Annotated in this window: 47 protein-coding genes, 1 tRNA gene, 1 other RNA gene and 1 other annotated feature (1 of these 50 running past the window's edge); of the genes, 24 read left to right on the top strand and 25 right to left on the bottom strand. The window is 36.4% G+C overall.

Annotation, left to right across the window (positions count from 1 at the left end):
- The 4 genes from glmS to GYY69_RS02035 all read left to right on the top strand — a co-directional run.
- A protein-coding gene (gene glmS / locus GYY69_RS02050; RefSeq protein ID WP_174796196.1) for a glutamine--fructose-6-phosphate transaminase (isomerizing) crosses the window boundary here: on the top strand, positions 1-520 show its 3' portion. Its footprint begins 1,313 nt before the window's first position; the window shows 520 of its 1,833 coding nt (coding positions 1,314-1,833); its start codon lies beyond the left edge, outside the window; its stop codon occupies positions 518-520.
- A gap of 396 nt (positions 521-916) precedes the next feature.
- On the top strand, positions 917-2,794 hold the full coding sequence (locus GYY69_RS02045) for a PTS mannitol transporter subunit IICBA (RefSeq protein ID WP_174796381.1): 1,878 nt from the start codon (positions 917-919) through the stop codon (positions 2,792-2,794).
- A gap of 74 nt (positions 2,795-2,868) precedes the next feature.
- A complete protein-coding gene (locus GYY69_RS02040) occupies positions 2,869-4,032 on the top strand; it encodes a mannitol-1-phosphate 5-dehydrogenase (protein WP_174796195.1) in 1,164 nt (387 codons plus the stop codon).
- A 6-nt stretch (positions 4,033-4,038) separates the two neighbouring features.
- Positions 4,039-4,590, top strand: coding sequence for an MltR family transcriptional regulator (locus GYY69_RS02035; RefSeq protein ID WP_174796194.1), 552 nt, complete (start codon positions 4,039-4,041; stop codon positions 4,588-4,590).
- Between the two features lie 1,074 nt (positions 4,591-5,664).
- Here GYY69_RS02035 and truB read toward each other — a convergent pair.
- The 12 genes from truB to GYY69_RS01975 all read right to left on the bottom strand — a co-directional run bounded on the left by truB (position 5,665) and on the right by GYY69_RS01975 (position 20,065).
- Positions 5,665-6,567, bottom strand: a complete 903-nt coding sequence (gene truB, locus GYY69_RS02030; RefSeq protein ID WP_202984922.1) for a tRNA pseudouridine(55) synthase TruB — start codon at positions 6,565-6,567, stop codon at positions 5,665-5,667.
- Positions 6,568-6,634: 67 nt separating this feature from the next.
- Positions 6,635-7,012 (bottom strand): 30S ribosome-binding factor RbfA, encoded by a 378-nt coding sequence (gene rbfA / locus GYY69_RS02025; protein WP_174796193.1) that lies wholly within the window; start codon positions 7,010-7,012, stop codon positions 6,635-6,637.
- Positions 7,013-7,077: 65 nt separating this feature from the next.
- Entirely contained in the window at positions 7,078-9,714 is a 2,637-nt protein-coding gene (gene infB / locus GYY69_RS02020) for a translation initiation factor IF-2 (RefSeq protein WP_174796192.1), read from the bottom strand.
- A gap of 17 nt (positions 9,715-9,731) precedes the next feature.
- The gene (nusA, locus tag GYY69_RS02015) at positions 9,732-11,207 is read right to left on the bottom strand and encodes a transcription termination factor NusA (protein WP_174796191.1); all 1,476 of its coding nucleotides are present in this window, start codon (positions 11,205-11,207) and stop codon (positions 9,732-9,734) included.
- A gap of 16 nt (positions 11,208-11,223) precedes the next feature.
- A complete protein-coding gene (rimP, locus tag GYY69_RS02010; RefSeq protein WP_174796190.1) occupies positions 11,224-11,685 on the bottom strand; it encodes a ribosome maturation factor RimP in 462 nt (153 codons plus the stop codon).
- Between the two features lie 191 nt (positions 11,686-11,876).
- Positions 11,877-11,953: transfer RNA gene (locus GYY69_RS02005), tRNA-Met, on the bottom strand.
- A 207-nt stretch (positions 11,954-12,160) separates the two neighbouring features.
- A complete protein-coding gene (gene trpA, locus GYY69_RS02000; RefSeq protein ID WP_174796189.1) occupies positions 12,161-12,967 on the bottom strand; it encodes a tryptophan synthase subunit alpha in 807 nt (268 codons plus the stop codon).
- On the bottom strand, positions 12,964-14,157 hold the full coding sequence (gene trpB, locus GYY69_RS01995; protein WP_085247493.1) for a tryptophan synthase subunit beta: 1,194 nt from the start codon (positions 14,155-14,157) through the stop codon (positions 12,964-12,966). The genes trpA and trpB overlap by 4 nt, the downstream gene beginning before the upstream one ends.
- Positions 14,158-14,184: 27 nt before the next feature.
- Positions 14,185-15,567: a bifunctional indole-3-glycerol-phosphate synthase TrpC/phosphoribosylanthranilate isomerase TrpF gene (gene trpCF, locus GYY69_RS01990; RefSeq protein WP_202984921.1), complete on the bottom strand. Its 1,383-nt coding sequence runs from the start codon at positions 15,565-15,567 to the stop codon at positions 14,185-14,187.
- 15 nt (positions 15,568-15,582) lie between these two features.
- Complete coding sequence (trpD, locus tag GYY69_RS01985; protein WP_174796187.1) at positions 15,583-17,214, bottom strand: bifunctional anthranilate synthase glutamate amidotransferase component TrpG/anthranilate phosphoribosyltransferase TrpD; 1,632 nt, start codon at positions 17,212-17,214, stop codon at positions 15,583-15,585.
- Positions 17,214-18,776 (bottom strand): anthranilate synthase component 1, encoded by a 1,563-nt coding sequence (locus tag GYY69_RS01980; RefSeq protein ID WP_174796186.1) that lies wholly within the window; start codon positions 18,774-18,776, stop codon positions 17,214-17,216. Before GYY69_RS01980 ends, trpD begins: the two co-directional genes overlap by 1 nt.
- 57 nt (positions 18,777-18,833) lie before the next feature.
- Positions 18,834-18,920, bottom strand: a sequence feature (Trp leader region).
- A gap of 209 nt (positions 18,921-19,129) precedes the next feature.
- Positions 19,130-20,065: a hypothetical protein gene (locus GYY69_RS01975; protein WP_174796185.1), complete on the bottom strand. Its 936-nt coding sequence runs from the start codon at positions 20,063-20,065 to the stop codon at positions 19,130-19,132.
- Between the two features lie 371 nt (positions 20,066-20,436).
- Here GYY69_RS01975 and GYY69_RS01970 point away from each other — a divergent pair, with 371 nt between their 5' ends.
- Together GYY69_RS01970 and GYY69_RS01965 are read left to right on the top strand one after the other, a co-directional pair.
- Complete coding sequence (locus GYY69_RS01970; protein WP_065638123.1) at positions 20,437-21,345, top strand: SPFH domain-containing protein; 909 nt, start codon at positions 20,437-20,439, stop codon at positions 21,343-21,345.
- 107 nt (positions 21,346-21,452) lie between these two features.
- A complete protein-coding gene (locus GYY69_RS01965; protein WP_174796184.1) occupies positions 21,453-21,917 on the top strand; it encodes an NfeD family protein in 465 nt (154 codons plus the stop codon).
- Positions 21,918-21,989: 72 nt separating this feature from the next.
- On the opposite strand, the gene yqfB is transcribed toward GYY69_RS01965, so the two are convergent.
- From yqfB to dapD, 8 genes are all read right to left on the bottom strand, one after another.
- Positions 21,990-22,298: a N(4)-acetylcytidine aminohydrolase gene (yqfB, locus tag GYY69_RS01960; RefSeq protein WP_174796183.1), complete on the bottom strand. Its 309-nt coding sequence runs from the start codon at positions 22,296-22,298 to the stop codon at positions 21,990-21,992.
- An 80-nt stretch (positions 22,299-22,378) separates the two neighbouring features.
- Positions 22,379-24,046, bottom strand: a complete 1,668-nt coding sequence (locus GYY69_RS01955; RefSeq protein WP_174796182.1) for a bifunctional metallophosphatase/5'-nucleotidase — start codon at positions 24,044-24,046, stop codon at positions 22,379-22,381.
- 261 nt (positions 24,047-24,307) lie between these two features.
- Positions 24,308-26,455 (bottom strand): carbon starvation CstA family protein, encoded by a 2,148-nt coding sequence (locus GYY69_RS01950; protein ID WP_194240583.1) that lies wholly within the window; start codon positions 26,453-26,455, stop codon positions 24,308-24,310.
- 314 nt (positions 26,456-26,769) lie between these two features.
- Positions 26,770-27,489, bottom strand: a complete 720-nt coding sequence (gene btsR / locus GYY69_RS01945; protein WP_174796181.1) for a two-component system response regulator BtsR — start codon at positions 27,487-27,489, stop codon at positions 26,770-26,772.
- Positions 27,483-29,183, bottom strand: coding sequence for a sensor histidine kinase (locus tag GYY69_RS01940; protein WP_174796180.1), 1,701 nt, complete (start codon positions 29,181-29,183; stop codon positions 27,483-27,485). The genes btsR and GYY69_RS01940 overlap by 7 nt, the downstream gene beginning before the upstream one ends.
- A 52-nt stretch (positions 29,184-29,235) precedes the next feature.
- The gene (gene bglX / locus GYY69_RS01935) at positions 29,236-31,584 is read right to left on the bottom strand and encodes a beta-glucosidase BglX (RefSeq protein WP_174796179.1); all 2,349 of its coding nucleotides are present in this window, start codon (positions 31,582-31,584) and stop codon (positions 29,236-29,238) included.
- Between the two features lie 203 nt (positions 31,585-31,787).
- Positions 31,788-32,279: a YajQ family cyclic di-GMP-binding protein gene (locus tag GYY69_RS01930; protein ID WP_174796178.1), complete on the bottom strand. Its 492-nt coding sequence runs from the start codon at positions 32,277-32,279 to the stop codon at positions 31,788-31,790.
- Positions 32,280-32,392: 113 nt separating this feature from the next.
- A complete protein-coding gene (gene dapD / locus GYY69_RS01925; protein ID WP_174796177.1) occupies positions 32,393-33,217 on the bottom strand; it encodes a 2,3,4,5-tetrahydropyridine-2,6-dicarboxylate N-succinyltransferase in 825 nt (274 codons plus the stop codon).
- A 359-nt stretch (positions 33,218-33,576) separates the two neighbouring features.
- Between dapD and GYY69_RS01920 the strand changes: the two genes are divergently transcribed.
- The 4 genes from GYY69_RS01920 to GYY69_RS01905 are packed head-to-tail and all read left to right on the top strand — an operon-like array spanning position 33,577 to position 35,350.
- On the top strand, positions 33,577-34,053 hold the full coding sequence (locus tag GYY69_RS01920) for a prepilin-type N-terminal cleavage/methylation domain-containing protein (RefSeq protein WP_174796176.1): 477 nt from the start codon (positions 33,577-33,579) through the stop codon (positions 34,051-34,053).
- Complete coding sequence (locus tag GYY69_RS01915; protein ID WP_174796175.1) at positions 34,047-34,610, top strand: prepilin peptidase-dependent protein; 564 nt, start codon at positions 34,047-34,049, stop codon at positions 34,608-34,610. Before GYY69_RS01920 ends, GYY69_RS01915 begins: the two co-directional genes overlap by 7 nt.
- Positions 34,594-35,034: a DUF2509 family protein gene (locus tag GYY69_RS01910; protein ID WP_174796174.1), complete on the top strand. Its 441-nt coding sequence runs from the start codon at positions 34,594-34,596 to the stop codon at positions 35,032-35,034. Before GYY69_RS01915 ends, GYY69_RS01910 begins: the two co-directional genes overlap by 17 nt.
- Positions 35,027-35,350, top strand: coding sequence for a prepilin-type N-terminal cleavage/methylation domain-containing protein (locus GYY69_RS01905; RefSeq protein WP_174796173.1), 324 nt, complete (start codon positions 35,027-35,029; stop codon positions 35,348-35,350). Before GYY69_RS01910 ends, GYY69_RS01905 begins: the two co-directional genes overlap by 8 nt.
- 27 nt (positions 35,351-35,377) lie before the next feature.
- Here the strand turns inward: GYY69_RS01905 and GYY69_RS01900 are convergent, their stop codons facing one another.
- On the bottom strand, positions 35,378-36,127 hold the full coding sequence (locus GYY69_RS01900; protein ID WP_174796172.1) for an alpha/beta fold hydrolase: 750 nt from the start codon (positions 36,125-36,127) through the stop codon (positions 35,378-35,380).
- A gap of 136 nt (positions 36,128-36,263) precedes the next feature.
- On the opposite strand from GYY69_RS01900, the gene GYY69_RS01895 reads away from it, so the two are divergent.
- The 13 genes from GYY69_RS01895 (at position 36,264) to GYY69_RS01835 (ending at position 50,109) form a co-directional block, all read left to right on the top strand.
- A complete protein-coding gene (locus GYY69_RS01895) occupies positions 36,264-38,207 on the top strand; it encodes an exoribonuclease II (protein WP_174796171.1) in 1,944 nt (647 codons plus the stop codon).
- 200 nt (positions 38,208-38,407) lie between these two features.
- Positions 38,408-38,647: a YecH family metal-binding protein gene (locus tag GYY69_RS01890; protein ID WP_194240582.1), complete on the top strand. Its 240-nt coding sequence runs from the start codon at positions 38,408-38,410 to the stop codon at positions 38,645-38,647.
- A 204-nt stretch (positions 38,648-38,851) separates the two neighbouring features.
- Positions 38,852-39,514 carry a hypothetical protein gene (locus GYY69_RS01885; protein ID WP_174796170.1) on the top strand — a complete coding sequence of 221 codons (663 nt, stop codon included), beginning with the start codon at positions 38,852-38,854 and terminating at the stop codon, positions 39,512-39,514.
- A gap of 74 nt (positions 39,515-39,588) precedes the next feature.
- Positions 39,589-41,091: a glucan biosynthesis protein G gene (locus GYY69_RS01880; RefSeq protein WP_174796169.1), complete on the top strand. Its 1,503-nt coding sequence runs from the start codon at positions 39,589-39,591 to the stop codon at positions 41,089-41,091.
- A 24-nt stretch (positions 41,092-41,115) separates the two neighbouring features.
- Entirely contained in the window at positions 41,116-43,476 is a 2,361-nt protein-coding gene (mdoH, locus tag GYY69_RS01875) for a glucans biosynthesis glucosyltransferase MdoH (protein ID WP_174796168.1), read from the top strand.
- Positions 43,477-43,540: 64 nt separating this feature from the next.
- Complete coding sequence (gene epmA / locus GYY69_RS01870) at positions 43,541-44,515, top strand: elongation factor P--(R)-beta-lysine ligase (RefSeq protein WP_174796167.1); 975 nt, start codon at positions 43,541-43,543, stop codon at positions 44,513-44,515.
- A gap of 41 nt (positions 44,516-44,556) precedes the next feature.
- On the top strand, positions 44,557-45,879 hold the full coding sequence (gene rmuC / locus GYY69_RS01865; protein WP_446718872.1) for a DNA recombination protein RmuC: 1,323 nt from the start codon (positions 44,557-44,559) through the stop codon (positions 45,877-45,879).
- A gap of 124 nt (positions 45,880-46,003) precedes the next feature.
- The gene (gene xseB, locus GYY69_RS01860) at positions 46,004-46,249 is read left to right on the top strand and encodes an exodeoxyribonuclease VII small subunit (RefSeq protein WP_174796165.1); all 246 of its coding nucleotides are present in this window, start codon (positions 46,004-46,006) and stop codon (positions 46,247-46,249) included.
- Positions 46,233-47,111: a (2E,6E)-farnesyl diphosphate synthase gene (gene ispA, locus GYY69_RS01855; RefSeq protein ID WP_174796164.1), complete on the top strand. Its 879-nt coding sequence runs from the start codon at positions 46,233-46,235 to the stop codon at positions 47,109-47,111. The genes xseB and ispA overlap by 17 nt, the downstream gene beginning before the upstream one ends.
- A gap of 27 nt (positions 47,112-47,138) precedes the next feature.
- Positions 47,139-48,995 carry a 1-deoxy-D-xylulose-5-phosphate synthase gene (dxs, locus tag GYY69_RS01850; protein ID WP_174796163.1) on the top strand — a complete coding sequence of 619 codons (1,857 nt, stop codon included), beginning with the start codon at positions 47,139-47,141 and terminating at the stop codon, positions 48,993-48,995.
- A gap of 7 nt (positions 48,996-49,002) precedes the next feature.
- Complete coding sequence (zapA, locus tag GYY69_RS01845) at positions 49,003-49,287, top strand: cell division protein ZapA (protein ID WP_065638104.1); 285 nt, start codon at positions 49,003-49,005, stop codon at positions 49,285-49,287.
- Between the two features lie 65 nt (positions 49,288-49,352).
- Positions 49,353-49,533, top strand: a non-coding RNA gene (ssrS, locus tag GYY69_RS01840) — 6S RNA.
- Positions 49,534-49,563: 30 nt separating this feature from the next.
- On the top strand, positions 49,564-50,109 hold the full coding sequence (locus GYY69_RS01835) for a 5-formyltetrahydrofolate cyclo-ligase (protein ID WP_174796162.1): 546 nt from the start codon (positions 49,564-49,566) through the stop codon (positions 50,107-50,109).
- A gap of 232 nt (positions 50,110-50,341) precedes the next feature.
- On the opposite strand, the gene GYY69_RS12820 is transcribed toward GYY69_RS01835, so the two are convergent.
- Complete coding sequence (locus GYY69_RS12820) at positions 50,342-50,467, bottom strand: hypothetical protein (RefSeq protein WP_255458423.1); 126 nt, start codon at positions 50,465-50,467, stop codon at positions 50,342-50,344.
- A gap of 1,098 nt (positions 50,468-51,565) precedes the next feature.
- On the opposite strand from GYY69_RS12820, the gene GYY69_RS01830 reads away from it, so the two are divergent.
- A complete protein-coding gene (locus GYY69_RS01830; protein WP_174796161.1) occupies positions 51,566-53,026 on the top strand; it encodes a catalase in 1,461 nt (486 codons plus the stop codon).
- 545 nt (positions 53,027-53,571) lie between these two features.
- Here GYY69_RS01830 and GYY69_RS01825 read toward each other — a convergent pair.
- The 3 genes from GYY69_RS01825 to GYY69_RS01815 form a co-directional block, all read right to left on the bottom strand.
- Positions 53,572-54,900 (bottom strand): HlyD family type I secretion periplasmic adaptor subunit, encoded by a 1,329-nt coding sequence (locus tag GYY69_RS01825; RefSeq protein ID WP_174796160.1) that lies wholly within the window; start codon positions 54,898-54,900, stop codon positions 53,572-53,574.
- The gene (locus GYY69_RS01820; protein ID WP_174796159.1) at positions 54,900-57,008 is read right to left on the bottom strand and encodes a type I secretion system permease/ATPase; all 2,109 of its coding nucleotides are present in this window, start codon (positions 57,006-57,008) and stop codon (positions 54,900-54,902) included. The genes GYY69_RS01825 and GYY69_RS01820 overlap by 1 nt, the downstream gene beginning before the upstream one ends.
- Before the next feature lie 116 nt (positions 57,009-57,124).
- Positions 57,125-57,671: calcium-binding protein (locus GYY69_RS01815; protein WP_202984919.1), on the bottom strand; the 547-nt coding region annotated here is incomplete at its 5' end.

The following is a 57,671-nucleotide window of genomic DNA, read 5'->3' as shown; positions in this document are numbered from 1 at the left end:
CTTACAAACCTTGCCAAACCGCATTGAACAAGTGCTTATGTCTGAACCACAAATTAAAAAATTAGCAGAGCAATTTGTTGATAAGCATCATGCGTTATTCTTAGGGAGGGGCGATGAATATCCAATTGCTATGGAAGCTTCGTTAAAACTCAAAGAAATCTCCTACATCCACGCCGAAGCTTATGCTGCAGGTGAACTCAAACATGGCCCTCTTGCATTAATTGATGCGGATATGCCAGTGATTGTGATGGCACCAACCAACGAAATGCTAGAAAAACTAAAATCCAATATCGAAGAAGTGCGAGCACGTGGCGGTCAACTGTATGTCTTTGCCGAGCAAGATGCGGGTTTTGTCAGTGATGACACCATGCACATCATCAATCTACCCCATATTGAAGAACTTACCGCACCAATCTACTACACAGTGCCCACCCAACTACTGGCGTATCATGTTGCTTTGCTCAAAGGCACTGATGTTGATCAACCTCGTAATTTAGCAAAATCGGTTACCGTGGAGTAAAGCCCGCTAGATTAAATGTGGGGACTGATGGTATGGTTTTGAGATCGTAATCAAAACTAAAGTTCTCACATAACATCAACGAATACTAAAATTTTTACTGTGACAAGTTTTCCAGTGATTTTTTATCATGGCGCAAGGCTTTGTTAACAAGTTTGGCAAAGTTCACTTATTTTGTAAAATAAGTTTCAGGAAAACATACGTTTTAGTCTATTGGACTTAAAACTTTGCTTTTTATACCAAGTAAATGTGATCTTAATCACAAAAATAAAAAATGGAATGGTTTTAACAATGTGATATTCATCACACTTATCAATTTTTTTTGATGAATCGAATAACAAAATCCCTCTACAATAACTGCATAAAGATTATACCAATCAATAAGGAAAGATGAATATTATGACAACCTCAAACATCAAATTGAAAGTCCAAAATTTTGGGCGATTCTTAAGTAATATGGTAATGCCAAATATCGGCGCGTTTATTGCTTGGGGATTTATTACCGCTATTTTTATTCCAACAGGCTGGTATCCAAATGAAACGATTGCCAAGCTAGTTGGACCTATGATTACCTACCTATTACCACTATTGATTGGTTATACTGGTGGTAAATTAGTTCACGGTGAACGAGGTGCAGTGGTTGGTGCAATCACAACAATGGGCGTCATTGTTGGTTCAGATATTCCCATGTTCTTAGGAGCAATGATCGTCGGCCCACTTGCTGGCTGGGTAATAAAGCAATTTGATAAAAGTGTAGACGGTAAAATCAAAAGCGGTTTTGAAATGTTAGCCAATAATTTCTCAGCGGGTATTATCGGTATGCTACTTGCGTTGCTTGCTTTTTTCGCAATTGGTCCTGCTGTCGTTATTGCATCTGGTAAATTAACTATTGCCGTTAATTTCTTAGTTGAGCATAATTTATTACCTTTAACATCGATCATTATTGAACCCGCTAAGATCCTTTTCTTAAATAATGCCATTAACCACGGTATATTCTCACCATTAGGTATTCAACAAGCGGCTGAACATTCTCAATCTATTTTCTTTTTAATCGAAGCCAACCCTGGCCCTGGCTTAGGTTTATTACTCGCTTATATGTTTTTTGGTAAAGGATCAGCAAAAAGTTCAGCCAGTGGCGCAGCAATCATTCACTTCTTTGGTGGGATCCATGAAATTTACTTCCCCTATGTATTGATGAATCCACGTCTTATTATTGCGGTTATTTTAGGTGGAATGACAGGCGTATTTACTTTAACATTATTTGGAGCGGGGTTAAGCTCACCTGCATCACCAGGTTCAATCATTGCCGTTCTTGCCGTCACACCAAAATCATCTATGCTTGGCGTAATTTTTTCTGTCATTGCTGCAACTACGGTTACTTTTATCGTTTCTGCGATTTTATTAAAAACAACCAAAGAGACAGACAAAAGTCTTGAAGATGCAAAATCGAATGTTTCTGCAATGAAAAACGAATCAAAAGGTATTACAAATGGAATACTTGACTTAGCTAAAGTGAAAAAAATCATTGTGGCTTGTGATGCAGGAATGGGCTCTAGTGCTATGGGAGCAGGTGTGTTACGCAAAAAAGTACAAGATGCCAATCTCGATATTTTTGTCACTAATTTAGCAATCAATAACCTTCCTAATGATGTTGACATAGTTATCACGCATAAAGACTTAACCGATCAAGCCAAACAACACGCTCCAAACGCACATCACATATCATTAACCAACTTTTTAGACAGTCAATTATATAGCCAATTGGTTGCGGATCTTTTAAGTTCACAAGCGAGTAGTTTAGCAAGTGAAACGATACCTAGCAGCAACCAATCCACTGATAATGCACCCCTATTTAAATTATCAGAACAAAACATTTTTTTAGGGCTAAACGCTAAAAACAAAGAAGAAGCCATTCGTTTTGCCGGGCAAAAATTGGTCGATAATGGTTATGTTACCCCTGCCTACATTGAAGCAATGTTAGCGCGTGAAAAATTAACGTCCACTTATTTAGGAGAATCAATAGCTGTTCCACATGGTACTATTGAATCAAAAAACGACGTTATTAAAACCGGCATCGTATTTTGCCAATATCCAGCTGGTGTTCAATTTGGCGAAGAAGACAACGACAAAGCGAAAATTATAATAGGTATTGCTGCACGTAATAATGAACACCTTGATGTCATTGCAAAACTCACTAATGCTCTTGATGATCAAGCCATTATTACCAAACTGGTTAACACAACAAGTATTGAAGAGGTACTTGCTATTTTAAGTTAATATCACAACTATCGTTCCCACTTAACAAGTGGGAAACCATTACCACTTTTTAAATTTAATTAAGGATTATTATAATGCAAGCATTACATTTTGGCGCAGGTAACATTGGGCGAGGTTTTATTGGAAAATTACTATCAGATGCTGGCATACAGGTCACATTTGCCGATATCAATGAACAAATCATCACTGCAATCGCTAAGCGCCGTGAGTACCCCGTCAATGTTGTTGGCGAACAATCCACCACTGAAATAGTCAAAAATGTCGATGGAATTAACAGCACCTCTAATGAAGTGATCGATTATATTACCAAAGTTGATTTAATCACCACCGCCGTGGGTCCGCAAATTTTAGCGCGCATTGCTTCAAGTGTTGCGCAAGGGATTATAGCAAGACATCAACAAGGCAATACCAAGCCACTGAATATTATTGCTTGTGAAAATATGGTTCGTGGTACTAGCCAATTTAAACAAGAAATCTTCAAATCACTACCAAAAGAGCTTCATCAATGGACAAATGCCCATATCGGTTTTGTCGATTCTGCGGTGGATCGCATTGTACCACCTGCAACATCAAAAACAGGCGATATTTTAGAAGTCACTGTAGAGACTTTTTCTGAATGGATTGTTGATGAAACGCAGTTTGTGGGGACGATTCCAACCATTACAGGTATGCAGCCTGTTGACAATTTAATGGCTTTTGTTGAGCGAAAACTATTTACCTTAAATACAGGTCATGCGATTACGGCTTATTTAGGTTTCTATCATGGTATTGGCACCATTCGCGATGCAATTTTAAACGAAAAAATTCGTTTAATTGTTCGTGGAGCAATGGAAGAAAGCGGCTTAGTACTTATCAAACGTTACAATTTTGATGAACAAAAACACATGGCTTATATCGAAAAAATCTTAAACCGCTTTGAAAACCCGTATTTACATGATGATACTTCACGTGTTGGTCGGCAACCAATGCGTAAATTAGGCGCTGGCGATCGTTTAATTAAGCCATTGCTCGGTACTTTTGAGTATCAAGTTAAAAATACTAACTTACTAATCGGTATCGCAGCCGCTCTCAACTATCGTAATAGTGATGACGAGCAAGCAGTTGAACTGGCAAAACTCATTACCGAAAAAGGTGTTAAACACGCTTTTTGTCAAATCGCTGGGATTGATGTTAACAATTCTATTGTTAAGCAAATTGAAGAAATTTATACTACAATGCAAAATCGTCAATTTACATAACACCTAATGCCAGAATCGATATTACAAGAAGATACGATATTAGAAAAACTCAACCAGCAAGCTGATATTCACAGCTTGCTAGCCGTTGCCATAAAATTAATCAATGATAATGTCAACAAATTAATTCTTAAAGTCTTTCGAAAAGAACCTCACGCCATTAAATTTGTCATCCCTTCATTAGTTGGTAAAAATGGACCACTCAATGATACTTCTGTTTGCTTAAAACTGCTTTATGTGTTGGGGATTATTTCTCGTGAAGATTACGAAGATATAGAATTGCTGATTGCTATTTTGGACGAGCTAGAACAAGACGATAGGCAATATACTTATTTAGATGATGAAATTTTAGGCCCTATTAGTTTATTACATGATATGGTATTACCACCAAGCTGGGAATCGCAACACGAAAAAGCCAAACAATCTGGCATTGTCGATACGTTAAAATCTTCCATGTACCAAAACCGCTATCAACAAATGATTCGCTCAGCGTTAATTATTGCTATTACCGAACTGACGTTACGCATCATAAATAAAGAACATATCAACTACTTTCCATAATGACCAACTCGTTTGCTAAATGTTCAGTTATTTCAACTCAAAATAAATTAAACTAAAAATAGCTATTGCTGCATCCGATATACAAAACACATATAGTTTTTTGTTACTGATCTTTGGTTAAGACCTTTTTATTTTTTTGCTTTTCAAGCGCTTCATTCGCCTTAGATTCGGCCCTTATATTATTCATTATCATGATGCTTCATTTTTTCTTTATGCATCAGTCAATTGTAACTCTCTTTGCCTTAATTATTCATTCTATGATATTTTCCGTAATACACTTTTTACCTTTGATTATTTCTTGTTAAAAATATTCAGGATTCTATACCGTTATTATAAATAAATTGGGTAAAATTATGTATATATCCAATTGTGAGTATAAAACTGACATAGAAAATCATGTTGCCTATTTTAATGTTTTATATTCAATAAGTATCAGGCTGTTTAATACCTTGTGAAGTCTGCCTGTGTGATAAATGGTTAGCCATTGTTCGGTTATCCTCCTTACTTACGCTAGATTGTTAAACAGAGATAAATCTAACATTTCTGTTCGATAAGCACGATTACGCAATTTAAAGCAAATGCGGTACACTTAATGAATTCACCACGTTGGTCTGTTGGCAGACTGGTTTTGTGAATTTTGATTGATACGATGATTATTACACCTTTTAACAAATGAAATACTGTAAACCCTCAATTAATTACCAAACGGCATAGAATCCTGAATATTTTTTACAAAAAATATTAATCTAAAAAGGCGTTAGTTTTGTTTTTTATGTATATTTACTACTGTAGTTTTTTAAATTATTTTAAACAAGGCGAGTAATTCCAATAAATTAAATTTTCGAGGATTCAAAAGATAAAAAGCAAAAGATTAAGCGGTTTGTTCACTTTTATAATTAGGTTAAACCGCATGACATAATTGTATTGAAAATACCTTATACGTTTTTAGAAGATCATTTTAATCTTGAATTCTAAACAACTCGGTGTTTTTCTGCCGCTAAATTTAATTTATCGTTAGCTTTTTAATTACTGTTGAAAATTAAATTTAGCATTTAATAAAAAATACCTAATTCATTACAAGGTTGATATTAATCGCTTTGGCGATAATTTGTTACTTTGCATCACGCCGGCGCCAATAAATTGCTTGCCTTGATAAATTCGCACCAAGGTTTCAACTTGTGTAGCGCTTTCAAATTCAATGGTTCGCCCTAACAATATATCTTTACCTTGTGCATCAGTCAGCGTGATTTTTGGACGATCTTGTAACGGACTATCAACAGGCATTAACAGTTCATCCTTTTCGGTCCTATTTTGTAATGCATCTAAACTGATCATTTTATCAATCGGATAATTAGATACTTGCAAACGCCTTAAATAAATAACATGTGCCCCACAACCCAGTAATTCGCCTAAATCATCAATAATAGTTCGAATATAGGTGCCTTTAGAGCAGTGTATTTCTAGCGTTAATTCGTTTTTTATAGCATCAAATTGGATAAATTGATTTTCGTAAACGGTAATAGGTCTAGCTTCACGTTCAATGACAATACCTTGGCGGGCATATTCGTAAAGTGGTTTACCTTGATATTTTAAAGCCGAAAACATGGTCGGTACTTGTAAAATATCACCTCGAAAATGTGTTAAAGCTTGGTTAATTTGCGATTCGTTCACTTTAACAAGTTTGGTACAAATAATTTGGCCATCCGCATCTGAGGTATCTGTACGTTCACCAAGTTTGGCGATCACTCGATAACGTTTGTCTGAATCTAATAAATACTGTGAAAATTTGGTCGCTTCACCAAAACAGATAGGTAGCATACCTGTCGCTAATGGATCAAGTGCCCCTGTGTGCCCCGCTTTTTTAGCATTAAATAGCCATTTCACTTTTTGCAGAGCATCGTTGGATGTCATGCCTTGTGGTTTGTCTAGTAACAAAACGCCGTGAAGATCACGGCGAGTTCTTTTTATATTCATCATTTATTTTATACTGAAACGTATAGTTACCTGAAACTTTTTGACAAAATTCAGGACTATTTTTTTAATATTAATCTTTATGACGCTCGTTATCATGCTTGATAACATCCGCCACCAAACTCGACATTTGCATACCTTTAACAAGCGACTCATCGTAAAAGAATTTGATCTCAGGAATGATTCGCAAACGCATCGCTTTGCCAATCAAAGTGCGAATATAGCCTTTAGCGTCATTAAGCACAACTAAACCTTGTTCAATCACTTGTGGATCATCGTCATTTAAAAAAGTGACAAACACTTTAGCATAGGCAAGATCGCGCGAGATATCAACGCCCGAAACAGTGACCATGCCAAGACGAGGATCTTTGATTTCTCGTTGTAAGATAATTGCAATCTCTTTTTGTAATTCATGCCCAACTCGAGATGAACGATTAAATGCTTTTGCCATATCTATTTTCCTTAAAAAATGAATAAGCAAGGCTAAACCTTGCTTATAACATTAATACGTTGTAATTAGATCGTACGTTTGATTTCAATAGTTTCAAAGACTTCAATCGTATCGCCAACACGAACATCGTTGTAGTTGCGCACACCAATACCACATTCAGTTCCATTACGCACTTCGTTAACATCATCTTTAAAGCGACGTAATGATTCAAGTTCACCTTCATAGATAACCACGTTATCACGTAGAACACGAATTGGATTGTGACGTTTAACCACACCTTCGGTTACCATACAACCGGCAATTGCACCAAATTTAGGCGATTTAAATACATCACGCACTTCAGCAAGACCAATAATCTCTTGTTTGTACTCTGGCGCAAGCATACCGCTCATGGCTTGTTTAACTTCGTCAATCAGATCATAAATTACTGAATAGTAACGAAGATCTAAGTTTTCTGATTCAATTACTTTACGTGCAGAGGCATCGGCACGAACATTAAAGCCTAAAATAATCGCATTTGATGCAGCTGCTAGTGATGCGTCAGTTTCAGTGATACCACCCACGCCTGATCCAATAATTTTAACTTTAACTTCGTCTGTTGACAGTTTAAGTAATGAATCAGAGATCGCTTCAGCCGAACCTTGAACATCCGCTTTTAATACGATATTAAGCTCAGAAACATCGCCTTCTGTCATATTAGTAAACATGTTTTCAAGTTTCGCTTTTTGCTGGCGAGCAAGTTTCACATCACGGAATTTACCTTGTCGATAAAGGGCAACCTCACGCGCTTTCTTTTCATCACGCACAACAGTTGCTTCATCACCTGCCGATGGCACACCCGATAAACCAAGGATCTCAACTGGTATAGAAGGACCCGCTTCTGTCACTTCTTTGCCTAGTTCATTACGCATTGCCCGAATTCGTCCATATTCAAATCCACAAAGAACGATATCGCCTTTACGTAACGTACCTGATTGCACTAGCACTGTCGCAACCGAACCACGACCTTTATCAAGGAATGATTCAATTACTACACCACTTGCCATACCGGTTTCGTATGCGGTTAATTCAAGGACTTCTGCTTGTAATAAAATAGCTTCAAGTAGTTGATCAATACCAGTTCCTGCTTTTGCTGAAACATGAACAAACTGGGTATCACCACCCCAATCTTCTGACATTACACCATATTGCGCAAGTTCACCTTTTACGCGCTCAGGATCGGCTTCCGGTTTATCAATTTTGTTCACCGCAACCACAATTGGCACATTTGCCGCTTTAGCATGCTGAATCGCTTCAATGGTTTGTGGCATCACGCCATCATCAGCAGCAACAACAAGTACCACAATATCTGTTGCTTTAGCACCACGCGCACGCATTGAAGTAAATGCCGCATGACCCGGAGTATCTAAGAATGTAATTTCACCATTTGCTGTTTTCACATGGTAAGCACCAATGTGCTGAGTAATACCACCCGCTTCACCTGATGCCACTTTTGCTTTACGGATATAGTCAAGTAATGAGGTTTTACCATGGTCAACGTGCCCCATAATGGTGACAACTGGCGCACGTGCAACTTTTTCTGCACCAGTATCACGGTCGCTCATAAGTGATTCTTCAAGCTCATTTTCACGACGTAATACCACTTTATGTCCCATTTCTTCAGCAACAAGCTGCGCAGTTTCTTGGTCAATAACCTGATTAATAGTTGCCATTGCGCCCATCTTCATCATGGTTTTGATGACTTCAGAGCCTTTTACGGCCATTTTATTAGCCAATTCGGCAACAGTAATAGTCTCACCAATAACCACATCGCGGTTAACTGCTTGTACAGGTTTATTAAAGCCCTGCTGTAAGGTACTTTTACCTTTCTTTTTATGACCATTACGTGTCGCAGCCCGAGCTTCTTCTCGTTCTGCTTTGCCTTCCGATAGTTTGCTGCCTTTTTTCTGCTTAGTCTGTTTACCACTACGACCTCGCCCTCGAGCACTTTCAACTTCACGATCGGTATCGTCTTCTGCGGCTCTCGCATATTTCGAGGTTGTCACATGATAATCTTCATCTTCGGTATGATCACTATCATCAGCCTGATTATATTGTTCAGCGAGTTTACGCGCTTCCTCAGCCATACGTTTAGCATCTTCCTCTAATTTTCGGCGACTTTCTTCTTCAGCTTTACGTTTAATTTCGTTCGCTTCAGCTTCTAACCGTGCTTTTTCCTCTTGAGCTTTTTTCACTTTAGGATCTGCTGAATGTTCTTGCGCTGCTTTCGCTTTTTCTTCTTGAGCACGTTTTTTGGCTTCTTGCGCCTCTTTCTTTTCTTGTTCTTCAGCTTCTTTGCGCGCTTTTAATTCGGCTTCTTCTTTCGCTTTTTGCTCTGCTTCAAGGCGTGCCTTTTCTTGTTCAGCGGCAATTTCAGCTGGATCACGTTTAACAAAAGTTCGTTTTTTACGAACTTCTACTTTAATTTCTTTGCTTTTGCCACCACCGCTTGACACATTCAAGGTTGAGTGCGTTTTACGTTGCAATGTTAGCTTTGTTGGGCCTTGCTGAGGTTTTAAGTGAGCAAGCAAAGCTTCTTTTTCCTTTTGTGTAACAGTATCAGATGCGGTTTTCTTCATACCTGCATCGGCAAACTGTTGCAAAAGTGTTTGCACTGGAGTGTTTATCTCTTGAGCCAGTGTTTCGATTGATACTTTGGTCATGTATTACTTTTCCTCAATTATTCATCTGCAAACCAACAAATATTACGTGCAGCCATAATAAAATCGCCAGCTTGTTCGCTTGTTAAACCTTCAATATCGTTTAGATCCTCGGTACCTTGTTCAGCTAAATCTTCCAAAGTAATGATGTCATGTTGCACAAATTGATAGGCTAACTCTTGTGTCATACCTGGCAGATTAAGTAAATCTTGAGCAGGTTGTTTATCGCCACTATTTGCTAGTGCCATTGTAGTTAATGCGTCTTTTGCTCGACTTCTTAAAGCTTGAACTAAATCTTCATCCAGTTCTTCAATTTCAAGTAATTCGTCAACTGGCACATAGGCAAGTTCCTCAAGTGAGGTAAAGCCTTCTTCAACTAACAACTGTGCAAGTCCTTCATCAATATCAAGATGTTTAATTAGATTATTGATTGCCGCAAAAGATTCTGCATGGTGTTTTTCTTGCAAATCTTCGGTACTCATCACATTTAATGTCCAACCAGTAAGTTGTGATGCTAAACGAATATTTTGACCATTACGACCTATTGCCTGTGGCAATGTGTCAGCATTGACTGCCACATCCATGGTATGTTTATCTTCATCAACAACGATGGAAACAACATCGGCTGGCGCCATGGCATTAATCACATATTGAGCAGGATTATCATCCCATAAAACAATATCAATACGCTCACCACCAAATTCATTAGATACAGCTTGTACACGCGCACCTCGCATGCCAACACATGCACCAACAGGATCAATACGACGATCATTACTGCTAACTGCAATTTTAGCGCGCGAACCAGGATCACGAGCCACACCTTTGATGTCGATCATCTCTTCGCCAATTTCGGGAACTTCAATGCGAAATAGTTCTTCCATCATTTCAGGATTTGAACGGCTAATACAAAGTTGTGCAGGTTTATTGTTTTGTTCAACTAAATATAAAATACCACGAACGCGATCGCCAATTCGGAAGTTTTCGCGCGGTAACATATCATGACGAGACATCATGGCATCAGCATTGTTACCTAAGTCAAGAATCACGCTGTCACGATTGGTTTTTTTGACAATACCTGTCACAATATCACCAATACGATTTCTAAACATGTCAATCACCATGGCACGTTCAGCTTCGCGCACTTTTTGCACAATCACTTGTTTGGCCGTTTGCGTAGTAATACGGTCAAAAGCAACAGATTCAATTTGTTCTTCAATATAATCGCCAAGTTGTACTGAGGAGTCTTCATATTGTGCTGCATCTAACGTTATTTCTTTCGTTGGTTGGGTCACTTCATTAACTACTTGCCAACGGCGGAAAGTGTCATAATCGCCTGTTTTATGGTCGATTTTTACTATAACATCAATATCAACAGCATGCTTCTTTTTAGTGGCCGTTGCTAATGCGGTTTCTAATGCTTCGAAAATTTTGTCGCGCGTAAGCGCTTTTTCGTTTGATACCGCTTCAACAACAGCTAAAATTTCTTTATTCATCCTTTACACCCGTACTCTATTTAAGGTTAAAATTAGGTACTATGTTCGCTTTTTGGATATTACTAAAAGCAAACACTTCATCACTATCATCCACAGTTAATGTAATCATCTCACTATCGATAGACTTAATTCGCCCTTTCCACTTGCGTCGGTTAGCAACAGGAATACGTAAACTAATTGCGACTTCTTCACCAATAAAACGTTGATAGTGTTCAAGCGTAAACAAAGGCCTATCCATGCCAGGCGATGAAACTTCAAGATTGTATGCATCTTTGATAGGGTCTTCAACATCAAGCACCGAGCTAATTTGTCGACTAACATCAGCACAATCATCAACAGTTATACCATTTTCACTATCAATATAAACTCGTAACACAGGATAACGGCCACGAATGTATTCAACGCCAACTAACTCAAAACCAAGTGCATTCACTGGCTCTTGAATGATATCGGTCAATTGCTGTTCTATATTAGCCAAACAAACCTCCACTGCAGAAAATAAAAAAGGGCATATAGCCCAACATTTCTTTTAAACTTACGCTTAAATAATAACACGAAAAAAAACCTCGACATGCGAGGCTTACATTCAAAAACTAACTATAATGAAGCCACTTCATTCGAACTTTCAAACAATAACAGGATAAATTGATTTATGAATGAAAATTTAAGTGGTTGCGGGGGCTGGATTTGAACCAACGACCTTCGGGTTATGAGCCCGACGAGCTACCAAGCTGCTCCACCCCGCGATAGATGGATGAGAATTATACGGCATTTTCAATAAAATGCAACTGCAAATCACGCTTGTTTTATCATTAAGCTTAAAGTTATTAAAAAATATCACGCGTTGATTTTAATGTGCACACCAAATAAATTAAGCATAACTGATTAACTAATATTGGCACAATAATTCGTTTTTCAAGTCAATTATTGCGCCCATTACTTTTTGCGATCAATTACTTGCTAGTTGCCTTTTTCATTGTTTGGACAAAATTTGCCAATTCACTAAGCATTTGCTGTGGATTAACAAGATTTTTCTCAATAATTTTAACCGTTGCTGATCCACTAATTGCCCCAGCCGCACCTGATTTAATCGCTTCGCTAACTTGAGTTGGCTCGGAAATACCAAATCCTTGTAAAGCCGGAGGCGCACCAAACTCAATTAATTTTTTTAACAAATGAGTAAGTGGTTTATTCGCGCGATTTTCAGCACCAGTAACACCTGCACGTGAGACCAAATAGGTATAACCTTTACCATGCTTAGCAATATTCTTAATGACTTCATCATCAGCATTAGGTGGACAAATAAAAATTGGCGCTATATTGTATTTTTCTGCTGCCCCTGTAAATTCTTTTGCATATTCAACAGGTAAATCGGCAATCAACACCGAATCAACTCCCGCTTTGGCGCACTTGGCATAAAAATTGTCGATACCTTTTTTGAAAACTAAATTAGCATAAATAAGTAACCCTATTGGGATATTAGCATATTGCGCTCTCACATTAGTTAGAATCTCAAAACACTTTTCAACGGTTATTCCACCTTTGAATGCACGAATATTAGCATTTTGAATGGTTGGACCATCGGCCATCGGGTCTGAAAATGGAATGCCTAATTCTAACGCATCGGCGCCAGACTCAATCAAAGTTTGGATGATTTTAAACGACTGTTCTGGCGTTGGATCGCCAACCGGTACAAAAGGAACAAAAGCGCCACGCTTTTCGGCTGTTAATGTGGCAAACAGTTTTTGATAACGGTTCATTCGACTTCTCCTTTTGCTTTTAAAATATCATAAACGGTGAAGATATCTTTATCGCCACGGCCTGATAGATTAACGATTAATAGCTGTTCTTTAGTGGGGTTTTCTTTAATCATTTTCATCGCATAGGCGAGTGCATGTGATGATTCTAGCGCCGGGATAATGCCCTCATGTCGCGATAAGGCCTTAAAGGCATCAAGCGCTTCATCATCGGTAATGGACACATAATCAGCGCGACCAATACTATCTAAATACGCATGCTGTGGCCCAACCGATGGGAAGTCAAGTCCTGCTGATATCGAATATGATTCTTCAATTTGCCCTTCATCTGTTTGCATCATTGGCGATTTCATACCAAAATAAATTCCCAATTTACCATGTTTAAGCGAAGCTCCATGCTCACCAGATTCGATACCATGACCACCGGGCTCAACACCTATTAATCTGACCGATTTATCATCAATGAAATTAGCAAACATACCAATAGCATTTGAGCCACCGCCAACACAAGCAATCACTGCATCTGGCAAACGCCCTTCTTTTTCAAGAATTTGCTGTTTTGCTTCACGGCTGATCATTTGCTGAAATTCACGCACAATGGTTGGAAAAGGATGCGGACCCGCTGCCGTACCAAGCATATAATGAGCTTTTTCATAACTTCCAGACCAATCGCGCAATGCTTCGTTACAGGCATCTTTTAAGGTTGCAGATCCTGTTTCAACGGGGATCACCGTTGCCCCCATGAGTCGCATTCTAAACACATTCGGTGCTTGGCGTTTAACATCTTTCGCACCCATATAAATTCGGCATTTTAAACCCAGTAATGCACAAGCTAAAGCTGATGCAACTCCATGTTGCCCCGCCCCCGTTTCAGCAATAATTTCGGTTTTGCCCATTCTTTTAGCAAGCAACGCTTGTCCTAAAACTTGGTTCGTTTTGTGCGCACCGCCATGTACCAAATCTTCCCGTTTTAAATAAAGCTTGGTTTTCGTGCCAGCGGTTAGATTTTTGCATAAAGTTAATGCAGTTGGTCTGCCTGCATAGTTCACTAATAAATCATTAAACTCTTTTTGAAAGTTAGGATCATTGATTGCCGAAATAAAGGCGTCCTCAAGTTGCTCAAGTACAGGCATTAATATTTGGGGAACATATTGCCCACCAAATTCGCCAAAGTAAGGATTTAATTTAGACATAACCATTCCTTTTTTTAAAATTAAAAATTAAATTTGTTCAAATGCAGCTTGGATTTTCTGTTTATCTTTAATACCTGGTGACACTTCAACCCCTGAATTAAGATCAACTCCTATCACACCCGTCGCTAAAGCTGCCTTTATATTCTGTGGATTAATACCACCAGCTAAAATGACATTATTTAAATTGTGATCAGCAAGCATTGTCCAATCAAAACATTCGCCCGTGCCACCAGCCCCATTGTCGAATAGATAGCGTGAAACTAATGGATTGTCATGTTTAGGGATGGTGCTTCCAATACTTAGTGCTTTCCAAATTTGGCAAGTTTTAGGTAATCCTTGTCGCAATGTCTCGATGTAGTTTTCATCTTCATCACCATGCAGTTGGACAGCATATAAGGATAACTGTTTTGCTATTTGGCATACGGTTTCAATCTCTTCATTTCGAAAAACACCAACCCAATTCAGTGGTGCCGAGGCAATAACTGTTCGTGCCTTAATTGGCTGTATATAACGCGCTGAATTTGGCACAAAAATCAAACCACCATAGACAGCACCCGCTTGATAAGCATTTACAGCATCTTCAGTACGTGTTAAGCCACAGACTTTATTTTCCCCTAACATCACTTTGCGAATCGCCAACGTCAAATTGGGTTCTGACATTAACGCACTGCCAATTAAAAATCCGTTAGCGTAATGACTGAGATCTTTAACCTGACTATGGGTATAAATACCCGACTCACTAATAATAATGCGATCGCTTGGAATTGACTTAGATAAAACTTTTACCCGATTTAGATCAACCGTCAGATCCCTTAAATTACGATTATTAATACCGATTACTTTTGCTCCGAGTTGGATAGCTCTTTCAACCTCGTTTTCGGTGCTAGCTTCAGTCAGTATGCCCATATTAAGTTGATGAGCAATTTTACTTAAATGACAATATTCATCATCGTTCAATACAGATAACATTAATAGTATCGCATCGGCTTGATAATAGCGCGCTAAATAGATCTGATATTCATCGATAATAAAATCCTTACAAAGCACTGGTTGTGTCACTTCATTGCGAACTATTGGTAAAAATTCAAAGCTACCTTGGAAATATTTTTCGTCAGTCAGCACCGAAATTGCCGAAGCATAATCTTTATAAACGCTAGCAATACGCGCTGGATCAAAATCATCTCGAATCAATCCCTTTGATGGTGATGCTTTTTTACACTCTAAAATAAATACTTTTTGGGGTTGAGTTAGTGCTTGATAAAAATTGCGATCACTGGGTATTACTGCTGATTTGAACATTGCAAGTGGCTTTGCTGTCTGCTGCTCAGTTAACCAAATTTGTTTATCTTCAATGATCTTTTTTAATACTGTTGCCATTTCAACATTTTTTGCTAAGGCTGCAATTGCCATGTTGTTCTCCATTTGTTATCTTGCTGCTAATTGTTGTAATAGCGCATAAGCTTTGCCACTGCGCATCATGGCTATTGCTCGCTGTACATTTTGTTTTAAATTTGACTCGCCAAACAGGCTCATCAACATTGCCACATTAGCGGCAATTGCTGATTCGTGTGCTGGTTTACCGTGACCTTGTAAAATGGCAATTAACATATCACGATTCTGCTCAGGCGTACCGCCTTCAATATCTTTTAAGCTATATGTTGGTAAGCCAAAATCGTCCGGTGTAAGAGTAAAGTAACGGATTTCGCCATTTTTCACTTCCGCAACGCGGGTTTCGCCATGAATGGCAACTTCGTCCATTCCTGCACCATGCACCACATAAGCATGGGTATAATTCAGCATGTTTAATGTTTCGGCAATCGGTTTAATTAAATCAGGATGATACACACCTAATAAAATACGTTTAGGTCGAGATGGATTGATCAACGGTCCAAGAACATTAAAGATAGTGCGTGTTTTTAACTGCTGACGAACCGACGCCGCATGGCGAAAACCTGAATGATATTGCTGAGCAAACAAAAAACACACGCCAAGTTCATCTAATGCTTGGCGGGAAGCTTGTGCCGGCATATTTAATTTAATGCCTAACGCAGAAAGTACATCCGAAGAACCTGATTTACTTGATACACCACGATTACCATGTTTGGCCACTTTATAACCCAATGCTGCAGCCACAAAGGCACTGGCGGTTGAGATATTAATGCTATTAGTGCCATCACCACCGGTGCCGACAATATCGGTAAAATCATAATCGGGAATATCAAAAGCATCTGCATTTTCAAGTAAAGCCTGAGCGGCACCTGCAATCTCATCAGGTTTTTCGCCTCGAACTTTCATACTAATAATTGCACTGGCCAATATCGTTGGTTCAATTTTTCCTTGAATAATTAAATTAAATAATACTTTGCTTTCTTCTTGGCTTAATGTTTGTCCTAAATACAATTTATTTAGTGTTGGTTGAATATTGTACTCTTGCTTATCAACAATAGCTTCTTGTTTGGGTTGTTCTTTCTGTTCTGGTGGATTAAGTGCCCACGCAATTGTTTGCTCTAATAGTTTTACCCCTTGAATAGTTAGAATTGATTCAGGGTGAAACTGAAAGCCACACACACGATCTTCATCATTACGCACTGCCATAACAACATTGTTGCAAAGCGCATTAATAGTGAGTGTTTTGGGAATATTTTCGCCTTTTAAAGAGTGATAACGCGCAACCGGTAGCGGATTGGGCAATCCTTTAAACATCGCTTGCTGATCATGTTCAATCAGCGAGGCTTTACCATGCAAAATATCGCCGGCTGGTACAATTGTTCCACCATAAGATTCAACAATCGCTTGATGACCAAGGCAAATACCAATAATAGGTAATTTACCTTTTAAACGTTTAAGCAATTCAGGCATACAGCCCGCTTCGCTCGGTGCGCCAGGACCAGGTGATAACATTAAAATAGGATTTTGCATTTGTGACAGTTTTTCAATAATAACATCGGCAGGAATGGTATTTCGATAAATAGTCACACAATGCTTGCTATTACGTAATTGATCAACCAAGTTGTAAGTAAAGGAATCAATATTATCAATAAATAAGATATTAGCCATTAGAATTCACCTTCTACATGATGTGCTGCCATAATCGCGTGAATGACAGCTCGCGCTTTATTACGCGATTCATCAGATTCAGATTGTGGTTCAGAATCCAAAACCACACCAGCACCCGCTTGTACTGTTGCAACACCCTCTTCTACGTACGCACTACGAATTACAATACAGGTATCCAAATCACCATTCGCGGTAAAATAACCAACAGCGCCACCATAACTACCCCGTTTAACTTTTTCCGATTCGGCAATTAATTGCATAGCGCGAACTTTGGGTGCACCAGTTAATGTGCCCATATTCATGGTAGCTTGATAAGCATGCAGCGCATCTAAATCACTACGCAACTGCCCCACCACACGCGAAACCAAATGCATCACAAACGAGTAACGATCGACTTTTAATAACTCTTTGGTGTAACGAGTACCTGATTTACAAATACGAGCTAAATCGTTACGGGCTAAATCCACTAACATTAAGTGTTCAGCCAACTCTTTTTTATCAGTACGCATTTCAAGCTCTAATCGGCTATCTAAGTCATAATCAATTTCACCCTTGGCGGTTAAGCCTCGTGGACGGGTGCCCGCAATAGGGTAGATTTCAACTTGATTAGTTGCTTTAGTGTATTTAAGTGCGCTTTCAGGCGATGCGCCAAATAACACAAAATCACTATCTTGCATATAAAACATATAAGGACTTGGATTATTGTTTTTTAATACCTGATAAGCCGATAATGGATTAGGACAAGGTAACGAAAAACGCCTTGACGGTACCGCTTGGAAAATTTCCCCCTGTTGAATCGCATCTTGCATTTTTTTGACAATCGTATTGAAATCATCATCACTTCTATCACAAGTGACCTTGATATTTACTAGCGACTGCGTTTGGATGGCTTTTATTGGTTGATTTAAAGTTGCTTCTAACTCGGCTAATGTTAATGTTAAGCGTTCTATTTCTAGCTCGTCTGATGTAAACGCTGTTGCTTTTAAAATGGATACATGATCTTTATGATTTATCTCTAATAAAGTTTCAGCCAAATAAAAACAGAAATCTTGGCACCGCTGATCGGAAGATAAAATAGGTAGATTTTCAAAGCTAGCGACAAGGTCATAACAAAATAGCCCACCAACAAAAACTGCATCTTGACCGCATTGCTTAGGAATATTCACAATAGTTAACAATGTACGTAATGCATCAAAGACTGAGAGTGACTTTAATCGCGAATCTTCATCTTGCAGACTATCAATAGTCGGAAAAACCAATTTAAGTGTTTGTTCATCCACTTGTACAATATCTAACTTGTCTGTAAAAGCCTGTTGTAATAAAGGTAATAGCTTTTCACCATTTGTGGTCAATGCCTTAAAAGTCACTTCATTATTTATTGCCGAAATACGTAATGCACTATCGACAATCATGACACTTTTAATTCCTTGCTTATTATCAATTTCGGCTGATTCAAGCAACAAAGTTGCCGGTTTGCTATCACATAATTGATAAAACACCTGAGTCGGATCTTGATAATACCCGATGGTTTTGGTTAGCTGTGTTAATGTTGGCTTGTTCATTGTTGGCTCTCTATCTATATTTAATTTTTATTCATACCGATTCTTTGACCTGCTAGAAACAAAAAACCCGCACTAAGCGGGTTTTATAAGAAAAGACAATACGTCATCACATCACCCGCCAAAAGTAATGTGCCACCAACCAAAAACAGTGGTTTGACGAATGTAAGTTAGAAAGTATTGTCGTTTCATTATTTTTTATATGCTTAACACAAATTATGTACTATTAAACTAGTTCATTGATTTATTGTCAAGGAAATATTGTATAAATAATTATCAAATTTGCATTCACGCATTTAAAAAGCAATAATTCGTGATTCTCTTAAAAATTAAACTGAAAAAGAATATAGAATCAGCTATTCTTCAATTTTTTTATCGAACCTAGAATATCCCATTCCTCTTTTCAAGTAAGCCTCTTTAACTTGACTGCAAGGATAGCCATCTTTAATTGAAAGTTCTAATTTATTTTTTTCCTGCCAATCCAACTCTTGAGATTTAATTTCTTGTAGCTTATTAACACATGAATTATAAGTATTAATAAATTCTGCATTATTTTCTATATATAACTTTACAAATTTGTCGCTTTCATTTTTCCAAGCCTTTTCCCAACTACTTCTACAAACGGATAATTGCGCTATATCGTCTGCACAATATAGAGATTTTTTTGCTTCAATTGTCTGAATATCAGCATTAGTTAATTCATCAGCGGCTTTTTCTTCTAATGCTTTTTGAGCAATACTACAATTAGAATTTGTTCTTTTATCTAATTTACAAAGAGACTGCATTTTTAGCTTTAGCTCATCAAAAGATAGTTGTTTTAACTCTTTTATACCCTCATCTACTTTTTCATTATAAATCGTTTTCCACGCTTCACATTTGGGGTTTTCTCTTTGCGTGAATGTTAATCTATTCTGACATTCTTCAACCTTTAAATATTCATTAACAGAATCATTCCATGACAAACCCATAAGTTGTTTATTAATAGTGGACATCTCTGATTCTATTGCTTGTTTTTTTTCTTCTTCTTTTCGTTTCTTTTCTAATTCGTATTTTAATTTTTTATCTTTTTTAATTGCAGTCTCCGCAGCACGGCATTCTGTATCTTCTTCTACTTTTTTGATACCTTTTTCATCATTTGCCATAAATGCTTTTTTAAAATCCTTATTACATTGTTCCATTTTTTTATTAGCTGCATCTATGTTATTTAAAAAGTACTCTTCATTTTTTTTATCACAACCAACTAAAATTAAGGTAGTTGTTAATACGAATACAACAGCCTTTAAAGCTTTCATTTTCTCTCCTATTTAAATAAAATTAAAATTTTCCATAAAGTTAAATAATATTCTAGTCATTATTAGTAGATATTAGGCGAAGAATCTAATTTTTTCAGTAAATGATCTGATAATTAATGAACAAAATTAGAGCATGATAATTCTAATAATTTTATAATTATATACAACATAAATTTATATAATTACAAAACATATCCTGTTGTATGTGTAAGAACTTATAAAAGAGTATTAGCATTATGGTACAAAAAACCAATGAAATAGATAAATAATAAATTTTATTATAAAAATCAGTTATAACTAGTCAAATATTGAAATTATGCTTAGAATAACTAAACATTTTTATTATAAAAAATTATAAGGATTTTTGAACTATGCCTGTATTTTATATCGTCATTGGTGTTATTGTTTTACTTGCTTTAATTACTGTCTTAAAAGGCATTACGATTGTTCCTCAAGGTTACCAATATACCATTGAGCGTTTTGGTAAATATACGCATACGCTTGAACCTGGTTTAAATATTATTATTCCATTTATGGATGGTGTTGGTCGTAAGATTAATATGATGGAACAGGTACTTGATATTCCATCACAAGAAGTTATTTCAAAAGATAATGCCAACGTGCAAATTGATGCGGTGTGTTTTATTCAAGTACAAGAAGCAGCAAGAGCGGCATATCAAGTAAATCAACTAGAACGTGCTGTGATTAATTTAATGATGACTAATATCCGTACGGTTTTAGGTAGCATGGAATTGGATGAAATGTTATCACAACGTGATCATATTAACTCAAAGTTGCTAAATATTGTCGATGACGCAACAAGCCCATGGGGAATCAAAATTACCCGCATTGAAATTCGAGACGTTCGCCCACCAGCAGAATTAATTGCTGCAATGAACGCGCAAATGAAAGCTGAACGTAATAAACGTGCTGAAATTCTTGAGGCGGAAGGTGTTCGCCAAGCAGCAATTTTACGTTCAGAAGGTGAAAAACAATCTGAAATATTAAAAGCTGAAGGTGAAAAACAAGCTGCATTTTTACAAGCCGAAGCGCGCGAACGTGCTGCCGAAGCAGAAGCAAGAGCAACTCAAATGGTATCTGATGCTATTGCTGCGGGTAATATTAATGCGATTAACTACTTTGTTGCGCAAAAATATACTGAAGCGCTACAACAAATTGGCTCATCTGATAATAGTAAAGTGATTATGATGCCACTTGATGCGTCAAGTTTAATGGGTAGCATTGGTGGTATTGCTGAATTAATTAAAAACACGAAATAAAAAATCAAATTTTATACTTAAACATAGTGTTTCCTGAAACTTTTTGACAAAATCTATAAACGCTATGTTTAAGATTTTTACTGAATGGATTTTAAAGGTAATTGATGATGACTGATTTTTTTATGACTTTTTATAGTTCCCCTCATTGGGTGTTTATCGCTTTAGGTGGAATTTTGCTAATTGCTGAACTACTAGGCACTGGCGGATACGGACTTTGGAGTGGAATTGCAGCCATTATTGTAGGTTTAATTGCTTGTGTTTTATCGCTTTCTTGGCCAATTTTATGGATTTTATTTGCAATACTAACCCTTGCATCTGCTTACCTTTGGTGGCTCTGGCTTAAAAAACAAGGAAAAGATAAATCACCTAAAGGCGAAATTAATCAACCACAACAAGATTTGATTGGTATTAAAACGGTTGTCACTGATGCTATTGTTAATGGTTCTGGCCGTGTAAAAATCAAAGACGGAACATGGTCAGCAAGATGCGATCAAAATCTTAATGTCGGTCAACGTGTTGAAGTTATCTCTGTTGACGGTTTAATCTTAAACGTACAGCCCTTGAATAGCTAATGACATTGAATTAATGTTATTGTGCTCTCATCAAGAATAAAAATACGTGTTCAAAACACGTATTTTTTATGACTACAAAAGCAAAAAACGAATCACAAAAAAATGATCTTCATATGGATAAATATCAGAAATCACCTTTTTCAAATCGCTTAACGTCATGTTTTCTTGTTTTGCGTGTTCTTCCGTTAACTGGTCAAGAGTAACTGGTGTAACACTGATTATTTTTATAGTGCAAAAATACTCGTCAGTTTCAAAAGTACCAACACGAAGCTTATCGCCAGCTTTAAAATGTGACTCTTTATTATCACGGATAGTAATAACTTTTAAACCAGCTAAAATATCGGACTTAAAACGTTGATAAAAAGTAATATCATTTTGCATAGTAATTATCCTGCATAAGTAATCAGCCAATTTACTTATTGGCTGATTACTTATAATTATAAATTAACGAATAATGAGTATTAAGGTTCAATGCCGATGACTTTCCAATTATGATTAGACTCATCAGTAATTTTTCCTTTTTTCACTTCGATTATATATTTTATTGTCATATTACGTATAGTACCGTCTTCGTCACCAAAAGCAGTACGAGAGTTCCAAATTGGTTCAACTCTGCGTCCTTCTAATGGTCCTCCTTTTTTAACCAGCATTTCATAGCGGTAAGCATTCATACCAAGTTTAATTTTCATATCATCAGTAACAGGTTTACCATTAAGTAAAGTTAAGTCTTTAATTCTTTGCCCAACAGGTTGTCTTAGATCAATGATATACTTTACACCACCAAACATATCATAAGTCATATATTTTGATGCGCCGCGAATAGGATCATATTGGTAATTATTATCCGTCGGTTTTACTTGAGCAAAATAAGCCGCAGACCATTCCATATAATCCTTTAGATCTCTACCGGTAACTTCAAAAATACTCGTTTCGCCAGCTGTGTATTGATAATTATTGGCAATATCTTTACGTGCTATTTTCCCCTTATTGAGTATAGCTTTTTTATTATCAACTAATACCGATGTCACATCAGCACCGCTATAATAAAGTTGCACTGAGTTCAATAAATTAGTTAATCCTGACTCTTCTAAATAAACAGCGGGAATACCATGAATCAATTGTTGTGGAACTAAATCACTATCGGTTTCACCAATAACTTGATTTGAAATTTCTCTTAGCTGTTGGTGATACGGTGCATATATTTCTTCAATTACGGGATCGGCAGGGTAGGTTTTAATCGGCAAAGTTTCTGATTTTTTATGCTCTAGCGTTTTTCTATCTGCTTGAATATCAAAAGTTAGATCCACAACCGACACCACTGTGCCATAACGATGAGGTTCAGTAATTACAACATTATTAATTACTTCTTCACTAATATTTTGGTGATTATGCCCTGCAATAATTACATCGATATCCGGCACTTGTTTTGCTATATCGGCAACACCAGTACCGGGTTTATTATTTTCATTCTCTAATCCCATGTGAGCAATTAGAACAATTGCATCAACAGATTGTTGTTTTAGTTGGTCAACCTGCTTTTTAATTTCTGGAATAGGCATTGTAAATTCCATCTGTTCAACATAACCTGTTTTATTTTCATATTCAGGTACGAATGGCGTAGTGGCACCAATAAACCCAATTTTAACGCCCTCTTTTTCAATAATCGTTGACGCCGGAAGGTAAGGCTTTCCTGAATTTTTGTAAAAAATATTGGCGGCTAGCGTTTTACCATTGAACTGCGAAATAATTTTATCAACAACTGGCATCCCAAAATTAAATTCATGATTACCTAAGACCATAATGTCATAGTTCATTGCATTTAGAGCCATCATGGCAGGGTGTTTTTTAACATCGTAAAAACGTTCGATTTGGTTATCTTGAATAATATCCCCCGCATCAACCAAAATAACATTAGAATGGGCATTGCGATACTCTTTAATAAAAGATGAGATTTGTGCATAAGAACCCGAAGTATCAGTTTTATCTGTACCATAATTCCAAGGTACCATTCGACCGTGAACATCGGAGGTAGCTAAAATGGATATATTAATTTCTTTAGCCAGAGCTTGAAATGAACAACTTAACACTAAAATGTTACAAAATAAAAATAATTTTTTGGTAATGGGCATCTTTATCTCCTATAAAAATGACACGATTTTTTATTTTAATAAATAAGCAAAAGTAATAATGCGATTTTTTTCACATTTTTAATATTCACCTTTTGGTTAAGTTACATTATAAAGATAATTGTGAGATATTTACTGTTAAAACAAAGTATTGTTTATAAAATTGCCCAACAATATTAATATTGTTGGGCAAGCGAGAATTTGATTAAAAGTTGATAAAAATAATAAGATGCTGAACTAACTCAGCACCCTATTAGTTAAAACCTAGTGCGACATCGATGTTTTTATACCGCCCTCAGGAATTGGCACATAAGCCGTTTCTTTATCTGTTCTGTGTTTATTATTACGTACTTTTAGTGCCGTTTTAATACCAAAGAAAATAATACCGTAAACAACCAATAGGAATAAGATACTTAAGCCAGCATTGGTATAGTTATTAATAACAATGTGGTGCATATTATCGATTTGTTGCGCGGTTAAATCGCTTCCTTCTGCAATGCGACGATTATATTCATTCGCTAAATAAAAGAAGCCTTCTAATTGAGGATCTTGACTAAATAACTTCAATGCTAATGCCCACGTTGTACAAATTAAAAGCCATATAGCTGGAATGATCGTTACCCAAACATATTGAGCACGTTTCATTTTGATTAATACAACTGTTGCTAAAACTAACGCAACCGCCGCTAGCATTTGATTAGAGATACCAAATAGTGGCCATAAGCTCTTAACCCCGCCTAGTGGGTCGACAACACCTTGATAAAGTAAGTAGCCCCATAAACCAACACAACCAATTGTGCCAATAAAGCCGGCAACAAGTGAATCTGTTTTTTTCAAAAATGGCACAAAATTACCCAATAAATCTTGTAGCATAAAGCGACCAGATCGAGTCCCTGCATCAAGGGCAGTTAAAATAAATAGCGCTTCAAATAAAATACCAAAATGGTACCAAAAACCCATATTTGCACCGGGTAAAATTTGGTGGAACACGTGCGCAATACCGACCGCTAATGTTGGTGCTCCGCCGGCACGGTTTAAGACTGATGGTTCACCAATGTCTTTTGCGGTTTGGATAATTTGCTCAGGCGAAATAACAAATCCCCAAGTACTTACTGTTGCCGCAGCATGGGCTGTTACCTCTTGTAATTGAGCCATAATCATTGGTGCATCTTCAGTACCAAGTCGATGTAGATCTGGCATAGTAACGCCTAACGCCGCAGGTGGCGTATTCATTGCAAAATAAAGGCCAGGCTCAATAATTGAGGCGGCAACTAAAGCCATCATTGCAACAAATGATTCCATCAACATTGCACCATAACCAATAAAACGCGCATCGTTTTCATTGGCTAGTAATTTCGGCGTTGTACCTGATGAAATTAATGCGTGGAAACCAGAAACTGCGCCACAAGCGATGGTAATAAATAAGAATGGGAATAATGCACCTTTCCAAACTGGTCCTGTACCATCAACATATTGTGTAATTGCTGGCATTTTTAAATCAGGGTTTAAAATAACAATACCAATAGCTAAACCTACAATCACCCCAATTTTTAGAAATGTGGCTAAATAATCACGTGGAGCTAAAATTAACCATACAGGTAACATTGCAGAAACTAATGCATAACCAACCAATACATAAGTGATAGTCGTTGCTTTGAAGGTTAAAGCCGGTCCCCAATAAGCATCATGTGCAATAACCCCACCAAACCAGATAGATAAAACAAGTAGCACAATGCCGATGATCGATACTTCTGCTACTCGACCTGGCCGAATAAATCGCATATAGATCCCCATAAATAGAGCAATCGGCACGGTTGAACAAACAGTAAAGACGCCCCATGGACTTTCAGCCAAAGCTTTAACAACGATCAGCGCCAATACAGCTAAAATAATCAACATAATTAAGAAGCAACCAAATAGTGCAATGGTCCCCGGTATTAGTCCCATTTCTCCTTTGATCATTTCACCTAAAGATGAACCATTACGGCGGGAAGATAAAAAAAGCACCATAAAGTCTTGCACCGCACCGGCAAAAACCACACCAGCAAGTAGCCAAAGTGTACCAGGTAAATAACCAACTTGTGCCGCAAGTACTGGACCGACTAAAGGACCAGCACCTGCAATTGCCGCAAAATGATGTCCAAATAATACATATTTATTTGTTGGGACATAATTTAAACCATCATTATTAATGACTGCAGGGGTTGCACGAGTCGGATCTAATTGCATCACTCGATTAGCAATATACAGGCTATAATATCGATATGCGACCAGATAAATTGAAACCGCCGCCGCAACAATCCAAAGTGCACTAATGTGTTCACCTCGCCGTAGTGCTATAACTGCTAAGCAGCATGCACCAACTAAAGCTAAGATAAACCATGGAATATGTTTACATACTTTATTATTCATAATGATTCTCTTTGTGATTTATAGATTAATTAGTTTGATACTTAATGCCATAACGCATATTGCTACAAACCTAGTGGCTTACGATAAATTAAAAACTAGCATGTTATCATTATCAATAGATGGTTCATTTTTATATAGCTTTAAGGCATTAAGTACCTGCTAAAGGTCTTTTATGTTCAAGCCTATAGTAAATTTTTACTTTTAAGAATGATAATAGTATTTAGGTTATAGGTTAGATTTAGGAGATAAGTGGTTAAAATTAGCGAGTTAGCGGTAAAAGAAATTAGCTATAAAGCAAATAACTATCTGAATTATTACAATCCTAATATCTCTTTAAGTGATTTTAAGTAACGACGACTAACTGGTACAGAAACATCATTAATAAGAATAACATCAACACCACCAGCTTGATTAAAACGAATTTCTTTAAGTTTTTTTAGATTAATTAGATATTGACGATGACACCGAACAAGGCTTGTTTTATCTTCAAGTGTTTTTAAAGTTAATTCTGTTAAATACTCATTATTTGTTTGATTAAATACATAAATACCACTTATTTTCGAGGCAATATAAAAGACATCCTCAAGATTTAATAAATAAATTCGGTTATGTCCAACACATGGAATATATTTTAGCTTTTGATTGACACCGTCTAATTGATTAATATTTCCCGAAAAACAATGATTATGCAGACGATACAATGTTTTATTTAACCTTTCTTGCTCTATGGGTTTAAGTAAATAATCAAATGCTTGTTCTTCAAAAGCTTTAATCGCAAATTCGCCATAAGCAGTTAAAAATACAATTCTTGGCATAGTTTCAGGATCAAGCATCGATAGCATTTCAATACCGTTTATTTTGGGCATTTGGATATCTAAAAATACGACATCTGGTTGAAGTCGATGAATCTCACGAATCGCTTCCATGGCATTATTACATTCAGCAACAATACAAATTTGGGGATCAGTTTCTAGCAAGCAGCGTAGATTTTCGCGGGCTGGTAATTCATCATCAACAATAATAACGTTTAACATTGTATACTTATATCCTCTTGCAAAGGTAATATTAGCATTACTTTAGTATACTCATCGGGTTTACACGCGATCTTTATACCATATTTTTCGCCATAACGAATCTTAATTCGCTTATCGACTAAATTAAGCCCTAAACCTTTAGTGTCTTTTTTATGTTCGCGGTAATGACCTGCATTATCAATCACTTCTAAAACTAACAATTGATCCTGCTTATACGCAAAAATTGTTACATTGCCGCTATCAAGCAACTGGGATGTACCATGTTTAATAGCGTTTTCAACAATAGGTTGTAACGTAAAAGCAGGTAGTTTTATATATTCTAATTCAGAGGGGATATCGATATTAATCGTTAACTGATCCATAAACCGCATTTTTTCGATTTGTAGGTAAGCATTAACGTGTTCTATTTCATCTTTTAGAGTGACGATTTCTTCGGTTCGCTTTAAATTTTTTCGGAAAAAAGTAGATAAGTTTTGCACGAGTTGCGATGCTTGTGTTTTATCTCGACGAATAACAGCCAGTAACGTATTTAAGGCATTAAATAAAAAGTGGGGATTAACTTGCGCATGCAACAGTTTAATTTCAGTTTTAGATAACAGTTGCTTATAGTGCTCATTTTGCCCAGCTAAAATCTGTGCAGATAATAAACTGGCAATACCTTCACCAAGGGTTCGATTGATGGAACTAAACAACGTATTTTTTGCCTCATAAAGCTTAATTGTACCTACAACCGTATTGTTTTCTCCTCTCAGCGGAATAACGAGTGTTGAACCTAAACGACAACTTTTATTTATTGAGCATTGATAAGGCTCATGAACCCCATCTAGGTATTGTACTTCATTTTTTTCAATCGCTTCTAAGGTACTATTAGATGTGATTAGTGTTCCTGGTAAATGATGATCATCACCAACACCTATAAAAGCCAATATCTTTTCCCTATCGGTAATGGCAACAGCGCCAATATCGAGTTCTTGATAAATAATTTCGGCCACTTTAGTACTATTTTGTTGATTAAAACCATCACGCAATAAACCTTCAGTACTGACTGCGATTTTTAATGCTTTGGCTGAAAAGGCCGAAGTATAACGCTCAAAAATCGCCCGTCTATCAAGCAAAATCCGCATAAACATCGCAGCACCAATGCTATTTGCAACAATCATTGGCGCTGCAATACTTCTGACGGCATGCAATACCACATCAAAAGGCCGCGAAATTATTAATACTAAAATCATTTCGAGTGATTCAACCAACAAACCTAGTATACCGACTAAAAGCGGGTTATAGATAAGATCGACTCTCCCCCTTTTCATCAGCAAATAATGCAGTAATCCACTAATCAACCCAATTAAAATAGTGGATAACATACAACTATCAGCGGTGATACCGCCTAAAGTATATCGATGCAGCCCACCGGTGACACCCACTAAAAGCCCTACTACTGGTCCGCCAAGTAAACCACCTAAGATAGCGCCAATGGCTCGCGTATTGGCGATGGTATCTTCAATATGCAAACCAAAATAACTGCCCATAATACAAAATAACGAAAAGATGCAATAACAAACTAATTTATGAGGCAAATGTACTGTCACTTGCATAAGGGGAATAACGATCGGCGTTTTACTTAGTAAATAAGCAATCACTAAATAAACACACATTTGTTGAAGAAGCTGTAGAACAAGATCAAATTCAAACATAATACTGATCACATAATAAAACCGTCGACCAATGCCGACGGAAAATTAAAATTTATTTATCAAGTAAAGTGAAAGTTTTCTTATCTTGTGTTGTTGAATCGGAACCAATAAACACATTAAATTTGCCAGGTTCTGCAACATATTGCATTTTGTCATTCCAGAATTTCAACATATCATATTTAATAACAAATTTTACTTCGCCTTTTGATTGCGGTTTTAAGGTAATATTTTCAAAACCAATCAATTCTTTAACAGGACGACTAACTGACGCTGTAACATCTTGCAAATAGAGCTGAACAGTTTGCATGCCTTCTTTCTTACCAATATTTTCGACATTAACTGTAACAACAATTTCACCCTCTTTGTTCATTTCAGTACTAGATAAAGAAAAGTCCATCGCAAAGTTGGTATAACTTAAACCAAAACCGAATGGGAATAATGGTTCGTTTGGACTATCAAAATACGAGGTCGTATATTTACCCATATTTTCAGTACCGCGTGGACGCCCTGTGTTTAAATGGCTGTAATAAACAGGGATTTGACCGACATTATCAGGAAAAGACATTGGCAACTTCCCAGAGGGGTTATAATCACCAAATAACACATCGGCAATAGCATTACCACCTTCAGTGCCTAAAAACCAAGTTTCAAGCATAGCATCTGCTTGAGCATATTCTTCAGATAACGTTAATGGACGACCATTCATTAATGCAATAACTAAAGGCTTACCTGTTGCTTTGAGCGCTTTAAGCAAGCGTTTTTGACTTGCAGGTAAAGAAAGATCAGTTCGGCTTGATGATTCATGCGCCATACCTTCGGCCTCGCCAACAAAGGCAATGATAACATCAGATTTTTGGGCTATTTTAACCGCTTCAGCAATCATTTTATCCGCCGGTCTATTATCAAACTTAGCTGTTTCGCCATATAAATTTAAAAATCGATATAAATTTGCATCATCAGAAAGGTTGGCACCAAAGGCGTAATTAACTGATTTTGTATTCTTAACTGCGCTTTTAATACCTTCTAATGGCGTTACCGCCAAATTAGCGCGTCCAGCACCCGCCCAACTGCCCAAAATATCACGTTTGGAATCAGCTAATGGACCAACCACCGCAATTTTCTTATTTTTAGCTAGAGGTAAAATCTCATTTTCATTTTTTAATAACACAATACTACGACGCGCCACATCACGGGCTTCTTCACGATGCAATCGATTATCAGCAAACATTGTATCAATATCTAATTTTGGGTCTAAATTACGATTAGGATCACTAAATAACCCCATATCATATTTAAGCTCCAGAATACGGCGACATGCTTGATTGACTTCATCTTCTGTAATAGCACCTTCTTTAACCAATTCAGGCAAAAATTGTAAGAAATATTCATCATTCATACTCATATCAATGCCAGCTTTAATGGCAACTCGAACAGCATCTTTTGGATCACTTGCCACTCCATGATTAATCAGCTCACGAATAGCACCATGATCACTGACTACAACGCCATCAAAATGCCACTGATTGCGCAACACCTCGGTTAATAACCAATGATTAGCAGTTGCAGGAATACCATTAACGCTCACAAGTGAAACCATGACTGCACGACTTCCAGCATCAATTGCCGCTTTATAAGGCACTAGATATTCTTGAAACATTTTACGTTCACTCATATCGGTGCTGTTATATTCACGCCCACCTTCAACCGCACCATAAAGCGCAAAATGTTTTACAGCAGTAACCAGTGATTTTTTATCGGCAAGCGATTGCTTTTGCATCTTTTGAACAAAAATGCGCCCAGCTTCTGATGTTAAATAAGGATCTTCACCAAATCCTTCTGACACTCGCCCCCATCTTGGATCACGTGTAATATCAACCATAGGAGCCCAAGTAATATTTAATCCGTCCGATGTCGCTTCCTCGGCTGAAACTTCAGCCGCTTTTGCTATCGCGCCACGATCCCAAGTTGATGCAATACCTAAATTAATCGGAAACACAGTTCGATGACCATGAATGATATCAAAGCCAAAAAACAGTGGGATTTTATTGGGAGATTTTAAAGCACGTTCTTGCATTCGAAAAAGGTCAGGTTCGACAACAGTATTAAAAATACCACCAATTTCACCAGCTTCGATTTGATCAAGCACTTTATCTAATGTTAGATCACCACCAACGCTAATCAAACGTAATTGTCCCGCTTTTTCTTGGAGCGTCATTTTTGATAATAGATTATCAATAAAGGTTTTCTTTTCATCCTTTACGTTTTTAGCATCTTTGACATCCTTAATGTCGTGAACGTTTTGAACTTCCTTTTCTTTTTTTATTTCGATATTAGGATTTTGTGCAAATAAGTATCCAGAAAAAACAAGAAAAAATAAAAATAGCGCTAATTTTTTTATCATAATAAATATTGTTATAATTAAGAGGATAGACAAGTAAATAGCATAACGTATTCATAAAAAAAAATCTCATTCTTTACGCTACTTACATTTACGTTTAAGGCAGCATAGCAGTTATTGGATAAACACCCATACCCAAAAGATAAATGATAATTGTTAAAGGATAATATTGCCGACATTTATCGGCAATATTAACGCATAACAAATTAGTCTCTAAAATTAGTAAACTGAAACGGTTGACCGAATTCGCCATTTTTAACTAACGCCATAGTCGCTTGTAAATCATCGCGTGATTTACCTGTAACTCGAACTTGTTCGCCTTGCACTTGAGCTTGCACTTTAATTTTGCTGTCTTTGATGCTCTTTACAATTTTTTTAGCTAACTCTTTATCAATACCCTGCTTGAGTTTAACCGTAACACTATAAAGTTTACCGCTATGCTCCATTTCTTCAGGGATCTCAAGTGCACCACCATCAATACCTCGTTTGGCTAACTTGTCGCGTAGGATATCAAGTAATTGTTGCACTTGGAAATCAGATTGGCTGGTTGCTTTAATCGTTTCATTTTTTTCATTTAATTCAAACGATGCTTCAACATTTTTAAAATCCCAACGGGTTGTTAGCTCTCGAGTTGCATTTTCAACACTATTTTTAACTTCAGGCATTTGGATTTCTGACACGATATCAAAAGAAGGCATAAATTTTCCTCTTCTAACGGTTATAAAACATAAATAAATTTACTAAAACAAGTGAGATGCATTTGCTGCCTAATAATTTAGGCAGCATTTAACTTTATACTTATGGATTGCAATTAATCAATCGTTCGAAGTAATTCGTTAATACCCACTTTACCTAAAGTTTTGGCATCAACTTTTTTAACAATGACTGCACAATACAAACTATATTTACCATCTTTAGTTGGTAAATTACCAGAAACGACAACTGAACCAGCAGGCACACGACCATAATGCACTTCGCCTGTCGCTCTATCGTAAATTTTAGTGCTTTGACCAATAAATACGCCCATTGAAATGACGCTGCCTTCTTCAACAATCACACCCTCAACAATTTCACTGCGAGCACCGATAAAACAGTTATCTTCAATGATGGTTGGATTAGCTTGTAATGGCTCTAAAACACCACCAATACCAACCCCCCCTGATAGATGGACATTTTTACCAATTTGCGCACAAGAACCAACAGTTACCCATGTATCAACCATAGTCCCCTCATCAACATAAGCACCAATATTGACATAAGATGGCATTAATACAGTATTACGAGCAACATAAGCACCTTTACGCGCAATAGCAGACGGAACAACACGGAAACCTTCTTGTTGGAATCTTGCTTCATCATATTCAGCAAATTTTAATGGCACTTTGTCATAATAATTAGTCGGCCCCCCATTGATCAGTTGGTTTTCGTTAATACGGAAAGAGAGCAGAACAGCCTTTTTTAACCATTGATGAGTCACCCAGTCCCCATTGATTTTTTCAGCGACACGCATTTTACCGCTATCTAATAAGGCAATGCATTGGTTAATCGCATCACGTGTAACCGTATCCACATTTGATGGTGTAATTTCAGCACGACGTTCAAATGCTGCTTCAATAATAGTTTGTAATTGTTGCATCTCAAGTTTCCTTTAACTTATAAATCCGTTAGCAAATAATAAATGGATAAACAGTATAATATAATCCGCTTTGCTTTTTAAGTGGTTTAATAAGATCATCTAAATCTACACATTCCCCACTGTTCTTTATTATTATGATGATTAGCGCTTACGAAAAAACAAAAAACACCAAATAAGAAATCAAATAAAAACAATTTTCTAACTGAATGATTTTGGATTAACTTTTTATCAAATTTTTAATTGAAAATAAAAAAATACAATTTATTTGGAGAGTAAGTCACAAATTAAGATCACTAAGTAATCCGTTATTTTATTCAAAGCTACACTAGATCTATCACAATATTAAAAAAGACAATATTATGCAAGATCGGGGATTTTCATTACTCGAATTGTTAATAGCCATCTGCATTAGTGCCATTTTTGCTATCATAGGCATTAGGCATTGGCATGAGCAACAGTTGCGTGATGAATTAGCTTATACAACTAAGCAGCTGGCTTATTTTTTATATGAAGTTCAAATAAAAGCGTCCAGTAAAAATGAGAATTACATTATTCACCAATTTACATCACCTTGGTGCATTACCATTACTCACGATGAAAAACCCTGCTCGTGCAGTGAAGGCGTGCTGTATTTTATGAAACCTGATAATTCCGTTGAAATTAGTGAATTATCAAACAATAAAAGTGCTTTTATCTTAGGACGTCGCAATATGGCGCAAACAATGTCTTTTCAATTAAAAAATAAGATAGGTACTAGCAGAGTTTTAGTTTCTTTAATTGGACGCATTCGTTTTTGTGCAGAAAACAGTTATATAACAGGTTTACCACCATGTTAAAAGCGTCTGGATATTCCCTGTTTGAAATGCTTATTGGCATGATATTATCAAGCCTAATTGTGCTGGGAATGACCTCTTTTTACATTCAATTACAAGCAAGCATCATACAATATTATCAAAAAACACGTTTGCAACAAGCAATCGAAGTTGGATTAGCCGGCATGAAGAAAGACATCAAACGAGCAGGTTTTATTGCTAATAATCCAAGCAAAATGACCGCTAAAGCAATTGAAATTGATAAACAGTCCCAATGCATTATTGTTCGGTATGATAGTGAAATTCGCAATTCTTGGGTCTGGGACAGATTTAACCCCATGGCGTCTGATATTTTTACTTATCGCTATAAAGAAAACAACATAGCCTATAGAACAGGATCAATAGATTGTGTTGGCAACAAATGGGAAAACTTGTTCGATTCAAACGAAATTAAAGTAACCGACTTTACAATAAAACAGCTCCCCAATGCCATAAGTCTATCAGTCACTGCTGAATTAAGAAAAAACAAACAGATTAAATATCATATAACTGAAATCATCAAAAATGAGAACCGATTTTAAACAACATTATGTGTCGCATGGTTTTAGCACTATTTTAATGGTGATTATTTTAATGGGTGTGGGTTTGGTTATATTAATCAGCTTTAATTTGCTTATTGCCTCATGGCAGAAAGCGATATTAATGGAATGCCAATACTATCAGCGATTTAATCAGGCAAGCTCATCGTTAACGTGGGCAATTAGCCAAAATTGGCAAGCACCTAAGACCCATTGGCATTGTATGACCGAGCCAACTTATCAACTAAAAGCCTGCATAAAACAGTCTTTATTAAAAATCGATGAATATGTATTAGTCCGTGGCGAATCCAAAGATGAAGATATTTATTTATATACACTTGCACATTTTGATAATAACAGATTAATCGTTGAAAAAGGTCATTGGCTCGATTATTGCCCAGAAAAAAAGGCTATTTATTGTGAATAATAAAGATATAGCTGGCTTTAGTTTGATTGAAGTTATAATAGCAACGCTACTATTTTCAATTATTATGCTGGGTTTGATTAACTACCAACAAGCGTTGTTCAATAAACACCGTTACTTTGCAAACTATTTACGCGCCAATAAAATTGCTTTTCAACTACTTGATAGCTATCCTTATACCCCAAATGAAATTATCCCTTCTGGTTGGCACTATAAGATCACTAATAAAACATATAATGCCCAGTGTAAAATGGTAGTTATAACAGTTAATGCCTCCAACAACCAAGTCGCTAAGCAGCAACGCCTTTTTTGTAATTAATTTTAATATTTACTGATTAAATATTATTTAGCTATTTAACCAGTGATGTAATAATTGCAAAACTTGCTGCGTTTTTTCAGCATGAACATTGTGCCCTGCTCCTTCAACCACTTCGATTTTTGCATTCGGAAATTGTGCAAAAATAGCATCATATGCGTCATTAGTAATATAAGACGAGTTGCCACCACGAATAAATAATATTGGTTTTAAGCAAGGTGAAATATTTTCCCAATCACAAATATGACCATATTGCGAATTAATCGCTTGAATGTTAAATAACCACTTTTCGTTTTTAAACGATTTTAATAAAAAAAGAATGGTTGGTGCATTAATACCGGCTTGTTCCATTAAATTGGTGATCTGTTTTTTATCGGTAATTTGATTAGTCAGGCAATACATTAATACTCTCAAAATAGTGGCATTGCCTGAGCGGTGATATTTTATGGGAGCAATATCAATAGCAACCATTTTTTGGATAGTATCTGATAGCATCTGTGACAATTGTAAAGCAACCTTTCCCCCCATTGAGTGACCAATTAATATGATATTTTTTAGTTGTAAATCATAACAAAGTTCAGCTACATCTTCGGCCATGACTTGATAGTTCATCTTATCAGACCATGGTGAATGCCCATGGTTACGCAAATCAACTTGAACCGTTTGATAATGCTTTGCAAAATCTTTTGCAAGCATATTTAAATTATCTAAACTACCAAATACGCCATGCAAAAATACAATCGGCTGTCCGTCACCCTGCAATTTATAATTTAATTTCATACTTTAATTCGACCAATAATTTTAAGTGGCATTATTATACGTCTATTTTCAACGTCATCACCGATTAATTCAATAACCACAATTGACATAAATATGATAGAATTTAACACTAACTTTTTAACTAGTGTTAAGCCATATGTTTCAAAATAACCCTCTACTTGCACAATTAAAACAAGCACTCCATGAACAAACGCCTCGCGTTGAAGGTATTGTTAGAGCTCATGAAAAAGGATTTGGTTTTTTAGATGTAGATAATAAAAAAAGTTATTTCATCCCTGTCGCTAAGATGAAAACAGTCTGTAATGGCGATAAAGTTTCAGGAACAGTAATAAGTCATAACGATAAAGAGTCTTTCGAACCCGAATCATTAATTGAAGGTGCATTGCAACAATTTATCGGCAAAATTGGTTTTCAAGATCGTGCGATGGTGATATACCCTGAAAATATGCCGACTAATTTTGCCATTCGCTGTAAAATAAACAATCAAGTTAACGAAAAACTAAAAGAAGGAGATTGGGTGGTTGCAACACTTATTTCTCATCCTTTGCAAGAAGAAAATAACCATTTCCTTGCTGAAGTTATTCGTTTTGTTGCAGAAAGCGGTTCACCTTATCAACTTTGGCTAAAAACGTTAGCCCGTTACGATTTAGAAACGCACGCCCCACAAACCGAAACATTGACAATTAGCGAGACTGAACTTGATAACCGTCAAGATTTAACTAATGTTCACTTTTTTACCATCGATAGTGAAGATACTGAAGATATGGATGATGCCATTGCGGTTTCTAAAAATGAACTGGGGCATTATCAACTGATGGTTGCCATTGCTGACCCCACCGCTTATGTATTACAAAATAGCGAACTAGATAATATTGCTAAAATTAGAAATTTCACAACTTATCTACCAGATTTTAATATCCCTATGCTTCCCAAAGATCTTGCCAATGAGCTATGCTCATTAAAAGCGAATCAAAAACGCCCTGCAATGATCTGTAAAATGAATATTGATGAAGCGGGCAATATTATTACCGATGAGATTACTTTTATTCCAGCTTGGATTGAATCAAAGGCTAAACTAGCTTATAACAATGTCTCTAATTTTTTAGAAAATAATGACGAATTAGCAACTAATGATTTTAGTATAAAACAGCAACTTAATTGGTTAGCTGACTTAGCCAAAATCCGCATAATCTGGCGACAAACCCATGCACTAGTATTTAAAGATAAGGGTGATTATCGTTTTGAACTTAATGAAAACCGCCAAGTTCAATCCATAATTAAAGAAACTCGTCGGATTGCTAATCATATTGTTGAAGAAGTCATGGTTCTTGCCAACCAAGCTTTAACATTACAATTACAACATAAAATTGGCTTTGGGATTTTTAATATTCATTCGGGCTTTGATAATAAATATATTGAACAAGTGGTAAATTTTTTAAATGATAACGGGATTACAGAGTTTAATAAAGAATCACTCTTATCTTTCGATGGATATGTAAAGTTACGGCGTATAATCGACAATAATCCATTTTTGACCACAAAGCTCCGCAAGTTCCAAAGTCCTGCAGATTTTTCAACTGAGCCTCAACCGCATTTTGGTTTAGGATTTGAAGCCTATGCAACATGGACCTCACCAATACGTAAATACGGCGATATGGTCAATCATCGATTAATCAAAGCGTATATCCGTTCACAAGAATTAACCCCGCCAGATAAAGAGCAATTAAAAAGCATGAATGAAAGACGCAAAATATTACGCTTTGCTGAACGCGATATGGCTGAAAACCTTTATGCTCAATATTTATCAGATAAAATCGGCGAAAATTACTCAGCTGAAATTATTGATATTAATCGTGGTGGCGCTCGAATTCGTTTATGCGATATCGGTGCGTTTGCTTTTATACCTCTTTCTATGATTCACCCTGTCAAGGAAGAAATTATTCCATTGCCCGATGAAGGCATCATCAAAATTAAAGATGAAGCTTGCTATAAACTGGCCGACCCTATCTCGGTTGTTATTCACCAAGTTAAAAGCGAAAATCAAGCAATCATTGCCAAATTATCCATGAATAAAGAATAAAATTAACGTTATACTTTATTCAATATTTTCCCGCCGTCGCTCTTGCTTTTCCCCTGATATGCATCAGGGGAAATCAGCGAAAGAAATTTATGATATTTTTAATATTTAACCTCTTTTTTTTACTAGTAATATCTGCTATCTTTCACTGCTCGAAACGTTGAGTTTCATGACTTAAATGAACAATAACTTGGGGGGCTATAATGTCAATTCACGGACATAAAGTTTTGCATATGATGGATGGGAATAACTACACAGAATCTTCCTTACTTAATGCCATCAAAGACAAGTTTGGCACAAATGCAAAGTTTCATACTTGTTCTCAATTTGATATGAATGCCGAGCAACTTATCGCTTTTTTCAAATCAAAAGGTAAATTTAAACCTTCTGTTGTTCATGAATCTGAGTTTACAGTCGATAATAAAAAAATATGCAAATATTAGAAAAAATGGCCATATCGCCATATAGCACGTTTTTTCTAAATTTAATTTAATCTGCTAGTGTTTTTAAAACAATAAGAGTATATAATTTTGCGCTACAATAATAATCGTTATCAGTAACGGTTGTTACTAATAACAGGATTAAATGAGTAGCAAATTTGCTCACTTTGTAATTATACTCAAGAATATATTCATGGAATTTGATAAATGAAAGTAAGTAACATCCTTATATGCGCCATTGTCTCTATTCTTGTCGCAAGTTGTGCCCAAAAAGTTTCACCAACAAAAAATAAAGAAACGATTTCACAAGCTGATCAGCTATCTCTATTAAAACAACAAACTGAAACCAACGATCCTTATGTCGTTGATGCTAAAAATCAATTAATTCAGATTGTTGGTGATAAAAACTTCGACAACTATGTTACCAAACATGGCATTTTAAATTGCAGAGGTGATAGTAACCAGTCATCATGTGTGTTGAGTTTTTATCTGAACGAAAATTATAAATTAAAGTATAGTATGCAACTCAAAAAAGTAGTTGAAGAGAGCCAAGCTGAACATGATATTGAATTAAGCAAAATAAAAGCAACTGACACCAATATTAAAAATTATTGTCAGGATTCGGCCGATTTTGTTGCTGCAATTTATACAAAAGATACCGCTAAAATAACCCAATATTTTCAACCACAATTTAGAATGTCTGAACAAGATATATTATCCTTAAAAGCAAAGATTGCTAAAGATAACTATTCTCACTTCCTGATCGATGAAAATCCGAGCATCCTTCAAGAAATGAAAGTAGATTATGTCGAAAAATGCTTAAGTGCCCCAAAAGATAATATTATCAACTACTTCAATATTTTTAGATAATAATGCGAGCCTTTATGTACAATTTTTTACCCAATAATCCTTTTAGTCAAACACTAATTAGCAAGGTGCTTTGCATGGCTTGCGTTTCTTGCATTAGCTTTTCTTCGTGGGCTTTTTCGTTTGATGATGTGGTTGCAAAAGCCGAAAAATCATCCAAAAAAGCTTATGTTCAGCCATCTAAAAATATACCAAATGAATTAGCGTCTTTACAATTTGCTGATTATCAAAAAATTCTCTTTAATCATCAAAAGGCCTATTGGGGTGATCGAAAAAGCCGTTTCAAACTTGAGTTTTATCATGAAGGAATGTACTTTGACGTTCCAATAAAAATCAATGAAATTGCTGATAATCAAGTTAACCCAATCCAATATGATCCTAGTTATTTTGATTTAAACCAAATTAATCTTGATAAACTAGACACTAAAGCTTTAGGTTTTGCTGGCTTTAAAGTCCATTATCCAATTAATACGCCAACAAAAACCGACGACGAAATATTTTCAGCACTTGGTGGAAGTTATTTTCGCGCAGTAGGTAAAGATCAGCGATATGGTCTTTCAGCTAGAGGGCTTGCTATTGATACTGGAGAAATGTCGGGTGAAGAGTTTCCACGTTTTAAAGAGTATTGGATTGAAAGGCCTGAACCAAACCAAAAGCATTTAGTTATCTATGCATTACTCGATTCACCAAGTGTAACTGGTGCTTATAAAATTACACTAGTACCAAGTGTTGATACCACCATCACAGTACAAGCGAAAATCTTTTTCCGCAATTCTGTAAAAAAATTAGGCATAGCGCCATTAACCAGTATGTTTTTATTTGGACCTAATCAACCATCACCATTGCTAAATTACCGACCCGCAATGCATGATTCTAATGGTCTGTCGATTTTAGCGAATAATAACGAGTGGATCTGGCGCCCATTAAATAACCCTAAGCGTTTATCGTTTTCATCTTATAGCTTAGAAAACCCAAAAGCGTTCGGTTTAATTCAGCGTGATAAAGGTTTTGATGATTATCAAGATCTTGACGATCACTATGAAAAACGCCCAAGTGTTTGGGTCGAAGTGCTAAATGAGTGGCACAAAGGTCGAGTTGAATTAGTTGAAATTCCAACAGCAGATGAAACTAACGATAATATCGTCACATTTTGGGTACCCGAAAAACAATACAAAGCGGGAGATGCACTTGATATCAAATATCGATTACATTATTCGCTAAACGAAAAGCAACGTTATCCTAATAATGTTGCAAGAGCAGTTAGCACACGCTTATCATTAGGTGATATAAAACAAGCTAATTTAATTCGTAAACTTGATGGTTCTAATGCATATGTGATTGACTTTGCTGGTTCAGGATTATCAGAAAATGAGCCCGTCAATGTGATTTCAAGTATTACTAATGGTTCTATCGTAAGTTGTGACACGCAATACAATCCAGTAATTAAAGGTTGGCGAGTAATTGTCCGATTCAATGTTGAAGACAGTAAAAGAGCAACTGATATTCGCATACAACTCGCTTCGCAAGCAACTAATGAAGTGATTTCCGAAACTTGGAGTGGGCAATATCCCGCACAATAATTGTTATATTATTATGATAAAAATATGAAAAAAGATTACTTTGCCCATCTTTCTGACGCTGAAGTTTGGCGTCAGAAATGTGAAAACAATGCAATGCCACCTGACGATGTAGAGTTTTTAAAATATCGTTTAAATCAAGTTGGTGATACATCTTCTTTTATTGATGACCGAAGGCAACAGCCGAGTTATCCTAAAGTTGATCGCGTTTCAATTCAACCTCAAATATGGAATCAACGCTTTACTGCCAAGTCAAAACATGGCATTAATATCCTTGCCATTATTCGTCGCTTTATTATGTTTGCGCTCATTGCTGTGCAAACATATTACGGAACGACTTACCTATCGTCTTTACTGCCTTATCAAAGTTGGCAAAAAATTAATTTTATGGCTAATTGGGATATCAACCCCGAATTAGCCATTTACAGTATAATACCTTATATTGTTCAAGGTGCGATTATTACTTTGTTCGCCATTTTGTTTTGTTGGATCTCAATTGGTTTTTGGACCAGCATCATGGGGCTAATATTAGCAGTGATGGGTAAAGACCGTTATACTATTGCTATTCCTAATGATCCAGCATCACATATTGACATTAAACATCGAACTGCACTTGTTATGCCAATTTGTAATGAAGATGTCGCTCGTGTATTTGCTGGGTTACAAGCAACTTATCAATCCTTAGTTGAAACAGGTCATGCAGCTTGCTGTGATTTTTTTATCTTAAGTGATACTAACGATCCCGATCTATATGTTAATGAACTTAAAGCTTGGGCTGAATTTAATGCAGTAAAACAAAATAATGGCTGCAATATTTTTTATCGCCACCGCAAACGTCGAGTAAAACGTAAAAGCGGTAACATTGACGATTTTTGCCGTCGTTGGGGCAATCAATACGAATACATGATGATCCTTGATGCCGACAGCATTATGACTGGTGACTGTATTTTAAAAATGATCGCCATGATGGAAATGACCCCAAAAGCTGGCATTTTACAATCTCCTCCAAAATCAGTCAGAATGACTACGCTTTACGGACGTATTCAACAATTTGCTAATCAAATTTACAGTGATATCTTTTGCTCGGGCACCCACTTTTGGCAATTAAGCGAAGCACAATATTGGGGACACAATGCCATGATTCGCTTAAAACCATTTATTGAGCATTGCATATTATCGCCACTTCAAAAACGTAAAGGGCCAATTCATATCTTATCGCATGACCTCGTCGAAGCAACACTTATGCGTCGTGCTGGCTATGGCGTTTGGATTGCCTATAATATGAACGGGAGTTATGAAGAGCTACCCGGTAATATGATTGAAGATCTAAAACGCGATAATCGCTGGTGTATGGGCAACTTAATTAATTTAAGATTAATCTTCAAAAGCGGTATTAAATTGACCCATCGCATCATGTTTGCAACCAGTGGCATGGCTTATATTTCGTCATTATTGTGGTTAGTGTTTTTAATATTCTCAACACTATTATTATTGGTGTTTAATATTTCTGAACCTCAATATTTTTTCCAACCTAACCAATTTTATCCAACTTGGCCAAGGTGGGATGAGCAATTGGCCATACAGCTACTCTCAACTACGATGGTTTTACTATTTGCACCTAAATTCTTCAGCTATGGCATTATTATAGCTAGAACAGGTGCAAAAGATGTTGGCGGTATATTTAAATTAACCCTATCAATCTTTATTGAAATGATTTGGTCAATGATCTTAGCTCCAATACGTATGATCTTTCATAGTAAATTTGTACTTAAAGCATGGATGGGTAGCAAAATTCAATGGAAGTCTCCGTCACGAAGTGACGATGCGTTAACATGGGGAGAATCCTTTTATTTTTGTTGGCCACTATCGGTATTAGGAATTGTGTGGTTAGGCGTAATTATCTGGCTAAACCCACAATTTACTTATTGGTATATAGCTATATTAATACCTTTAACTATTTCGCCTTTAGTCATTAGAGTTTCGGGACTTTCGAGCATTGGTATGAAAGCCCAAAAAGCAGGACTATTTCTAACCCCAGGAGAAACTCACCCAGCGAAAGCAGTTACGCTTACGGGTGAATATTTAGCTAAAACAGAAGCTGCATTTATTGAACATGGCTTTGTTATGGCATTAGTCGATCCTATCTATAATGCGCTCGCTTGTGCATTATCGACGTCACGCCATCAAGTGAATAATAAAAACCAACAAAAACGTGATGAACTTATCGCACAGTATCAACACATAGATTTAGAAAAAATGAGTAAAGAAAAGCAGTTAGCGATTTTAGAAGATCCGATTATTCTTTCTGCTTTACATCGTCATATTTGGCAGCAACAAGAAAAATACGACAATTTATTCTCATTATGGCAAAATGAACGCCAACAATAAGGAATAGGGCTTTTGCCCTACTTCTCTTCTTTTTAGTAACTGATCAAAACCCACGGATATTTTTATGACTTGGCAACCTTCTGCATCTATCAATAATTTACTTAAGCGCGCAAAAATTATTTCTCAAGTACGTCAATTTTTTGCTGATCGCTGTATTTTAGAGGTTGAAACACCAACCTTAAGCCAATATGCAGTAACAGACGTGCATTTAAGTTCTTTTCACACTAAATTCTTAAAACCAGGGGAGCACGAAGAACAACAAGGGCAACAAATGTCATTAATTACCAGCCCTGAATATCATATGAAGCGCTTACTAGCTGCTGGCAGTGGTCCTATTTATCAAATATGTAAATGTTTTCGTAATCATGAAGAAGTTAGTCGTTATCATAACCCTGAATTCACCATGCTCGAATGGTATCGCATCCAATTTGATATGATGCAAATGATCAACGAAGTCGATGACTTATTACAAACTGTTTTAGACTGTGAACCAGCTGAACGGATTTCTTATCAAAAAGCATTTCAACGCCATCTTAATATTGACCCTTTACAAGCCGATCACGCAACCTTAGTCAATGCCGCAAACCAACTTGATATTGGGCTTAACACAGACAATTATGATAAAGACGGATTGCTACAATGCTTGTTCACTTTTGGAATTGAACGGTATATTGGTCAAGATAAGCCCATTGCCGTATTTAACTTTCCGGCATCACAAGCCGCATTAGCAGCTATTAGTCCAGAAGATCATCGGGTAGCGAGCCGTTTTGAGTTCTATTACAAAGGCGTTGAGCTTGCGAATGGTTTTAAAGAACTGACTAATCCACATGAACAACGAATGCGTTTTGAGCAAAATAATTTAGATCGCACAAATCAAAACTTACCTGCACAAAATATTGACATTGAGTTACTCGCCGCCATGGAAGCGGGTCTTCCAGACTGTGCGGGGGTTGCTATAGGGTTAGATCGTTTAATTATGCTTGCCTTAAGCTGCGATAGTTTGGATGACGTGATGTCATTTACTTTTGAAAGGGCTTAATTATGTTCAATGCTTTAGGATCAACGGCATGGATTGCCATTATGATGGGTATCGTCGCTGTCATTTTATTAGTGTTAGCGATAAAATCTCAACTGACAATTAATAATTTACAGCAACTGTTTGATCTGCAATTAATTCAAAAAAAGGAAGAAAATCAAACTTTAATAATCCAAGTAAAACAGTTAGAACATGAATTAGACCAGTATCGTCAGCAGAATCTAGCGCAAAACGTTAAAATTAGTGAACTCAAAACACGTTTAGAAGAAACATTAAGTGCAACACAAGAAAAACAAAACATACTAGAACAAAGTGAACAACGGCTCACAACCCAATTTGAAAACCTAGCCAATCGTATTTTTGAACAAAGTGGCAAAAAAATTGAGCAACAAAATAAACAAAGTCTTGATTTTTTACTTTCGCCGCTCAAAGAGCAGCTAGAAGGTTTCAAAAAACAAGTACAGGATAGTTTTGGTCAAGAAGCCAAAGAACGCCACACACTCACGCATGAAATTCGTAACTTGCAACAGCTCAATGAGCAAATGAGCAAAGAAGCAACCAACCTAACAAATGCGCTAAAAGGCAATAACAAAACCCAAGGGAACTGGGGTGAATTTATTCTAAGCCAAATACTAGAAAATTCAGGATTACGTTCAGGTTATGAATACGAAACCCAGGTCAATTTAACAAACGAAAGTCATCAGCGATTACAACCCGATGTCATTGTTCACTTACCGCAAGGGGGGGATGTCGTTATTGATTCAAAAGTAACTTTAGTTGCCTATGAGCGCCATTTTAATAGTGATGATGAAACGATTAAAGCCAAAGCGATGGCCGAACATTTAGCGGCTGTCCGTAACCATTTAAAACAACTTAGCCAAAAAGATTATCATAAACTCATTGGTATTAACTCATTAGATTATATTTTAATGTTTATTCCTGTCGAACCTGCATTTTTAAGCGCAATTGATAATGACCCCGCATTAATCAATGATGCCTTGAAAAGTAATATTATGATAGTCAGCCCAACCACATTGCTAGTTGCGTTACGGACAATTCATAATTTATGGCGATTTGAATATCAGAATCGTAATGCCGAGTTGATTGCGGATAGAGCAAGTAAACTGTATGACAAAATGCGCGGCTTTATTGAAGATATGGAAAACCTAGGTAGTTGTTTAGACAAAGCTCAACAAACCTATCAAAATTCCATGAATAAATTATCTAAAGGTCGTGGCAATGTAATTGGACAAATTGAACGATTTCGTGAAATGGGTATTGAAGTTAAAAAACCGATTAACCCAGATATTACTTTATTAGCGATGGAAGAATCGAATAACGCAGATGAGAGTCAATCCACAAATTAACTAATCGCTAAATCAAAGGGTAACACACATTAACATCGCTTATGGTGTTATAAATAAGCAAAAGCCTTGATTCACGATTGTTTGAAATAAGTGTATACTCATCAACCGTAAAGAGGAACTGAATATGGCAAAAAAACAAAACAAAGAACCGAGTTTCGAAGAAACACTTAAGCAACTCGAAACGATTGTATCTCAACTAGAAAACGGTGATCTACCATTGGATGAAGCGCTTAATGAGTTCGAAAAAGGAATTAAATTAGCAAAAGCAGGACAAAAACAGTTACAGCAAGCCGAGCAACGTATTCAGATTTTATTATCTGAAAATAGTGATGCCGAACTGTCAGAATTTTCAAATGATGATAATGAATAGTTTAAAACCATTACAAGAACGAATTGACTCGTTTTTAACTACCTGTATTTCGCAAATTGAGCCGTCTAAACTTCAACAAGCAATGCGTTACAGCTTGTTGGCTGGAGGCAAACGGATTCGACCTATTTTAGTTTATTTAACGGGTCAAATGTTCAACTGCCCACTTTCTAAATTAGATGAAGCCGCTGCCGCCATTGAATTAATTCATACTTATTCATTGATTCATGATGACCTACCTGCCATGGATAATGACGATTTACGCCGAGGCAAACCAACTTGCCATATCCAATTTGGTGAAGCCCAAGCCATACTTGCCGGCGATGCTTTGCAAAGTTTAGCCTTTTCATTATTGGCAAACAGTGAGTTAATTGATGCCGAGGCTAAAATTAAGATGATAGCTGAGCTTGCCCATGCCAGTGGTGTAACTGGTATGTGCCTTGGTCAATCGCTCGATTTACAAGCCACACATCAGTCAATTAACCTTGAACATTTGCAAAAAATCCATTGTTATAAAACTGGTGCTTTAATCAAAGCGTCTATTCGTTTAGGTGCTTTTGCTTGCAGTGAAATCGCTAAACCATACTACCTAATGCTCGATCACTATGCCGAGGCAATTGGACTGGCGTTTCAAATTCAAGATGATATTTTAGATGTCATTGGCGAACAATCTATTATGGGAAAACCACAAGGTTCAGATCTTGCCCATGAAAAAAGCACATACCCAGCATTAATTGGACTAGATAACGCAATAAAACTCACTGAGCAACTTTATCAGCAAGCTATCGATAGTCTAAAGCAAATACCTTATAATACCCAACCACTACAGAATCTTGCTGGTTTTATTATTAATCGCAATAGTTAACAACTAACTAAAATATAGCATTACATAATGAATTTAGATAATTACCCATTGTTAAAACAAATAAACTCGCCCAAGGATCTAAGACATTTTCCTCAGTCACAGTTATCGGCAATTTGTCGTGAGCTTAGGCAATATTTACTAGCATGTGTTAGTCAATCGAGTGGTCATTTAGCATCGGGGCTAGGTGTGGTTGAATTAACCACAGCCTTACATTACGTCTATCAAACACCTTTTGATAAAATTATTTGGGATGTTGGTCATCAAGCTTATCCTCACAAAATTTTGACTGGTCGCCGAGACCAAATGCTTACTATACGCCAAAAAGGCGGACTTCATCCATTTCCTCATCGTAATGAGAGCGAATATGATGTACTAACCACAGGACATTCTTCGACCTCGATTAGTGCGGCGCTTGGAATTGCAATTAGCGAACAAAAAAAACAATCGGGTAAAAAAGTGGCTGCCATCATTGGCGATGGCGCTTTAACAGCAGGTATGGCATTTGAAGCGATGAATCATGCTGGTCATGTTAAGCCTGATATGCTAGTGATTGTTAACGACAATGACATGTCGATTTCAGCAAATACCGGCGCACTAAACCAACATCTTACTCAAATCTTATCAAGTAGAGCCTATACCTCTTTTCGGGAAAGTGGCAAACGTGTATTAGCGAATATTCCGCCATTAAAAGAACTGATTAAAAAGACGGAAGAACACTTAAAAGGATTAATCACACCAGCCGTCTTATTTGAAGAATTAGGTTTTAATTATATAGGTCCTGTTGACGGGCATGATGTTGATGGTCTAGTGACAACTTTACAAAAAGTTCGCCAACTAAAAGGCCCACAACTGCTGCATGTGATTACACAAAAAGGCAAAGGTTATGCGCCAGCTGAAAAAGATCCAACTTTATGGCACGGCGTACCCAAATTTAATCCTAATGAAGGCATATTACCTATCGCCACAAAAGCAATCCCAACATATTCGCAAGTTTTTGGCGATTGGCTATGCGAAATGGCGCAAAATGATAAACGTTTAATGGCAATAACACCCGCAATGAGTGAAGGTTCGGGCATGACAAAATTTGCCAATTGTTATCCCGACCAATTTTTTGATGTTGCAATAGCCGAACAACATGCTGTTACCCTAGCCGCTGGATTTGCAATTAGTGACTTAAAGCCCGTTGTCGCCATTTACTCAACTTTTTTGCAACGCGCTTACGATCAAGTTATTCATGATGTTGCCATTCAAAACCTACCCGTATTATTTGCCATCGATCGTGCTGGCATCGTTGGCGCCGACGGCGAAACTCACCAAGGTGCATTTGACTTAAGTTATCTACGCTGCGTACCTAATATGGTCATTATGACACCGAGTAATGAAAATGAATGCCGGCAAATGCTCTACACAGGCTATTTACATAATGGTCCTGCGGCAGTGCGCTATCCTCGTGGTGAAGGTATTGGTACACAATTAACATCGTTAACCCCAATTCCTTTAGGGCAATCTAAATTATGTCGACAAGGTGAGAATATCGCTTTACTCAATTTTGGCACTTTACTTACCGAAGTATTACAAGCAGCGGAGCAAATCAATGCTACAGTCATTGATATGCGTTTTGTTAAACCATTAGATGAAAAAGTCCTTTTGCACATTAGTCAAACTCATAATATACTTGTCACCATTGAAGAAAATAGTATTAAAGGCGGCGCTGGTAGCGGTGTCGGTGAATATTTATTATCGAAAAAAATAAAATGTGATATTTTAAATATTGGACTCCCTGATAAGTTTATTTCTCAAGGAGCGCAAAGCGAAATTAGACAAGAGATGGGATTAGACCAAAAGCACATTATCGATAAAATTAATAATTTTATGAATCAATAGGTTAAATATGGAAACTCAAGCTGTCACTATTCAAATTTTTGGACGAACATTAAAATTTAATTGTCCGGTTGATGAAGTCGACGCACTTAATTGTGCTGCAAAGGATCTAGATGCGCGCTTAACGAATTTACGAGAAAAGTCTCCACAAGTTGGTAGCGATCAACTTATTATGACTGCCGCGCTAAACATTTCTTATGAATTAACCAAAGAAAAAGAAAAAAGCAATGAGTTTGGTAATCGGCTTAAAATGCTACAGCAATTACTTGATTCTGCCTTAAATCCCAACAATTAACTATTTAAATTGTAAATTTAATACAAATGGTATTGTATCATCCGTTAAATTTTGTATTATGGTATTCATCTCTGAGATGATCGCGATGCGGGTTAGTCCCCTGAGCCGATATTCTTAACTTAAGAACGGAGTGACTTTTAGTTGGTGTGTATGCCTTACTTGTAAGGAAACCTAAAAATTAAAACACGATGTTCACCTTGAACCTTGGGTTCAAGGGTTACGACCCTAACGACATCTTGGAGTGTTCTTCCGAACTTGCAGCAACAGCGAAAAATAATGAATATTCGGCAAATTATCCGTCAAAAAAGACGACAATTATCTCCCGATGAACGTGAGCTTGCACAACAAGCTATATATCAAAAAATTGTCTGTCACCAAGCGATTAATGCTGCAAAAAATATCGCTATATTTTTATCATTCGATGGCGAAGTCGAAACCCAACCTATAATTAATTATTTATGGCAACAAAATAAATCTGTCTATTTACCTATTATTCACCCTTTTTCCTCCAAACATTTACTCTTCTTAAAATATACTAGCCAAACTCAACTTATAAAAAATAAATTTGGTATATTAGAACCAGAATTAAACGTATTAAATGTGCTTCCCTATCGCCAATTTGATATTATTTTTACGCCATTGGTTGCTTTTGATCAACGAGGTTATCGTATGGGCATGGGTGGCGGATTTTATGACCGATTACTAGCAGATTATCAAACCCAACAAATTTTACCTATTGGTCTTGCATTTGCTTGCCAAAAAGTCCAACATATTGATAACAAACCTTGGGATATTCAATTACCCGAAATCATCTATGCTTAAATTGTTTTATTTTTTATTGAAAATATAAATCCCCCTCTAAAATGAACTGAACCCAAAATAGAAAATCCTCTCAAATCATATCTATTTTAAAAGGATACAGAGTATGCATTCCAATTAAATAGCTCTGCCGTAAATATGGTATGACTCATTCAACTTTTTATAAAAACGGAAAAATTATGCTGGTATAAAAACTTCAGATATCAAACGCCTTTTATTATTTTATTTTAATTTATTATTTTACATGATACCGTTGTTTGATTTCGGCGAGCTTTGCTTGCGATGTGGCATTAAACGCTTCAACCATCCATTGTGGCCAGTATTCACCGTCATCTATATTGGCAGATTTATAATACACCATAAAACTATTGATCCATCCCCAAACAAATGTACTCCCTTCACCAGCTCAAATAAGAGCTAACATTGAATCGGCTACACTAATTCATACAACCTTTTTAAGGAGTAAGGTAACCTTATCGCAACTAAAAAAGGATCTAAACGCCTTTATTGAACAAGCAATGTAAGCAACCTTATTCTTTATCAATAAAATTTATTAACTCATTAAATTTAAAATAATTTCACACTGAAACGGTATAGAATCCTGAATATTTTTAACAAAAATTGTTTTTTTTTTAATAAAGAAATACCTTGTTGTATCACTAACTATGCTATAACTATAAGAAATTTAAAGATTAATTGGTAGAATAAAAAAATCGTAATATTCTCTATCTTATTTTTAATATTAATTTAATAAAAACAATGTGTTATAAAATGATTGTTATTTTAAGAATAATTAAAAAAGTTGGTATAAATTTAAACTAAAATATTTTAATTATAAAACAAAATGTTATAATTGGTCTGTTCCCTATGCACATAGGGATAAACCGCAAGTCTACGCGGTAAAAATTCGCGTGAAATCCTGTTCCCTATGCACATAGGGATAAACCGCGAATGTTATTAAATCCAATTTACCTGCTGTTCTGTTCCCTATGCACATAGGGATAAACCGTCATTAAACCTATTTGTTTTGAAGTAAAAAGAGCGATAAGCGCTTTGACTAAGATGTGATATACCAAGTATTTAAAGATGCACAAGAAAAAGATTAAACGATTTTGTGTAAAATTTTCAATAATATTTAGATAACTATTTAAAACATGCAGTATAAACAGTTCGACCTTTCTAATAGATTATGTTAGTTGAACAGGTATGAAGTAATTATTAAAGGTTTTATTGAAACAACTTAATGTTTTACAAACCAATATTTGTAATATCTTCAAATCAAAAATATTCTACTTGAAAAGTAAAATAGATTTTTTTAAAGTAGGTAAGATCATTTAAAAATGATCTTTTTTATCACGCTCTACAAGTCCCAAACAAAGTCTCTGGGACACAATATTCAAAAAACAATTGAGTATTTATCCCTCAAAGCTTTTTTAATATCATATAAAGGAGTGTTGCAATGTCAGAAAAAAAAGAACTAACCAATAATAACGGTGCCCCAATAGCCGATAATCAAAACTCTCGAACTGCCGGTCCCCAAGGTCCTGTGTTGATAGATGATTTTCAGCTTATCGAAAAACTTGCTCATTTCAACCGTGAAAATATCCCTGAACGACGAGTCCACGCCAAAGGTTCTGGCGCGCATGGTACCTTTACTGTCACCAATGATATCACCCAATATTCTTACGCTAGCCTATTTGCCAGTGTTGGTAAACAAACTCCAATTTTTGCTCGCTTTTCGTTAGTAGGAGGAGAGCGAGGCTCATCTGATACAGCACGGGATCCCCGTGGGTTTTCAGTCAAGTTTTATACCGACCAAGGCAATTGGGATATCGTAGGCAATAATACCCCGGTATTTTTTATTCGTGATCCTCTCAAATTTCCTGACTTTATTCATACGCAAAAGCGTGATCCCAAAACTAATTTAAAAGATCCACAAATGATGTGGGATTTTTGGTCTTTATCGCCAGAATCACTTCATCAAGTCACTATTTTATTTTCGGATCGTGGTATTCCTGATGGTTATCGTCATATGCACGGTTATGGTAGCCATACCTATAGCTTAATTAATAAAGATGGCATACGAACTTGGGTTAAATGGCATTTTCGAACCGAACAGGGGATCAAAAATATCCATCCTAAAAAAGCAACGGAAATAGATGGAACCAATCCAGATTCTGCACAAGAAGATCTGTTCAAAGCCATTGAGCGTGGAGACTATCCAAAATGGCGGCTTTATATACAAGTTATGACCGAAGAGCAAGCCAATAACCATCCTGAAAATCCGTTTGATGTCACTAAAGTTTGGTCACAAAAACAGTATCCATTAATTGAAGTTGGCGTGATGGAACTCAACCGTAATCCAGAAAACTATTTTGCGGAAGTTGAACAATCTGCCTTTGAACCAAGCAATGTGGTGCCTGGAACGGGTTTATCACCAGATAAGATGCTACAAGGCCGAATTTTTGCTTATGCCGATGCACACCGCTATCGTATTGGTACTAATTATCAACAATTGCCGATCAATGCTCCAACATGCCCTGTGCATAATTATCAACGCGATGGCGCAATGCGTTTTTATACCCCTGATAATGCCCCTAACTATGAGCCTAATAGCGTCGATAGCGCACCAAAACAGCAACCACAATATGCCGAACCGCCAATGCATGTACCTGCTGGGACAATGGATAGGCATGATCATCGTGTGGATGGGGATTATTACTCACAGCCACGCGCACTATTTAATTTAATGAATCCCGATCAAAAACAACTGCTTATTGATAATATCGTTGGCTCAATGAAAAACGTAAATCGAGACATTCAAATTAGACAGCTCAAACACTTCTACAAAGTGCATCCTGATTATGGATCTGGAATTGCCAAAGGGCTAGGGATTGATGTTGACCTAATAAAAAGCTAGTACTTAAAATAACAATGCCGGCAAATTTAGTCGGCACTTTAGATTGCTGGCTACAACTACCGACAAAAATACAGATCGGTAACGGCAAAAAATTCACAAGAAAGCTTTCACCCGCAGGGATACTCAGTATTATTACCATAGATTGTAGTTAAATTAGCCTACCTTTATCAAAATGGCTATATTGAGCAATATAACTGCATACACTAAGCAAAATCACTTATTTTATTCATAAATCTCCATAATTTAAGATTGTTTTTTTATATCAATTTCATATATTTTTAAAAATTATGTATAAATATTATGTAACTGTAACTATCCCCTAAAATATTGAGCAATAACTCAAATTTTATAATAAAGAAAGAGCCCATTCAGGTAAGTATTGTTATGATAAAAAGCCTTAGCAAACTTGGTTAGAGGCAAAAGTGCTTGTAGTGGAAAAACAATTGGAGAATTTTTTATCCATCGGACATTCATTTTGCTAAAATGAATTCCGATGAATAGTTAGTGTCTGTTAGATTAAGTTTGAGCGGCTAAAGATTAATGTATTAACGTTGCTTACCAACGTCATCCAAAGCTTCCATCATTGGGCTTAATAAATAACTTAATACCGTTCTTTGTCCTGTTATTATTTCCGCAGAAATGGACATTCCGGGCTCTAAATTAACTGGTTGACCATCAATAATTAAGTGGTTTTTACTTAATTCAATGACAGCCTTATATACAAGCCCTAAGTCTTTGTCTTCAATAGCATCGGAAGAAATAGTTAATAATTTGCCTTCAATCCAACCATAACGCGTAAAATCAAATGTATCAACTTTTACCGTAACAAATTGATTTTTTCTTAAAAAACCGATATCTTGGTTACTCACCCAAACTTCTGCTATCAGTCTTTCATTTTCAGGAACAATCTTCAATAGCTCTTGAGGAGCCTCGACCGCAGCGCCTGCATCTCGATAAACTAACGATTCTACAATCCCTGCAATCGGCGCTTTTAATTCATACTGTGCGATAAGCGCCTCTAACTGTTTTTGTTGTACGGATAATATGTGATTTTCATTCAGTTTTTGTATTTTCTCTTGTTCAACTTCTTTAATTTTATCGGAAACACGAGACTTTACTTGTGTATCAATTTGAGCATAACTTGCTTGCATCTCTTTCACTTTCGCTTCTGCGGTGCTTACAGTAAATTTTGCTTCTAAATATTTTTTTTTAACCTCAAGTAAACTATCTTTACTTGTCATCTTTTTTTTATAGAGCAAATCCAACGCCCGATGTTGCTCTTCATAAATCGGTAATAGATTCTCAGCCATCTCTTTTTGAGCTTGATAATTTTCTATCTGAGCTGTTAAAATTTGTTGGTTTAACTTATAAACCTCTTTTTCGTTATAATCATCTTCAACTTCAGCTTGGAGCAGCATAGAAATTTGCTTGGCAAGTATTGGCGACTCTGTTTGTAACTCAGTAGATAGCGTCAATGGCGCAGGACGATTAAGATAGTGTTCGTATAGTAAAGCTAATCTTGCAATATGAAAGCGATTAATCTGTTGCTGTAATATATTCTCTTCTAGTTGTGCTGCTAATGATTTACTATTTAACTTAATTAAAGACTGTCCCTTTTCAACATGCTCGCCTTCTTTAACCAATACTGCAATAATTTCAGCCGTGACCGAAGTGTTAACAGGTCTTGATAGCTCGTTGACAACTAATTTTCCTCGAGTCGTGGCAACAATATCAACTTTACTTAACGAGGCCCAGCAAACGACAATCACAAATAACACAATAATGACCCATAACAGCAATCTACCAAGGGGCGATGGTGGTGTCTCTTGAACCTCTAATACAGCAGGCAAAAACTCGCGGTATTTTTGTTTCATCAACGGCTCCCACTCTGTAAATCGTAAAGTTTATGGTAGATCCCTTTTTTCTCTAATAACATTTGGTGAGATCCTTGTTCAACAATTTCACCTTTTTCCATCACAATAATACGATTAGCGTGCCTAACTGTTGATAGACGGTGAGCAATAATAAAAACCGTCTTATCATGACAAATTTTTGCCATATTATCTTGAATAATTTGCTCTGATTCATAATCAAGCGCGCTGGTTGCTTCATCAAAAATAAGCAATTTAGGATTTGTTATTAATGCTCGAGCAATACCGATTCGTTGCTTCTGTCCACCAGATAATTGCCCCCCATTCTCGCCAACTGGCGTGTCATATCCTAATGGAAATTCACTAATAAAATCATGGGCACCAGCCATTATTGCAGCATTAACCACAGCTTCAAGTGGAGCATCAGGAACCGCCAATGCAATATTGTCACGAATAGAGCCATTAAAAAGCTGCGTCTCTTGTAATACCACTCCGATTTGTTTACGTAACCATTGGGGATCAGTTTGTGCAATATCAATACCATCGATAAAAACTTGCCCCTCTATCGGGGTATAAAGCCGCTGTACCAGCCGAGTTAATGTACTTTTACCCGACCCCGAGCGTCCAACAATACCGATAACTTCACCAACATTAACCGATAAATTCACTTGTCGAATAACAGGCGTAGCATCTGGTCTATAAGCAAAAGAGATATTAGCAAAACGGACATGTCCCTTGATTTCCTTCAAAACACTGCTATTTTCTTGTTGCCGCTCCGCGGGAACATTTAATATATCACCCAATCGTTTTACTGAAATCGAAACCTGCTGAAAACTTTGCCATAACTGCACTAATCGCAATACAGGGGCTGTTGCTTGTCCTGCGAACATATTAAAAGCAACCAGTCCACCAACAGTCAACTTGCCTTCAATCACTAAATTAGCGCCATACCATAAAATAGCAACACTCGTTACTTTATTAACGAGTTGAGATATTTGCCCTGCAACATTCCCTAAATTTTGTGTTTTAAAACAGCTTGTCACAAAATAGGCAATTTGTTCATCCCAACGACGCGTCATATGATGTTCAACTGCCATTGCTTTAACTTGCTCAACACCAGAGATACTTTCAACTAAAAATGCTTGATTTTTTGCTCCTTGTTGAAACTGCTCATCAAGGCGTCTACGTAACACTGGGGTAATAAAAGCTGATAACAAAATGTAAGGAATCAATGAAACTAAAACAATTAATGTCAGTGGAATACTGTAAAATGCCATAATTACAAAAAAAACAATTGCAAAAAGAATATCTAAGCAAAGCGTCATTGCACTCCCTGTTAAGAATTCACGTACTGTTTTTAGCTCATAAACACGAGCAACGGTAATACCAACTTGACGGGATTTAAAGTAGCTTAAAGGTAATGAAAGTAAATGTTTATATAGTAACGAACTGAGCATGACATCAATACGTTGCGAGGTATGCGCCATTTGATAATTACGTAGCCCGCCTAAAATTACATCAAAAATCACAATGGTAAACATTCCGATAGCTAATACATCTAATGTTGTTAAGCTTTGATGAGCGAGTACTTTATCGACAACTACCTGAAAAAATAACGGTGTAACCAAGGCTAAAATTTGGATAAAAAATGAAGCTAATAAAATTTCACCAATTAGTTTTTTATAACGCATAAAAGCTTGAAAAAACCATTGGATATTAAACTCTCGATTAATAGATTCCCATGTGATTCGTTTGGTAAATAAAAATGCGCTAATTTTTTCTTGTGCCTGTGGAACTATCACTTCTGGCTGTTTTTTATGGGGAGATTGAATTAACCATTGTCCATCTTTAACAGCTAATAAAACGACATAACCTTGCTGCTCTAAATGGACAATAATTGGGGTCGAAATTTTATTATTGAGATTTAGTTTATCAATATAGCGGCATTTTAACCCTGTTTTTTTGACAGCCCTAACAAACTGGAGTGAGATATCATGTTCATCATCAAGATAAAAATGTTCTTGTAATGATTTAATATTTACTGCTACTCCATAAAATTGAGCGATAATCGTAAATCCTAGCCATAAATCATTATACTTTTCTTTTTGCATCAATTTTTCCAAAATAATCCTTCACTATGCAGATCGATAAAACAAACTTAACTTCCAAATAAAAGACAGCTATTATCAGCTGTCTTTTGATAATTATAATAAAATCTAAAAATTGGTTAGACTTTGTTTGAAGGGGTAAAATGTGATAATGGATTAGCCAGCATTAACTCACCTGTTACCACATCACTACTATCATCACCTGATGCAACAAAAGCACTTACACTCTGCGTTATTAATGAAAAATTAGATATAGATGCATTTGATGAAAATACAGGTAGTGGTATACCATCGTTAATATGAGCATTAATATCACCTGCTAACCACGATGAACCATCCGCAAATTGGAAAATATCAATTTGGGAAGATAATTTAGTTTCCTGCCTAGTTGAGAACCAATTTTTAATCGTAATAGAATCGTCACCAATTTTTAATAAAAGATCTGTGCCCGATTTTTTAATATCAATCATTTTTGCTGATATCCCATCACCAAAACAAATCTTATCAACATCAGATTTTCTGTAATTCCAGAAACCAATGCTCTTTAACTCGCCTTGATTATCTATCGTGTCGTGACCATCGCCCAGATTAAACAGGTAAGTATCGTTTCCTGCTCCGCCCGATAAAAAGTCGTTCCCTTTACCGCCCGATAAGATATCATTCCCT

The sequence above is a fragment of the Gilliamella sp. ESL0250 genome (assembly GCF_013345045.1).
GTDB classification, from domain to species: domain Bacteria; phylum Pseudomonadota; class Gammaproteobacteria; order Enterobacterales; family Orbaceae; genus Gilliamella; species Gilliamella apicola_H.
Note: the sequence above shows the minus strand (reverse complement) of the source record. Positions and strands in the feature narration are given on the sequence as shown.

Bases quoted from the DNA above. Each gene is read 5' to 3' on its own strand.
- GYY69_RS02045 (WP_174796381.1), top strand. From the start codon at position 917: ATGACAACCTCAAACATCAAATTGAAAGTCCAAAATTTTGGGCGATTC.
- GYY69_RS02040 (WP_174796195.1), top strand. From the start codon at position 2,869: ATGCAAGCATTACATTTTGGCGCAGGTAACATTGGGCGAGGTTTTATT.
- GYY69_RS02035 (WP_174796194.1), top strand. From the start codon at position 4,039: ATGCCAGAATCGATATTACAAGAAGATACGATATTAGAAAAACTCAAC.
- truB (WP_202984922.1), bottom strand. From the start codon at position 6,567: ATGATGAATATAAAAAGAACTCGCCGTGATCTTCACGGCGTTTTGTTA.
- rbfA (WP_174796193.1), bottom strand. From the start codon at position 7,012: ATGGCAAAAGCATTTAATCGTTCATCTCGAGTTGGGCATGAATTACAA.
- infB (WP_174796192.1), bottom strand. From the start codon at position 9,714: ATGACCAAAGTATCAATCGAAACACTGGCTCAAGAGATAAACACTCCA.
- nusA (WP_174796191.1), bottom strand. From the start codon at position 11,207: ATGAATAAAGAAATTTTAGCTGTTGTTGAAGCGGTATCAAACGAAAAA.
- trpA (WP_174796189.1), bottom strand. From the start codon at position 12,967: ATGAACCGTTATCAAAAACTGTTTGCCACATTAACAGCCGAAAAGCGT.
- trpB (WP_085247493.1), bottom strand. From the start codon at position 14,157: ATGTCTAAATTAAATCCTTACTTTGGCGAATTTGGTGGGCAATATGTT.
- trpCF (WP_202984921.1), bottom strand. From the start codon at position 15,567: ATGGCAATTGCAGCCTTAGCAAAAAATGTTGAAATGGCAACAGTATTA.
- trpD (WP_174796187.1), bottom strand. From the start codon at position 17,214: ATGGCTAATATCTTATTTATTGATAATATTGATTCCTTTACTTACAAC.
- GYY69_RS01980 (WP_174796186.1), bottom strand. From the start codon at position 18,776: ATGAACAAGCCAACATTAACACAGCTAACCAAAACCATCGGGTATTAT.
- GYY69_RS01975 (WP_174796185.1), bottom strand. From the start codon at position 20,065: ATGAAAGCTTTAAAGGCTGTTGTATTCGTATTAACAACTACCTTAATT.
- GYY69_RS01970 (WP_065638123.1), top strand. From the start codon at position 20,437: ATGCCTGTATTTTATATCGTCATTGGTGTTATTGTTTTACTTGCTTTA.
- GYY69_RS01965 (WP_174796184.1), top strand. From the start codon at position 21,453: ATGACTGATTTTTTTATGACTTTTTATAGTTCCCCTCATTGGGTGTTT.
- yqfB (WP_174796183.1), bottom strand. From the start codon at position 22,298: ATGCAAAATGATATTACTTTTTATCAACGTTTTAAGTCCGATATTTTA.
- GYY69_RS01955 (WP_174796182.1), bottom strand. From the start codon at position 24,046: ATGCCCATTACCAAAAAATTATTTTTATTTTGTAACATTTTAGTGTTA.
- GYY69_RS01950 (WP_194240583.1), bottom strand. From the start codon at position 26,455: ATGAATAATAAAGTATGTAAACATATTCCATGGTTTATCTTAGCTTTA.
- btsR (WP_174796181.1), bottom strand. From the start codon at position 27,489: ATGTTAAACGTTATTATTGTTGATGATGAATTACCAGCCCGCGAAAAT.
- GYY69_RS01940 (WP_174796180.1), bottom strand. From the start codon at position 29,183: ATGTTTGAATTTGATCTTGTTCTACAGCTTCTTCAACAAATGTGTGTT.
- bglX (WP_174796179.1), bottom strand. From the start codon at position 31,584: ATGATAAAAAAATTAGCGCTATTTTTATTTTTTCTTGTTTTTTCTGGA.
- GYY69_RS01930 (WP_174796178.1), bottom strand. From the start codon at position 32,279: ATGCCTTCTTTTGATATCGTGTCAGAAATCCAAATGCCTGAAGTTAAA.
- dapD (WP_174796177.1), bottom strand. From the start codon at position 33,217: ATGCAACAATTACAAACTATTATTGAAGCAGCATTTGAACGTCGTGCT.
- GYY69_RS01920 (WP_174796176.1), top strand. From the start codon at position 33,577: ATGCAAGATCGGGGATTTTCATTACTCGAATTGTTAATAGCCATCTGC.
- GYY69_RS01915 (WP_174796175.1), top strand. From the start codon at position 34,047: ATGTTAAAAGCGTCTGGATATTCCCTGTTTGAAATGCTTATTGGCATG.
- GYY69_RS01910 (WP_174796174.1), top strand. From the start codon at position 34,594: ATGAGAACCGATTTTAAACAACATTATGTGTCGCATGGTTTTAGCACT.
- GYY69_RS01900 (WP_174796172.1), bottom strand. From the start codon at position 36,127: ATGAAATTAAATTATAAATTGCAGGGTGACGGACAGCCGATTGTATTT.
- GYY69_RS01895 (WP_174796171.1), top strand. From the start codon at position 36,264: ATGTTTCAAAATAACCCTCTACTTGCACAATTAAAACAAGCACTCCAT.
- GYY69_RS01890 (WP_194240582.1), top strand. From the start codon at position 38,408: ATGTCAATTCACGGACATAAAGTTTTGCATATGATGGATGGGAATAAC.
- GYY69_RS01885 (WP_174796170.1), top strand. From the start codon at position 38,852: ATGAAAGTAAGTAACATCCTTATATGCGCCATTGTCTCTATTCTTGTC.
- GYY69_RS01880 (WP_174796169.1), top strand. From the start codon at position 39,589: ATGGCTTGCGTTTCTTGCATTAGCTTTTCTTCGTGGGCTTTTTCGTTT.
- mdoH (WP_174796168.1), top strand. From the start codon at position 41,116: ATGAAAAAAGATTACTTTGCCCATCTTTCTGACGCTGAAGTTTGGCGT.
- epmA (WP_174796167.1), top strand. From the start codon at position 43,541: ATGACTTGGCAACCTTCTGCATCTATCAATAATTTACTTAAGCGCGCA.
- rmuC (WP_446718872.1), top strand. From the start codon at position 44,557: ATGATGGGTATCGTCGCTGTCATTTTATTAGTGTTAGCGATAAAATCT.
- xseB (WP_174796165.1), top strand. From the start codon at position 46,004: ATGGCAAAAAAACAAAACAAAGAACCGAGTTTCGAAGAAACACTTAAG.
- ispA (WP_174796164.1), top strand. From the start codon at position 46,233: ATGATGATAATGAATAGTTTAAAACCATTACAAGAACGAATTGACTCG.
- dxs (WP_174796163.1), top strand. From the start codon at position 47,139: ATGAATTTAGATAATTACCCATTGTTAAAACAAATAAACTCGCCCAAG.
- zapA (WP_065638104.1), top strand. From the start codon at position 49,003: ATGGAAACTCAAGCTGTCACTATTCAAATTTTTGGACGAACATTAAAA.
- GYY69_RS01835 (WP_174796162.1), top strand. From the start codon at position 49,564: ATGAATATTCGGCAAATTATCCGTCAAAAAAGACGACAATTATCTCCC.
- GYY69_RS12820 (WP_255458423.1), bottom strand. From the start codon at position 50,467: ATGGTGTATTATAAATCTGCCAATATAGATGACGGTGAATACTGGCCA.
- GYY69_RS01830 (WP_174796161.1), top strand. From the start codon at position 51,566: ATGTCAGAAAAAAAAGAACTAACCAATAATAACGGTGCCCCAATAGCC.
- GYY69_RS01825 (WP_174796160.1), bottom strand. From the start codon at position 54,900: ATGAAACAAAAATACCGCGAGTTTTTGCCTGCTGTATTAGAGGTTCAA.
- GYY69_RS01820 (WP_174796159.1), bottom strand. From the start codon at position 57,008: ATGCAAAAAGAAAAGTATAATGATTTATGGCTAGGATTTACGATTATC.